Below are 55,303 nucleotides of genomic sequence, written 5' to 3'. Positions count from 1 at the left end.
GACTGCCGCCGTCGGCCATCCAACGTGGTCAGTCACGGCGACGGCGATGGAGCCGAACCCGGGAGTGATTTCGCCGTTTTCCGTGGCGTAGCCACGCTGGCGCACCTGGTCCAAATGGGACGACAAGGCGGAGTACTTCATGATGGGAAACTCGACATCGTGCCGGGACGTGAAGGCCGCAGCGTTCGGGTAGAGGGCGCGGACCTGCGATTTGGGCAAGGCGGCGAGGATTGCCCGACCGGACGCGGTGAGGTGGCTGGGAAGTCGAACCCCGACGTCGGTCACCAGGCTTGGGCGGTTCTTGGCACGTTCTTCCACGATGTAAAGGACATCGCGGCCATGGAGCACAGCCAGGTGTGCGCTCTCGCCGATGACGTCAACCAGCGACGCCAGCATGGGGCGACCCAGCCGGGACAACGGCTCCTGCCGCGAATAGGCGGAGCTGAGTTCGAAGGCACTGATGCCGAGTCCGTAGCGCTGCTCCTCATGCAGATGGAGGACGAAGCCGTTCGCCTCCATAACGCCCAGCAGGTGGTAGACACTGGACCGCGGCAGGCCCAGTGCCGTGGCGATATTCGACGCCGCCATCGGCCCTCGCCGCGAAGCCAACAGTTTCAGGATGCGCAAGGTGTTTTCGGCAGCCGGGACTTTGGACGTGGCCTTGCCGGGCGCGGTGGGCGTGGTGGTCATGGTTCCTCGCTGCTGGGTGATCTTGAGGGGCGCCGAAGCATACTGTCCGGTATCCCGTACTCAAGCGTGCACCTTTCACAAGGCATTGACCAGCACCGGGCCGCCGGGAGTGTCCGGTATACCGGACACTCCGACGACGTTTTCCGACTGCCCGGAGGCGTTGCCGGCTATCCCTCGGCTGGGGAGGGACCCTTGCGGCGCAACAGGAACGTGATGGCTCCAGCTGCTGCCAGGACCAGTGCCACGATGAGGCCGATGGTCCAGCCACTGATGCCCGCAGAAGAAGCAGCCATCGGAGCAGCCGCCTCCTGCGACTGGGAATCCACCGATGTGGAGCCCTTTGCTGCCGAGGTCGTCGGCGGCACGGAAATGCTCGGTGTGGCCGAAGGCGTTGCCGCGGGCTTTTCTACGGACTCCGTGACAGTGCCGGTCTCAGCCAGTCCGACGGCGGGAGCGTACTCGCGCGGCCACGGAATGACGATCGGGGCTGCTCCTGTTACCGATTGCTGCGATGCATCAACGCTGCCGGCCGAAAGCTGCCCACCAGCGGCTTCGGCCTGGCGTGCGGCTTCAGCTTGACGTGCGGCCTCGGCTTGGCGTGCGGCTTCAGCGGCCTTCGCAGCGTCAGCCGCCCTACCGGCGTCGAGGATTGCCTGGTCAGTGAGCCGCGACAGCTCTGCGAGAGCGGCGTTTACGGCGGCGGTATGCCGGGCATTCGCCGCGTCCTTCTCGGCAGCAGTGAACTGTTCGCTTGATGCAAATGCCTGAAGTTCCGCTCGCCCGCCCGCCATCGCTACGCCAGCAGCAGTCTGGAGCTCCGGAGAATCGAGCCTTATGAGACCGTCGGCCAATTCCGAGTTATCCAAGTACTGCGCGTCGGAGTGTCCGTACTCAAGGAAGTACCGGACATCTGCATGGTTGACGGACTTAACAGCGTCCTTAGCAGCCTGGACCACGTGCACGCCGCCCGCGGCCATGTGCTGGAAAGCACGCTGCCTGTCGTTAACAAAGGCTGCACTGTCCTGTTCGCTCGCGAGACCGTGACCATCGGCAATGAAGTCCTTGACGGCAGAGTTCCCACCCAGCAGAGCAGCCTCAGCTGCCTTCCGCACTTCAGGCGTACCCACCAATGCGAGGTCCAGTGCGGCCTGGCGGGCTTCCATGATCAGAGGATCAAGATCAGCTCCAGGGGCCGTTAGCGTCGACAGCAAAGCCGGAAGCTCGGCGGCGGCCTTTTTGAATGCAGCCTTGGCGGGCTCTTGGGATGCGAGCCGGGCTTTGTCTATGGCCTGCTTGGGCCAAGCCTGCGAGAAGCGATAGTCCCGCTCTTCCAGCAAGCGCCTCAGGTCGGTCTTCTTCGGGCCATCAACGGCGTGTCGCGCGTTCTCCAGAGCAGTCTTCGCGCGATCCGCCACGGCTGCCGAGCCAGCAGGGTTGGCTGCGATATCTGCCCTCACAGCGTCGAGTGATTTGGTGACCGTAGTCAATTTTTGGTCCTGCGCTGCGGCAACGAACTGACCGTAGCGCAGGTATGTAGCAAGGACTTCAGGGTCGTAGGTGTCCAGAGCAGCCTGCGCTCCGCGAGTGACGGCGGCAATGGGCGAATTGGTCAGATAGGTTACTGCCTCACGATCCTGGCCCTGAGCGGTCTTTTGCCAGCCTTCGAGAACGAACTCCTCGACAGCCTCACTGCCGTTGTCCAGGCTCTTGGAAGCAGCCATCCGGATGGGACCCGAGTAGTTGAGGAACCGAGTGGCCGTTATCCGCAGGTCGAGATCCCAGGCGCCGGCCCAGCCCTTTGACAGGAAGCTCGTGATCACGCTGGGGTCGTTAGTGGCCAGTATCCTGACCGCGCTCTCCCTGACATGCTCGCTCCCCCGTGTCGTCAGCTCGGTGACCAACTGCTTCCGGTCAGCTGCCAGCGCGACGTCCTGGCCGCCGTCGAGGAATGCCTGGACCGCGTCCGGCCCACCCACCAAGGCGGCAGCGGCGGCGGTGCGGATTGCGGGACCGCCGGTCTTCCAGAGCTCAACCACGCCAGCGGCGTCACTCACCCGTTCCACGAAAGGCACGGGAGCTTGCGAGGCGTTCGGAACCTCAAAATTCGGCACGTCATAGGCCTGCGCGGGTGCGGCAAAGAGCAAGGATGCCCCGGCCACTACGGCAACAACGGCAGCTGCCCAACGGCGTCGGGTAGCGCGGATTACGGAAATCATGAGTCCCCCAAGTAACAGATGCAAGAGTCAGCACAGAGTTCAAAGGGGGCGACGCGAAATGCGAGGGATGCCTGACCGTGTTGAAGAGCTGTCCGCGGTCATCATATCCGACCGGGAACTATGACTTTTACCACCCTCTGATGAGACCCACAGCATGGTGTCTGCGATCAAAGACACCAATCCCTCGTGAGTCCGATCACAAGGCCGTCAAAAGTGATCTGCTGGATAGCGATCCCCTCCCAAAGACGAGAAGGTTTTACTATGCAACAAACCAAGCTGGCTGTGGAGAGCTCTGTCCTCCAGGCCGCAGGTACGGCGCTCAGCCGAGGCCTCAACGTCCGTCACATCCGTTTCATGGCACTCGGATCCGCGATCGGCACCGGCCTGTTCTACGGCTCGGCATCCGCCATCCAAAAGGCCGGACCGGCCGTCCTGCTCGCCTACATCATCGGCGGCGCGGCCGTGTTCATGGTGATGCGCGCCCTCGGCGAAATGGCCGTCCGACACCCCGTGTCCGGCTCGTTCGGCCAATACGCGAGCCGCTACCTGGGGCCTTTCGCCGGTTTCGTAACCGGGTGGACCTACGTGTTCGAAATGGCTATCGTGGCAATCGCCGACGTCACGGCCTTCAGTATCTATATGGGCTTCTGGTTCCCACAGGTGGACAGATGGATCTGGGTGCTGGCGATCATCCTGTTCCTGGGCGCCATGAACCTGCTCAGCGTGAAGGTGTTTGGTGAGCTTGAGTTCTGGTTCTCGCTGATCAAGGTGGTGGCGATTATCGCCATGATCGTGGGCGGTGCGGCGATCATCGTGTTCGGTTTCCAAACGGGCGACGGCGGTGGCGTGGCACCGGGGCTGGGGAACCTCGTGAACCACGGCGGTTTGTTCCCCAACGGGTTCGAAGGGCTCCTGGCAGCGTTCGCCGTCGTGATGTTTGCGTTTGGCGGGATCGAAACGATCGGCATCACCGCAGGCGAAGCCGCCGACCCCAAAAAGGTCATCCCGCAGGCCGTCAACACCGTGCCCGTGCGGGTGCTCCTGTTCTACGTGCTGACTTTGGGCGTGCTGATGAGCATCTTCCCGTGGAACGAGATCGGCAGCAGCGGCAGCCCGTTCGTGCAGATCTTCGACGGACTGGGCATCCCGGCCGCTCCGCACATCCTCAACGCCGTGGTCATCACCGCCGCGCTGTCGGCGATCAACAGCGACATTTTCGGGGCCGGGCGCATCCTGTTTGGTCTGGCGCAGCAGGGCCACGCGCCCAAGAGCTTCAGCAAGATTTCCCGCCACGGCGTTCCGTGGATGACCGTGGTGATGATGGGTTGCATCCTGCTGGTGGGCGTCGTTTTGAACGCCGTCATCCCCGAAGACGTGTTCGTGCTCATTGCCTCGATCGCCACCTTCGCCACCGTGTGGGTCTGGGTGATGATCCTGGTTTCGCACGTCGCGATGAAGCGGGAGATCAAGCGCAAGGGCCTGCCGGCGTCGGAATTCGGCTCGCCGCTCTGGCCTGCTGCGTCCATCCTGACCATGGCGTTCATGGCGATGGTCATCGTGATCCTTGGAGTCTTCGAGGACACCCGGGTTGCGTTGTACGTTGGCGGAACCTGGCTGGCACTCCTGTTCGTGGCCTACAAACTGTGGGTCCGCGGTGGTGGCCTGCGCCGGGCCGAATTGGTGGACGAAACCGCCTGATTTTCCACGCCCGTATGACAGTTAATGCCAATGTTCTCGCGGCAAAGTCAATTGGTGGGAGCAACGCTGGGGGTTAGGCCGCTTGTAGCAGCTGGTTTAGCCGGTTGGCTGGGGTCTCGAGGTTCAGTGTTGGTCTGGGGCGGCGGTTGAGTTTCGCTGCGACCAGGCGGATGTCCTCGGGGGTGTGCACTGAAAGGTCAGTGCCTTTCTCGAACCAGAACCGCAGGAGCCGGTTGGTGTTTTCGTTGGTGCCGCGCTGCCAGGGCGAGTGCGGGTCGCAGAAGTACATCGTCGTATCGAGAGCGGTCTGGATTTTTGCGTAGTCGGCCAGTTCGGTGCCGCGGTCCCAGGTGATCGACCGGCGCAGGTGATCCGGGAGGGAGGCCATCTCCCGGATCATCGCGGCGGCAACGGTTTCCGCGGTGTGGTCCCCTGGCAGGTGCAGCAGGATCGTGAACCGGGTTGAGCGTTCCACCAAGGTTCCGATCGCTGTCCCGTTGGCGCCGATGATGAGGTCACCTTCCCAATGCCCGGGCACTGCCCGGTCCTGGACCTCGGCGGGACGTTGGCTGATCTTGAAGGCCTCTTTATAGGGGCTGTTGGCGCGCCGGTCAGTGCCGTGGGGGATGCGTTGTTTGCGTTTCAGGCTGAGCTTTTCGGCCAGGTCCGCCCGCAGGTTCCCGCGGGTTTGGACGTAAAGGGCCTGGTAGATCGTCTCGTGGCTCACCTGCATAGTCTGATCGTCACCGAAGTAATACGCCAACATCGAGGAGATCAGCTTCGGACTCCACCCGTCATCCATCCAGACGCCGATCAGCCGGCACAAACCCTCGTCCTTGGCCAGCCTGAAGGGTTTGGGACGGCGCCTGTCCTGATGCGCTTTGGCGTGAGCGACCGAGGCGTAGTACTTCCCGTCCGCGCTCGTGTGGCGTTTGACCTCCCGCCAAACTACGGACTTATCCCGCCCGATCAATGCGCCGATCTTCGCGTAACTGAGGCCCATCCGCACACCCATCTGGATCATGCCTCGCTCTTCCAGACCCAACGCACGGCCAGGGCCCCCGACTGAAGGAGCAGGATCGGCAAGACCTCCGGTAGCACCCCGGTTCACGGTCATCATTAGGCCAGACTGAACCCACCAATTGTGCCCGGTAGCGTGCACCGCCCCGACACGCCGGGCAGCAGTACGAACAGGCATCCCCGCACACACCAAATCAAGAAACTCAGTACGCGCAGCCTTGGGGAACAACTTGACCATAAAACGCTCCATCAATCAGAGCGTTGCAACGACCCTATGACTTTGCCGCGGCTACCTGGCCGACCACCCGCCGTCCATGGTGTAGCTCGCGCCGGTGACCATACCGGCGTCGTCGGAGGCCATCCAAGCTGCCAACGACGCAACTTCCTCCGGCTCCACCAACCGCTTCACCGCCGACTCCGTGAGCATCACCTTGGCCAGGACTTCGGCCTCGGGGATGCCATGGAGCCGGGCCTGGTCCGCGATCTGCTTCTCAACAAGGGGCGTGCGGACGTAGCCGGGGTTGATGCAGTTGGACGTGACACCGTGCTCACCGCCTTCCAAAGCAGTGACCTTGCTGAGTCCCTCAAGACCGTGCTTGGCGGACACGTACGCGCTCTTGTAGGCCGAGGCCCGGAGCCCGTGGACCGAGGAGATGTTGATGATCCGCCCGAAGTTGTTGGCGTACATGTGCGGGAGGGCGGCACGGATCAGGAGGAACGGCGCCTCCAGCATCAGGGCCAGGATCCGTCGGAACTCGGCTGGTTCGAACTCCTCGATCGGCGCGACCTTTTGGATGCCGGCGTTGTTGACCAGGATGTCGCAGTCAAGGCTCAGTGCGGCCAACGCCTCAGTATCCAGCAAGTCCACCGTCCAGGCCGTGCCGCCCAGCTCGTCGGCAAGGGCCGCAGCTCCGGAGGCATCGACGTCGGCCACTACTACCTTCGCGCCGCGTGCGGCGAGCGCACGGGCACAGGCAGCCCCGATACCGCTCGCGCCTCCGGTTATCAGCGCTTTGCGTCCGTTCAAGGAGTTGTCCATCAGATCAGCCCTTCGAGGTAGCGGGTGCGGTGGTGAGTCCGTGCTTTACTGCGTCGGCCTCGTCCACCTCCTGGAGCGCGATGCCTTTGGTTTCCTTGAGTGAAATAACCGCGACGGCGGTAATCGCGCAGGCGACCACGAGGTAGATCGCTGTGGGAACCCATGAGCCGGTGTCCTTGAGCCACTGGGTTGCCAGCAGCGGAGCGAGTGATCCGGCGAATATGGACGTGACCTGCGAGCCCAGTGAGACGCCGGAGTAGCGCATGCGGGTGGGGAAGAGCTCGGACATGATGGCCGGCTGACCGGCGTACATGAAGGCGTGCAGGCAGAGGCCGATGGTCACGGCGAGCACGATGATCACGGCGTTCTTGGTGTCGAACATGGGGAAGGCGAAGAACGGCCAGGTTGCACCGGTAATGGCGCCGATGAGGTACACGGGCTTGCGGCCCCACGAATCAACAAGCCGGCCGACCTGCGGAATGACCAGGAAGTGGATGACGTGGGCGATCAGGAGTGCCAGCAGGAGCGAGGACGTGTCGTACTTGTGGACGCTCTTGAGGTAGACGATCGCGAAGCTCACCACGAGGTAGTACATGATGTTCTCCGCGAAACGGAGTCCCATGGCCTGCAGGATGCCCTTGGGGTACTTGCGGATGACCTCGCCGACGCCGTAGCTGATGGCCTTGGACTCTTCCACCTGTGCCTTGGCTTCGAGGAAGATCGGGGCTTCGGTGACGTGGGTTCGGATGTAGTAGCCAACGAACACGATCACCGCGGAGAGCCAGAATGCAACGCGCCAGCCCCAGCCGAGGAACGCTTCGCTGCTCAGGGTGGTGGACATAACGAACAGGACCAGTGTGGCCAGGAGGTTGCCCACCGGCACAGCGGCCTGCGGCCACGAGGACCAGAAACCACGCGACTTGTTGGGGCTGTGCTCAGCTACCAGCAACACAGCGCCACCCCACTCGCCGCCGAGCGCGAAGCCCTGGATGAAGCGAAGTGCCACCAGCATGGCCGGCGCCCAGTACCCGATGTCCATGAAGCCGGGGAGGCAGCCCATCAGGAACGTCGAGACGCCCACGATCACGATGGTCAGCTGCAGCGTCGGTTTGCGGCCGAGCTTGTCGCCGATCTGGCCGAACACGATGCCACCCAGCGGCCGCGCGACGAAACCCACGGCGTAGGTGATGAAGGCCTGGATGATGCCGTCCAGTTCGTTTCCTGTGCTCGGGAAGAAGTACTTGCCGAAAACGAGCGTGGCGGCTGTGGCGTACAGGAAGAACTCGTACCATTCCACGACGGTGCCCACCATCGAGGCCGCGACGATCTTCTTCAGGCCGGAGCCTTTGCCGGCGTCTTTCCCTGCTCTTGATGCGGAGCGCTGCTCTACGCTCATATCCATCTCCTCAGTGTCCTCTTTGACCCTTTTGAACGTGATGTGATCCACAACACGAAATGCTCCACTGAGTATTGCCGCAGATTTGTTATGCCTCAATGACCAAAGAGGCACCATATGTGTGCAAAATTGCAGATATGAAGCCGAACCCCGATGACCTCCTCATCTTCCTTGCCGTCTCACGTTCAGGGAAGTTCACGACGGCGGCACAAGCCTTGGGGCTGAACCACACCACCGTTTCGCGCAGGATAGCGGCGCTGGAGAAGGCATTGGGCGGCAGGATCCTGGCGCGTGCGGCCGGTGGATGGGAGGTGACGGAGTTGGGCGCCGAAGCGGTTCTGGTGGCAGAGCGGATCGAAGCTGCGGTGGGTGCGCTGGGACCCAGCGACCGCGCACCCGACCCCATTACCGGCGTCGTACGCATGACCGCGACGGATGGTTTCAGCGCCTATATCGCGGCACCAGCGGTGGCCCGTCTGCGGAGCTCGCACCCTGGTCTCAGCGTGGAGATTGTGACGGTGACGCGTCGGGCGTTGCAGCAGCGCTCGGGCCTGGACATCGAGGTGGTGGTCGGGACGCCGCAAGTGCACCGGGCTGAAGCGATCCGACTTGGCGAGTACCGGCTGGGAATGTACGCCTCCCGTGCCTATCTGAAAGACAACGGGACGCCTTCCAGCATTGAGGAACTGACGCAGCACCAGCTGGTGTACTTCGTGGACTCAATGCTCCAGGTGGATGATCTGGACGCTCCCCGGCGGCTGGTTCCCACCATGCGCGACGGGCTGAGCTCAACGAACGTCTTTGTCCACGTCGAAGCAACCAGGGCCGGCGCCGGGGTGGGGTTCCTGCCGTGCTTCATGGCTGACCGGCACGCGGATCTGGTCAGGTTGCTGCCATCGGACTTCGCGGAGCTGCTCCCCTACTGGATGGTCCTCCGCCCGGACTCCATGCGCCGCCCCGCGGTAGCCGCCGTCGTGCAGGCTTTGCGGGAGGAGACGGAGAGCCGGCGGGAGGAACTGCTGGGGGCGGGATGAGTCTCCGAGGTGGCAGTTAATGGCAATGTTTTCGCGGCAAAGTCATAGGGTCGTTGCAACGCTCTGATTGATGGAGCGTTTTATGGTCAAGTTGTTCCCCAAGGCTGCGCGTACTGAGTTTCTTGATTTGGTGTGTGCGGGGATGCCTGTTCGTACTGCTGCCCGGCGTGTCGGGGCGGTGCACGCTACCGGGCACAATTGGTGGGTTCAGTCTGGCCTAATGATGACCGTGAACCGGGGTGCTACCGGAGGTCTTGCCGATCCTGCTCCTTCAGTCGGGGGCCCTGGCCGTGCGTTGGGTCTGGAAGAGCGAGGCATGATCCAGATGGGTGTGCGGATGGGCCTCAGTTACGCGAAGATCGGCGCATTGATCGGGCGGGATAAGTCCGTAGTTTGGCGGGAGGTCAAACGCCACACGAGCGCGGACGGGAAGTACTACGCCTCGGTCGCTCACGCCAAAGCGCATCAGGACAGGCGCCGTCCCAAACCCTTCAGGCTGGCCAAGGACGAGGGTTTGTGCCGGCTGATCGGCGTCTGGATGGATGACGGGTGGAGTCCGAAGCTGATCTCCTCGATGTTGGCGTATTACTTCGGTGACGATCAGACTATGCAGGTGAGCCACGAGACGATCTACCAGGCCCTTTACGTCCAAACCCGCGGGAACCTGCGGGCGGACCTGGCCGAAAAGCTCAGCCTGAAACGCAAACAACGCATCCCCCACGGCACTGACCGGCGCGCCAACAGCCCCTATAAAGAGGCCTTCAAGATCAGCCAACGTCCCGCCGAGGTCCAGGACCGGGCAGTGCCCGGGCATTGGGAAGGTGACCTCATCATCGGCGCCAACGGGACAGCGATCGGAACCTTGGTGGAACGCTCAACCCGGTTCACGATCCTGCTGCACCTGCCAGGGGACCACACCGCGGAAACCGTTGCCGCCGCGATGATCCGGGAGATGGCCTCCCTCCCGGATCACCTGCGCCGGTCGATCACCTGGGACCGCGGCACCGAACTGGCCGACTACGCAAAAATCCAGACCGCTCTCGATACGACGATGTACTTCTGCGACCCGCACTCGCCCTGGCAGCGCGGCACCAACGAAAACACCAACCGGCTCCTGCGGTTCTGGTTCGAGAAAGGCACTGACCTTTCAGTGCACACCCCCGAGGACATCCGCCTGGTCGCAGCGAAACTCAACCGCCGCCCCAGACCAACACTGAACCTCGAGACCCCAGCCAACCGGCTAAACCAGCTGCTACAAGCGGCCTAACCCCCAGCGTTGCTCCCACCAATTGACTTTGCCCGCAAAACACTGTCATTAAGTGCCACTTCGCGGGTCGGGGGAATCAGGACCCAAGCGGGATCACCAGCGGAGTGTGGCTCACGGGGTCGTCGATCACGAGGCACGGCAGGCCGAAAACGTGCTCCACCAGCTCGGCTGTCACTACATCGGCGGGCCGGCCCTCGGCAACCACGGCGCCGTCCTTCATGGCGATGAGGTGCGTGGCGTAGCGGCAGGCGTGATTGAGGTCGTGGAGCACGGCCACGAGGGTGTTTCCTTCGCCGTTGAGGCGGCGGAACAACTCCAGGAGCTCGATCTGGTGCGCGATGTCCAGGAACGTGGTGGGTTCGTCCAGCAGGAGCAACGGGGTTTGCTGCGCCAACACCATGGCCACCCACACGCGTTGCCGCTGCCCGCCGGAGAGTTCGTCCACCAAACGCCCGGACAGTCCTTCAACATTCGTCGCTTCCAACGCCTGAACCACCGCGGCCTCGTCAGCCTCAGACCACTGGCGCAGCAGCTTCTGGTGCGGGTACCGGCCACGGGCTACGAGGTCCGCCACGGTGATTCCGTCGGGTGCAATGGAGGTCTGCGGCAACAAACCGAGGCGGCGCGCGACTTCCTTGGCCCCATAGGAGGAGATGCTCTTGCCATCCAAAAGCACCGACCCGGACGTCGGCTCCAGCAGCCGGGACAACGCCCGCAGCAACGTCGACTTACCGCAGGCATTCGGGCCCACGATCACCGTGAACCCGCCGTCCGGAATCCGCACGTCAAGCGCCTCGGACACCGTGCGTCCCGCGTAGCCGAGACTCACGCTCTCGGCGCTGAGGCGCGAAGCGAAGGGGCGGGCACCCGGCGCAAAACCAGAAACGGGATCAACCAACACATCAGTCACAACAGACTCCTTCAATTCTTCGCTCATTGCCGCTTCACCTCACGGGCAAGGAGCCACACGAGGTAGCAGCCGCCGATGCTGACAGTCACCACACCTACCGGCAATTGCGTGGGCGCAAAAAGGTTCTGCGCCGCGATGTCGCTGGCCACCAACAGGAAAGCGCCCATGGCAGCCGACGGGACCAAGCCCACAGAGGCCGAGCGGGTGAGACGGCGCGCGAGTTGCGGTGCTGCCAGCGATACAAAGGCGATTGGCCCCGCGGCGGCGGTGACCATCGCCGTCAAAGCCACGCCAACCACTGCCAGAACCAGCCGCGAGCCTTCCAGCCGAACACCCAAGGCGCGGGCGGCGTCGTCGCCCATTTCCAACAGGCCCAGCCGCCTGCCGTAGAAAGACAGCACCACCAGCAGCGCCCCGAACACGATCATCACCGGCAACACCTGGTCCCAGGTGATCTTGTTCAAGGAACCTGCACCCCAGACGGCTGCCGACATTGCCTGCTCCAGCGAGGCTTTGAGAATGAGCCAGGTATTCACCGAGGCCAACATGGCGCTCACAGCGATGCCCGCGATGATGAGTCGGAACCCCTGGATGCCCTTCTTGTAAGCGAACACGTACACCAGCGCGGCAGTCACCAGACCACCCACCAGAGCACCCGCCGACACCGCAAAGTAGCCGCCACCCATCAGCAGGATGACCACCAGCGCACCCGTATAGGCGCCCGTGTTGAAGCCGATCACATCGGGGCTTCCCAGCGCGTTGCGGGTCAGCGACTGGAAGATTGCCCCGCTGACCCCCATGGCCGCCCCCAATAACAGGGCCAGGAGGACACGGGGCAATCTCCACTCCACCACCACCATGTGCACGGCGCCACTGGATTGGCCCAGCAGCGCCGAAACAACGTCCGGCACCGCAACGCTGAACTCACCCAGGCCAAGGGCGACGACGGCGAGCGCCAGGGCGGCGGTAAGCAGGACGGCGGTGACAACCAAGGTCCGGACGTCGAGGCGAACTGAGACGCGTCCGCCAAAGCGGCGGATAGCGATGGTCCGCCGGCCGAAGTCGACGGACGTCGCCTTCTCAAGGGGAAACGCCTGGTCAAGGGATGTCACAGGGTGCTCACTTTCCGGCGCCGGATGAGCCAGATGAGGACGGGAGCGCCCACAAAAGCAGTAATGATTCCCACCTGCATTTCGCCGGGCCGGAGGACCAGCCTGCCAAGAATGTCGGACACCAGCAGCAGCACAGGCGAGAGCACCAAAGTGTAGGCCAGGATCCAGCGTTGGTCCGGACCAACGATCCAGCGGGCGACGTGTGGCACCATGAGCCCCACGAAGCCGATAGGTCCGGCGGCAGCGGTGGCGGCTCCGCAGAGCAGCGTGACCGCGATGATGGTCCAGATCCGGGTGCGCACGATGTTGGCACCGAGGGATCTGGCGGTGTCATCGCCCATGGCCACAGCGTTGAGGGGACGGGCCATGCACAGCGCTATCAGCGTTCCCAGCAGGATGAACGGCGCCACGGAAGCCAATACTTCCCACGTGCGATTGCTCAACGTTCCTGCACTCCAACTGCGCATACTGTCGAACACGGCCGGACGCAGGAGCGTGATGCCGGACGAAATGCCGCCGAGGACCGCGCCCAGGGCAACCCCGGCAAGGGTGAGGCGGAGCGGAGTGGTCCCACCCCTTCCCCGCGAACCGATGAAGTACACGGCCACCGTGGCAACGACCGCGCCAAGGAAGGAGAACCAGATGTACTGCTGGATGCTGGTGACGCCGAAGAGCGCCACCCCGAGGACCACGAAGAAGCCGGCGCCGGCGTTGACGCCCAGGATGCCGGGGTCCGCCAACGGGTTGCGCGTCAGGGCCTGGATCAGCGCGCCGGACAGGCCCAGGGCTACGCCCACCAGCACGCCGGTGACCGTCCGGGGCAGGCGAAGGTCGTGGATGATCACGTGTTCCGGCGAGCCGTCGTACGCGGTGATGGCGGGCCATAGACTCCCCGGGTCCACGTCTTTGGATCCCACCACAAGGCTCAGCCACAGGACCAGCGCCAGTGCACCGACTGCGGAAAGCAGCCCCAGGAGCCTATGCCTGTTCACAGCCGCCAAGGCCGCCGGCCGCAACGTGCCCGCTGAAACCGGCGCGGTTTCAGCGGGGGCTGATCGCAACTCCATGGTCCCGGCCGCCACTTAGAGCCCCAGCAATTCGAACCTGGCGTCCTGCAGGTCCGCGATTTCCTCGTGGTCACGATTCCCGTTGGACCAGAGCTCGTCGAACCAGCGGCGGGTTTCGGCGTCGAGGTTTTCCCAGCGCTGTTCCCAAGCCTCGCTCTTGTCCGTCCAGTAGCCGATCAGCTTGTAGGACTCGGGCGTGAGCTTCTTCTCGTGCCGAAGATACTTGCGGATCCCCCGCAGCACCTTGGTCTCGCCGGCCACCCAGATGTAGCCGACACCGCCGGGCAGTTCCATCGACCGCAGGACCTCCTCCAGGCGGGATTGGCTGTGGCCGTTCCCGCCGTGGATCCAAGCGAGTTCGGTCCCGGCGCCGAGGGTGATCTCCTGCTGGTGCGTGGCGTGCTCAACCTCGATCAGCACCCGCGTTCGAACGCCTGGCGGCGTCTGCTCCACAAGCCGGGCCACGGCCGGAAGTCCGGTGGCGTCTGCCAGCAGGATCTGCCACTGCAGCCCCGCCGGCGGTTCGTACAGACCGGTCGGAGAGTTGAGTCCGACGACGTCCCCCACCTGGGCGCGCTGCGCCCAGGAAGCTGCCAGTCCGCCGTCGTGAACTACAAAATCAATGTCGACGGTGCCGGCGGCAGTATCCACTGACCGGACTGTGTAGGTCCGCATGGCGGACGGCTCGACGCCGGGCTCCCAGTCCCAGGAGTCGCCGGTGGAGATGGGAAGCCGCGCTTCCCGGGCACCCGGCTTGGGCAGGAAGACGCGGAGGTATTCGTCGCCGATTCCTGTGGTGTCAAAGCCGGCAAGGGCGGGTCCGCCGAAGGTAATCCGGATCATTCCGGGCGTGAGAAAGCGGGTTCCGACTACCTCGGCGCGGTAGATCCGCATCATGGCAGGAGGGCCTTTTCGATCTTCTCAAGCAGCGCATACTGGCCACTGGGTGAGCCGTAAATCATTTCGAGGTCGTACGTATGGATCTCTTTGTTGGCCACGAACGGCAGCGAGGTCCAGAGCTTGTTTCCGGCAAGCGGAGCGAAAGCGTCCGGGTTGGCACCGTCCTTTTCGGGAACCTCGGTGGTGATGGCGACATCGATTCCCTTGAGCTGCTCCAGTTGCTCGGCGCTCAACTTGCTGCCCTCGCCATCAGCCAGGGGTGAGATCTTCAGGCCCAGGTCCTTGATCACCAGGCAGGGCGTTCCGTAGCAGCTGACGGAGACCTGGTCCTCGTAGTAGTCCACGGGGCCGACCACCAGGTTGTCCTTGCCGGCCGCAGCGAGACGCTTCTTCACGTCGTCAACCTTGGCCTGGTACTTGTCCATCCAAGCCTGGTACTGAGCCGTCTTGCCGAAGGCTTCGGCTACGGTCTTGAACTTGGTGCGCCAGTCGCTGCCGTCGAAACCGTTGAAGGTATAGGTCGGCGCGATGTCGGAGAGCTTCCCGTCCAGTTCCTTGTCGTAACCCAGGCCGTTCAGGATAACGTCGGGCTGGGCCTTGAGGATGGCCTCGAAATTGAACTCCGGGTAGTTGGTGAACGGCGTGATGCCCTCCAACGCTTTCTGGTCGAAGAAGTACGGGAAGCCCTTGTAGCCGCTGTCCCGGATGGGCTGCTGGCTGGCCAGCGGAATGCCGAGGGTGATCAGCATGTCCAAGTCTGTGGTGTACATGCCCAGCGCCTTCCTGGGCTCGGCGGGCATGACGACTTCTTTGACCTCGCTTTGGACCGTCCGGGTCTCCGATGACGCGCTGGCGTTGGCATCGGTGGTGGCGCAACCGCTCAGGAGCAAAGCTGCGGATGCCAGTGCCGCAACGGCGGCAGACATGGTTTTAGGGCGTGAAATCACTGCGGTCCTCTTGATTCTCAGGGGAGGCGGAGAGCTCCCGGTAGCGGCGCTGCTTTGTCATCCGGCCGCCGAAGTTAGGTATACCTACCCTAACAATGCACTCCTCGAAAAGACCGCCGTCTTCTATTCGGAACCGGCCAAAGGCTGATGATTTCCGGCCTTCAGCGACGCCACGTACCAGCCAGGAGTGTGCCCCATCACCTTTCGGAACACCTGCACGAACGCGCTCGGATTGTTGTAACCCACACGCCTGCTGACCGACGACACCGGGTAGCCGGCCGCCAGCAAACCCAACGCCACGCGCACCCGGGCGTGGATCCGCCACTGGGCAAAGGTCATCCCGGTTTCCTTATGGAACAGCCGGGACAAGTTACGCACGCTGACGGCAACCACAACGCTCCACTCCTCCAACGAACGATCCAGGGCCGGATCATCAAGAAGCGCCCTGGCCATCAGTTCCAGCCGCGGATCGGTGGGCATGGGCAGCAGCATCGGCCGGGAATCAACGACCTCGAGCAGCCCCACCACAACATGCTCGGATCTCCGCCGGATGGAATCGTCCATGTCAAAGGTGCTCATGTGGCGCAGCAACTCCTGCGCGGCCGCGGGCACCGTGACAGCCACGGTTCGATGTGCCAGCGCGGGGGCCACCTGCGCATCAATGTGCGAGCAGTAAAAGCCCGTACCTTGCGTCGATTTCACCGCGTGCGCCACGCCCGCCGGGATCCATAGGCCCAGCGTCGAGGGGACCGCGAAGAACCCGTCGTCGGCTTCCACCGTGAGCACGCCGCGGGCACCCCAGAGCAGTTCATGGGTTTCGTGGACGTGTTCAGTCCAGGTAGCCGGCGTCGCGCACTCGAAGTATCCCGTATGGACACCACGGACATGCGGCGTGGAAAGGCTGCTGCCTGCTTCCACCGGCGGCGTATGTCCGGATTGCGATATAGCTTGGCGGGTCATCTGGCCTTCTCGAAGTTAGGTGAGCCTTACTATGGTAAGCATGCCTTCCAGTTCCGCTCTTCAGTCCTGCCCGCCCGGGCGCAACAAGCAAGCACCGTGGAAGGTATCCCGGATCTTCACGTTCGCCCTTTTTGCGAACGGCCGATGGAAGTTGCTGCTGGGAGGCTGTGCCGGGCTCGCGCTGCACCAGGTCAGCGAGGCTTTGGTGCCGGCCACCATTGGCGCGGCGGTGGACAACGCCATCCAACCGAACGACGTCGCCGCTCTCCTTGGGTGGCTGGGCGCCCTGGCCGTGGTCTTCGTGGTCCTGGCGCTCTCGTGGCGGCTCGGGACGCTGGCCACTGAGCGCTCCTTCAACTACGGCTCCCACGACCTCCGCCAACTCGTCGTGGAACGAAACCTTCACCCCCGCGGCATGGCCAGCCGGCGAGCGCCCGGCGAAATCGTCGCCATCGCGTCCTCCGACGCCGACAGGGTTGCAGGACTTTCCTGGCTGATCAGCGGCGGCCTGGCTGCCGTGGCCGGGCTGGTAACCTCCGCCGTCACGTTGCTGCTGATCTCCGTGCCCTTGGGGCTTGCCGTCCTCCTTGCGACCCCGGTGATGCTGCTCGTCATGCACCACCTCACCAAACCGCTGGAAAACCGCAGCGACGCTGAACAGTCCACGGCCGCGCGGGCAGGAGCCCTGGCGACGGACTTCATTACCGGTTCCCGCCCCTTGAAGGGCCTCGGCGCCGAGGACGCAGCCATCACCCGGTACCGCTCCGCGAGCCGGGTCTCGTTGGCTTCGGCGCTGAAAGCCATCCGCGCCAAGTCCGCCTACACAGGCGCCGGGACCGCCCTCTCTGCGGCGTTCCTGGCAGGCATCGCCTTCTTCGCGGCCTGGTTTGCCCTCCAGGGGACAATCTCCGTGGGTCAATTGGTGGCGGTTGTTGGCGTGGCCCAATTCGTCCAGGGACCTATGACCTGGCTCGGGTTCCTGAGTGTGGAACTGGCTCAAAAGCGCGCCTCCGCGGCGCGGATCGCAGCCGTATTGGAGGAACCGGCCGCAGTGCCGGCCCCCGAACAGTCCCGCTCACGCGAGCCCAAAGAGCGCACGACGCCGGACGACCGGTCCGCGGCGACCAGCGCGCCGCTGCTCGAAATCCACAGCGGCGCAGCTGACAGCACCTTGCCCGCCTTCACGGCGTCAGCCGGAGAAATCGTGGGGATCGTCCTCCCCGACAGCACGCAGGCGAGGCAGTTGGTGGACACCCTTGGCGTCCGCGTACCCACCCCGCCTGGCCTCATCTCCATTGATGGCCAGGATGCCGCAGGGCTCGACCCCGGCCACATCCGCTCGCAGGTCTTTGCCGACAACCACGATGGTGTCCTGTTCCGGGGCAGTGTCCGCGAAAATGTCGCGGCACCCGCCGCCCTACTGGAGGAACGCGCCATGGCCGCTGCCGCCGTCGGGGACTTTGTGTCCGGGCTGCCCGACGGCACCGAAACCGTCCTGACCGGTCATGCCCAGAGCCTCTCCGGCGGCCAGCGGCAACGGCTGGTACTGGGCCGCTCACTGCACCAGCCGCAACCGGTACTGGTCCTGCACGACCCCACCACCGCCGTCGACACCGCAACGGAAGCCGTGATCGCCGACGGCCTGCGGAACTTCCCCGACAAGGCGCTGGTCCTGGTAACAACCAGTCCCACGCTGCTGGCGGCGTGCCACCGCGTAGTCATGGCGGGTGCGGGTGGTCCGGCGGAAACAGGCACCCACCGCGAGCTTCTTGCCACCTCCGCCGGCTACCGCGAAGTGGTGGGTTCATGAGCATCGAAATTCTTCCCATAGCCTCTCCCCGTGAAACACGGAAGGCCATGTGGCGCCTGTTGGCTCAGCGTCCGGGCAGGCTCACGTTGACCATCCTGGTCTTGCTGGCAGCGTCCTGCTGCGGGCTCGCGGCTCCGGCAATCCTGGGCATGATGGTCAATATTGCGGCGACGGGTGGAGACGTCCTGTCTTTGCTGTGGCTGGCCGTTTCCTTGTTGGTGGCCGGTGGCTTGGGAGCACTCCTGGGGATTCTGGGACAGAATCTCCTGGCCCGGATCTGCGAGGAAGCGTTGGCCGGACTGCGCGAGGACGTGTTTGCAGCAGCAGTCCGCAAGCCGCTGGCACAACTGGAAAAGGCAGGGATCGGCGACGTCGTTGCGCGGGTTTCCGGCGACGTGGAGGCCGTCAGCGAGGCCATCTCCCGCGTGCTGCCCGCGTTCACCAGCGCAGCGTTCACCATTGCCGTGACACTGTTTGGCCTGGGTGTGATCGACTGGCGGTTCGCCGTCGCCGTGCTGGTTGCGGCACCCTTGCAGGTCATCACGTTGCGCTGGTTCCTCAAACGGACCGCCCCCATCTATCGGACGGTCCGGATCACCGAGGCCAACCGGACCGAGCAGATCATCGAGACCGTCCACGGTTCGGCGTCCGTCGTGGCGCTGGGACTGGCAGAACGCCATGCCGATCTTGTGGCGGCAGCCTCCCGGGAAAACATCGGCCATTCGTTGCGCGGGGTTGGCTACCTGACCCGCTTCTACAACCGCCTCAACCTGGCCGAGCTCATTGGGCTGTCCGCCGTTTTGCTGGTGGGGTTCTGGCTACACGCCGAGGGCGCGGTAACCATTGGGGCAGCGACGGCAGCGGCACTGTATTTCTACCGGTTGTTCGATCCGATTGGCCTGGTCCTGGGGCAGTTCGACGAGCTCCAGAAGGCAGCCGCGGGCCTGGGCCGGATGTTCGGGCTGACGCAATCCGCGGGGCCGGCTGCTCCCCCGGACCGGACCAAGCCTGACGGCACCGCCCCGGGTGGCACCGCCCCGGAAAAGGACGCCGGAATCGTCTTGGACGATGTCTCCTTCGCCTACCCCGGCCAGCGTCCCGCGCTCAACGGAGTGTCCCTCACAATCAAACCCGGCGAACGTGTGGCCATCGTGGGAACGTCAGGGGCAGGCAAGACCACACTGGCCAAGGTCATCATGGGCTTGGAACAACCCCAACGCGGAACCGCCCTGGTGGGGGGCCTCAATTCCGCCACCGCCCACCCCGCGGAGCTGCATCAACGCATTGCCATGGTGAGCCAGGAAGTGCATGTCTTCTCCGGCACCCTCGCCGAGGACCTCAGGCTCGCCAAGCCGAACGCTTCCCCTGCGGAATTGCGGCAGGTCCTGCACACGGTAGGGGCCACTTGGAGTGAAACGCTCGACGACGGACTGGAGACTCCCGTAGGTGCCGGCGGCCACCAGCTCACCCCCGAGCAGGCGCAACAAGTAGCCCTTGCACGGCTCCTGCTCAAGGACCCGCCGATCGCCGTTCTGGACGAAGCGACGGCGGAGGCAGGAACGGGTTCGGCAACCATGCTTGACCAGGCCGCGGAAGCTGCCCTGGCAGGCAGAACGTCCGTGGTGATCGCGCACCGGCTGTCGCAGGCCGCCTCCGCGGATACAGTGGTGGTGATGGAGCACGGAAGGCTTGTTGAGTCCGGTCCGCACCAGGAATTGTTGGCCCACGGCGGCCGGTATGCCACCCTATGGGAGGCTTGGAACAGCTCCTTGAGCCGGGGGTAACGTCACTCGGCAGGAGGATCGTGCCGCACCGGGGTTCCGGCTGCGAAGGCCCGAACCTTGGCATCGTCCCAAATGTGGGCCGGCACGCCGCCACCCAGCAACCTGCGCGCCAGGGTGGGGTCATCGCCGAAAGGAACGTGGCTGCCGGCCATGATCATGTTGCCGTACCGGCGCCCTTTGAGCATGGCCGGATCAGCAATGATCATGGTGTGCTCGAAGGTGTCGGCGATAGTAGCGGCATCTGCCCGGGCATTCTTCAGGTCCGGCGCATCCCCTGAGTTGACCACATACAGTCCGTCAGCGGCGAGTACGGCATCGGCATGGGCCGTGAACTCCCGAGTGGTCAGGGCACGTGGCGTGAAGGCTCCCGCGAAAACATCGCGGATGATGAGGTCGCGGGTATCCGGAGTGAGGGACTCTGTGACTTCCCGGGCTTCTCCCACGCGGATCCTCAGCAACGGCGCCTTGGGCAGATCGAACCAGCCACGGACGTAGTCGGCCAGCTTGCCGTCAAGCTCCACCACCACCTGCCGCGCTTCGGGGTACGCCGAGTGGAAGTACCGCGCCATGGAGCACGCCCCACCGCCCAGATGGAGTGCACGCAGCTTGGGCTTGTACTCCCTGGGCCATCGGGATTCCACCAGGGCCGCAATCCACCGCATGTACTCGAAGTCCAGGAACAGGGGGTCCGCGAGGTCGATATGGGAGCTCATGACACCGTTGATTTTCAGCAGCCAGCCGTTGGAGTTGTCCTGGTCCTGCAGCAATTCGCAGTCGCCGGTATCGATGTAATAGACGCCTGCCACCGGGCCGTCAGGACGGGTGCCGGAGGGCACCTCGACGACTCCCGCCGTCGACCTTTTTCCGCGTTTCGCCACTATTGCCGCCCTGCCTGATCCATGGTTCCAGCCTAGTGGAGTGCAGTGTTACCCGATTCAGTCACATCAGTAGTAAGGATACTTACAATTTGGCTCCGCTGAGCCATATGATCGCTACATGGAACTTGGAGCATCGGTATGGGCGGAGGTACTGACGGCAGCAGTGGCATGGCTGACGGTGGTCTGCCTCCTGCTCGCGCGGGTGCCCAAACCGCCGGGCCTGCTCGACTCGCCGCTGGACATGGACCAGCCCGAGGAGAGCGAGCGCTGACTCAGGATCAGACGCCGGGGCGTACCATCCGATGCTCCGGGAGCGAGTACCACGATGGGTCGCACAACTGGCGCTTGCCGTCAGGGACGAACCCGTTGCGGCGGTAGAAAGCCTGGGCCCGCGGATTGTCGTCCAGGACCCACAAATAAGCCGGAGCGTCCCCGATCAAGGCGTCCACCAGCGCCTGCCCAACTCCCCTCCCGTGGATCCGTTCCAAGGTGTAAAGCATGAACAATTCCGTATCGCACGGGCGGTCCTCGTCGTTGCCCTGACCAGCTGCTCCGAGCCCCACCAGGTCGCCATCGGGACCGAAAGCCAGCATCCTTGCATGGCCCGCGGCGATGGACTCCTTGTACTTGTCGATGCGTTGGGGCAATCCTGCTTCCTGTTTGGCAAAGAACTCATCGGGCAGGAGGCGTCCATAGCTCTCGCGCCATGACTGGAGGTGCATCACGGCCATGGCCCGGGCATCGTCCACCGTTGCAGGGCGAAGCGTGAAGTCCACCTAGCGCACCCGCGCGATCGCGAAGCCGTCCCAGCCCTTGCTCCCTACCGTCTGGATGGCCGTGGCATCCAGACGCGGATCCTGCCCCATCATTTCCAGCGCCTTTACGATTCCGGGAGCGTTGGTCTCGTCCCGCCCGGGCTCCAGGATGGCACCGTCCCAGATCACGTTGTCCATCACGATCACCGTGCCGGGGTGACCCAGCCGGATGGCCCAATCGAGGTAATTGGCGTCGTTTTCCTTGTCCGCATCAATGAACACAAAGTCGAACGCCTCCTGGCCTGCAAGCGTCGGAAGCGTGTCCAGGGCCGCACCCACCCGGATGTCCACCTTGTGGCCAACGCCGGCAGAATCCAGGTTGGCGCGTGCAACATCGGCGTGCTTCCGGAGGTATTCACACGTAACGATCCTGCCGTCATCAGGCAGTCCCTGGGCCATCCACATACTGCTGAACCCAGCCAGCGTTCCGATCTCCAGCACGCGCCTGGCCCCCGACATCTGCACCAGCATCCTCAGCAGCTTGCCAGCGTTTGGCGCTACCTCGATGGCCGGCATCCCGGCCTCCATGGCGGAAGCCACCGCGCGCTGGTGGGCAGGTTCGGGATGCACGACGACGTCCGTCAGGTACCGTTCGACGTCCACCCAGCCGGGCTCGGTCACGTGTTCAATCATGGCCCCCAGTCTGGCACTGACCGCCCGCCGTGGAAAGCATCTACTCCGAAGCGGAGATGGCGTCTTCCAGGCGCTCCACCTTGCCGGTCAGCTCGCCGCTGTAACCAGGGCGGATGTCCGCCTTGATGACCAGCGAGACGCGGCTGCCATAGCGCCCGACCGCCTCGGTGGCCCGTTTGACGACGTCGAAAACTTCGTCCCATTCGCCTTCGATGGTGGTGAACATGGAGTCCGTCTGGTTGGGCAACCCGGACTCGCGGACGATCTTCACTGCGGCAGCAACGGCGTCGTGCACGGAGGCGTCAGGGGTGGGTCCACCATTGGCGGCGGAAGCGGGCTGGCCCGAAGGGGCAACTGAGAATGCAAGCAACATGAATCCAGTGTTTCATGTGCCGGTTTGTCATATAACAACCTACTCCCGCGTAACAACAGGCCTGAACGCCTGCGTTGCTACCCTGACAAGCATGGAACAGCCCTCTGAACGCAAGCCCCTCAGGGCAGACGCCGCACGCAACGTAGACAAGATCATTACCGCCGCCCGGCAGTGCTTCCGTGAATTCGGCCCTGACGTGCCCCTGCAAACCATTGCCGCCACCGCTGGAGTTGGCCCCGCAACGTTGTTCCGCAACTTCTCCGACAAAGAGCAATTGGTCCTCGCCGCACTGTCGCGTCAATTGCGCCAGCACGTGGACCCCGTAGCCGCTGCGGCAGCGGACGGCATGGACGCCGCCGAAGGCCTCATCAACGTCATCGACGCCGTGATGCGGGTTGCCAGCGAAGATGCCAATCTGCTTGACGCCGTCGCCGGCCGCCGTGGGCTCCTCATGGGCATCACCGGTGGGCTCATCGGGTCCATGGCCACACTTTTGGAACGCGGCCAGGGCCAGGGATCGCTGCGCAAGGACATCACTATCGAAGACATGGTCAGGCTGGTGGCCATGTTGATCGGGGCAGTGGACACCATGGAACCGGGATCCGAAGCCTGGAAGCGTCCTGTGGCCCTGATCGAGGACGCTATCCGGACAGAACGCCCCTCGCGTCCCCTGCCGGAACAGTCGGGCATCCCCGGAGTGACGCTCACCGAAGGCGCCTGAAGCCCCTCCGCGGCTTCCAGGGCCCGGCCCGATCCTTGGCCCATGGTGAGTCCTGCCCATCGCGGAGCCGAAGACGTGCCCGTATCGTCTACCTAATGAATATTCCCCTGAGCTCATACTCTTCCAGCGGAGCAGGATCCGCTGCCACGGCCGGCCTCGCCCTGCTGTTCATGCTGATCTACTTCGCCGTGATCTTCGCGATCGTTGGTGTGCTCTACATGGGAATCTTCACCAAGTCCGGCCGACCGGCCTGGGCCGCCTTCGTCCCTGTCTACAACGGGATCAAACTGCTCGAGATCGCCGGGCGCCCATGGTACTGGTACTTGCTGTTCCTCATCCCGTTCGCCGGGATCTACTTCAGCATCGTGGCCCTGAACGACCTCGCAAAGAGCTTCGGGAAAGACGCCGGCTACACGGTGGGGCTTGTCCTGCTTCCGGTGGTCTTCGTGCCCATGCTTTCGTACGGCTCAGCTCAATACCTCCGACCGGCAGCCGGCCGGCAGTTCATGGCGTACCCGCCGGCATATCCCCCGGTTTACGGCCAGCAACAGGGCTACGGCCAAGTACCGGGGTACGGACAGCCGCCTGTCCAGGGTCATCCCGGACAACACCCAACGGACCAGCAGTACCGCTAGCCCCAGCCCAGCAGCCGCAGCAAAGCAGCGGCTGCCGCACCCGAAATGACAACAACAAGAAACGGCGCACGAAGCAGTAGTGCGACGGCGGCAGCCACCAGGGCGCCGATCCGCGCGTCGAGAACCAGGCCCTGGCCGGACGCCACAGCGTTCACCACCGTGAGGGAGGCGAGCAGCCCGATGGTCATGGTTCCGGCCACGTGCATGATGCGGGGGTTGTCCAACAGCTTGGCGGGCACAAAGTAGCCCACCAGTTTGGTGAGATAAGCCAAGGCGCAGGCGATGAGGATCCACAGCCAGAGGTTCATTACGCACCCCCATTTCCGTGATGATCTTTGCTGTGCTGATTCTTATCTCGCCGGCGAGTCTCCGCGTAGGGATCCAGATCCGGCTCAAGCCCTTCATCCATACGCGAGTGGCTGAACCAGCCGATCACGCCTGCCACCACGGCCGCAACGAGAATCGGGACGCCGGAAGGCACGAAGGGCACGGCCAGCACTGTAGCCAAGGCGCACGCTGCGGCAATCGCCCAGGGTTGGCGCCCTTTGAGCCGGGGCCACAGCAGCGCCAGGAAGGCCGCAACGGCAGCACCATCCAAACCCCACTGCTTCGGGTCGCCCATGGCATCGCCTGCCAACGCTCCTACCGCCGTGAAGATATTCCACAAGATGAATATGCCAATACCCGCGGTCCAGAACCCGCGGGCTTGTTCGCCGGGATCGGACTGGCCGGAAGCTGTGGCAGTCGATTCGTCAATGGTGATGTGGGCGGAGACGTAACGCTTCCAGCCCCCTGGACGCAGCATGGCGTTGATCTGCATTCCGTAGATTCCGTTGCGCAACCCCAGCAGGGCGCTGGCAGTCATCGCGGCAACACCTGAGCCTCCACCCGCCACCACGCCGATGAACGCAAACTGGGATCCACCGCTGAACAGCAGAAGGCTCAAGACCATGGTTTGCCAGAAATCAAAACCTGATGCCACGGAGAGGGCCCCGAAAGATACGCCATACAAGCCCGTCGCAATGCTCAGGGACAGCGCAATCTTGAAGGCCGGTGACTCCTTCAGCTTCTCGGGAGCGGAACCGCCACTCATTTCCGGAGACTCCACGACCAAAGGATGAGGGGAAGTTGCAGCGGCAGGCGGAGTGTGTGGATACGGCGCTCTTTCTTCGTGCCAGTCGGACCGTAGGCGCGACGCAAGGCATCAATATGTCCTGCAAGGAATGCAGTGAACATGGCGGTAGTCGCGTCAGCAGCAACCTTGCGCGTGGCAGGGACCAGCAGTCCGACGGCGACTGCGGCCTCCAGCAGGCCGGAAGACGCAATCCATTCCTCGCGGGACATAACTGCCAGGGGACCGTTCGGGCGGCTCCCCGGCTCATCCTTGCGGCACAGGTAGTCCGGCACCACAGGCTTGTAGAACGAAGGCGTGCGGAAGTGCTTCACAGCGCTGGTCAGGAGCAGGGCGCTCAGGGCGACTGCGGAAGTGGTACGGGTTGCTTGGGCTGACCAGCGAAAAGGCATGAGACCACTCAATCACAAGCGGAGTGGCCCCCAAAGCCGGAGCTACGCCGGTCTAGTTGGACACCATCAACTGGGCGAGTACCTGCGCCGGCTTGTTGGTGGTGATCTCCTGGATGCCGAGGCCTTGGCACAGGGCAACATCCTTTTCGGAGTCCACAGTCCACACCCTGAACGTGCGCCCGGCTTCCAACCAGCGCTGAACGTTCCGTGCGTGCTCGCGCACATAGTCGATCCCCGGACCGGCGATGCCCACCTGTCCTTCGTCCAGGACACGTTCGGCATCCTCCTGGGCTGCTTTCATGACATTGGCCACGGCACCGCCGGTAAGGAAGCCCAGCCCGAGTTCCTGCCGTATTTCCTGCACTGTGAAGTCATCCACCAACTGGCAAATGTGGCGCCCTGGAACCGATTGGAGCAACCGCTGCACGGAGTCGGAGTCAAAGCTCATGAACGAGATTTGTATATTCTCCAGCCGTGATTCTTCGGCGGACCAGCCTTCCTGCTCCAGGACTGCGATGACCCGCTCCTCAAGCTTGAGCCCGTAAGGACTGGGATGCTTGAGTTCGATTGCCAGACCAATTTCCCGTCCCGCTCCCCGGAGGATGTCCAGCAGTTCCGGCAGGGTAAGGAACTGGTCTGCCACTCCCCCATAGGCGTCCGGAATGCGCGCGCCTTTCCATGAGGAGAAATCCAGGGACCTGAGCTCCTCCAGGGTGTGTTCCGAGACAGGTCCCGTGCCTGTGGAGGTGCGGTCGAGGTTGGCGTCATGCAGGAGGACCACGTGTTGGTCACGGGTCAGGTGGACGTCGCACTCCACACCGTCGGCGCCGTCGGCGATGGCCTTCAAGTACGCCGCACGGGTGTGCTCGGCGAACGCGGCACTGGCACCCCGGTGGGCGTAGACCTTCGGGCGGAACGGGGTGAAGTCGTCGCTAGTCATGCAGACACGGTAGCCCACACCGCCGTCCCAACGGGGGCTACGCTGGGCTAATGCAGGTGAACTCTGAGCGAATCCCAACTGAAGACGTCACCACCCCGGACCCGCTGCCCACGCAGCCAGGTTCGACGACGACGCGCGGACGTACCGCCGTCGTCGATCTTTCCGCTGGTGAAAGGGAAAAGGCAGCCGCGCTGCTGCGGATGAAGCGCTTGGCGCTGGCCCTCCTCATTGCCATGGCAGTGATTTTCACGGTAGCTTTCGCGTTCCAGAAGCAATATCCGTGGCTGGAATATGTGCGTGCTGCGGCCGAAGGCGGCATGGTGGGTGCTTTGGCGGACTGGTTTGCCGTGACCGCGCTCTTCAAGTACCCAATGGGCCTGCGGATTCCGCACACGGCCATCATTCCGCGGCGCAAGGACCAGATCGGCGAATCGCTCAGTGAGTTCGTGGAGAGCAACTTCCTTTCACAGGAGGTTGTGCAGGAGAAACTGGCGAGCATCGATATCGCCCGTAAAGCCGGGCACTGGTTGTCCGCTCCCGGCGGCGCCGAACGCGTGGCCAAAGAGGGCGGCGCGGTGATCCGCGGCGCGTTTACGGTCCTTAACGACGACGACGTGCAGGCGGTCATCGAAGGAATGGTCCGCAAGCACCTCCTCACTCCCCCGTGGGGGCCGCCCGTGGGCCGGATGGCGGAAAGGATCTTCGCTGATGGACACCACCACACGCTGGTGGACCTGCTGGTTGACCGCGCCGCAGACTGGGTTGATGCCAACCATTCAACTGTGAACCGGCTGGTGTCGGACCGCTCGCCCCTGTGGGTGCCGACCTTCGTTGACGGGCTGGTGGGAGACCGCGTGCACGTGGAACTTTCCAAGTTTGTCCGCGCAGTCCAGGCCGACCAGAATCACCAGGTCCGCCAGTCGATCGACGCTTACCTCACCGACCTTGCCCAGGATCTCCAGCATGATCCGGCAATGATAGAACGGGCGGAGAGCATCAAGGCGCAGATCCTGGGTGACCCCGAGGTCCGCGAACTTGCCTCCCGCACGTGGGGGACGGTCAAGACGGCACTGCTCAACGCCGTCGACGATCCCGACAGCGAACTTAGCCAGCGCTTCAAGAGCGCCGTCCGCGACTTCGGTGCGCGCCTGGTCAACGACGACGAACTGGCGGGCAAGGTCAACACGTGGATCGGCGACGCCGCCGGCTACCTGGTGAACACGTACCGCTCAGACATAGCAGGCGTCATTTCGGACACCGTGGCGCGGTGGGATGCCGAGGAAACCTCGCAGAAGATCGAACTCCAAGTGGGCAAGGACCTTCAGTACATCCGCATCAATGGAACCGTTGTGGGCGCGCTGGCAGGCCTGGCGATCTTCACCGTGGCCCATCTGCTCTTCGGCTAAAGACCCTTCGGGGTGAGTGGCCGGCTCTGGAGCTATCCAGCGTGCCTTGGTACGTTCAACGCATGCCTATCAAACTTGAAAACGTCGGGATTGCCGTCCGGGATCTTGAAGCAACAATCGCGTTCTTCACCGACCTTGGCCTCACGGTGTTGGGCCGCGACACAGTCAGCGGCGAATGGGCCGACACCGCCGTGGGGCTCGACGGCAACCACGCCAAGATCGCGGTACTCCAAACCCCCGACGGCCATGGCCAGTTGGAGCTTTTCGAATACCTCCACCCGGATGCGATCGAAACGAGCCCGACCCTTCCCAACGAGATCGGCATGCACCGGGTCGCCTTCTCCGTTGACGACATCGATGCCTCCCTCGAAATCGCGGCCAAGCACGGATGCACCCCTTTACGCGGTGTTGCCAACTACCAGGACATCTACAAATTGACGTACCTCCGTGGGCCCAGCGGCATCCTCGTCATGCTGGCCCAGAAAGTGAAGAAGGACTGACGCTCGGGCACGTTGTTGGGTGTCTCGTCACCGGGGCCCCGATCCGCTAACCCAGCAGATGCACCATCTGCCCCGGCCTGGCTTGGCCTATCAAGTCAATATCCTCATCCCGCACGACGGCAATAACAGGGGACTTAGCGGTGGCGGGCCGGTCGGCAAGTGCAATCACCGGAAGGCCCGACGCCGGCAGCACCACCGAGCCTGCCGTCAACGGTTGGGCCTCGGGTGCCGGAGCCGAAGCCACCTCGAGTGGCCGGCCCGCCAGCCGCGCACCGACCCGGTCCGACTCAGGCGAGAGAATCCACGGTTCCGTGGTCAGGCGATGCCACAACCCGGCGTCGTAGTTGGGGACGCGGGGTCCGCGGCTGATCCGGGCGACCACCGGCCGTTCCGGATCCAAAGCGCGGCGGGCTGTCTGGTGGATGTGTGGGAAACCATGTCCCTGTGCCTTGCCAAATGACAGTGCGGCGCCGGCTTGGAGTGCCCCGCGGCCCGTGAATCCGCCCTGCACGGCAACGTAGTACCGGATTCCGAACTTGGCCGGACCGAAGGACAGCACCGCTCCGGGAGCCACCCGGACGGGCTTGTTCAGCGGCAGCTCTTCGCCGTTGAGGGTCACGACGCCCTCGGCACCAGTCACTGCAACGGCGGAGCCTGTCACGAAGCGGAGTTTGAGCCCACCCACCAGCACCTCCAGACCGGGCGCTGTGGCGGAATTACCCAACAAGGCGTTGGCAAGGTTCATGGACGCGCGGTCCAGGACATGCTCCGGCTCAAGCACCAGGCTTGAGGACCCGGGATCCACCACTACTGCGCCCATGCAACCTCCCAACCCATGAATTCTGCCGTCCAACCAGAATCAGGCGAACGCCTCAATGCCCACGCCGGCGCTTTCAAGGCCCTCGCGAACCGCGGTCGCCATCGTTACCGCTCCCGGCGTATCGCCGTGGATGCACAGCGAATCCGCTTGGACAGGCACAACCGAGCCGTCAATGGCCACTACTTCCCGACGTGTTGCCAGCCGCACGGCCTGTGCCACGACTGCAGCGGTGTCGTGCAACACGGCGCCTTCCTGCGTGCGGGGAACCAGCGTTCCGTCCGGCAAGTACGCCCGGTCCACGAACGCTTCGCGGAAGACAGGGTGTCCTGCTTCCTCGGCCAAGGTGATCCAGGCCGAGTCCGGCAGGCCCAATACGGGAAGCCCGGGATCGTAGGCGTGGACGGCCGCGACCACGGCCTCGGCCTGCTCGGCGTCCCGGACGATTCTGTTGTACAGGGCGCCATGCGGCTTCACGTAGTCCACCGAGGCTCCTACCGCGTGGGCCATGCCGTCCAGGGCTCCCAGCTGGTACAGCACATCGCCGAACAGTTCGTCGAAGGTCATGTCCAGGGAACGCCGGCCGAACCCTGCCAGGTCCCGGTATCCGACGTGCGCTCCTACCCGAACATCGAGTTCAAACGCCGCACGGCAGCTGTCCAGCATGGTGAGGGGGTCGCCGGCATGGAATCCGCAAGCGACATTCGCGCTGCTCACGATGCGGAACATCGAGGCGTCGTCGCCCATGGTCCAGGAGCCGAAAGACTCCCCCAGATCAGCGTTCAGATCCACTATTGCCGCCTTCCAGTATCGGGTTCTCCGCAGGGGTCGATTTCCCGGCAATGTTTTTGGGTGCGTTGGGAAGCAGTTCACCTGGAATGGTGTCCGGCAAGGGGCCAAATGCTTCCTTGGCAGTTGACACCACGGCCCGCCCCATCATCATGTTTCCGGCACCGCCCACCACTGCGCCAATGCCAAACGGCAGTGCGCGGCCAAGGAACGCAGACCCTTGCCGCTTTATCAGGTTCTTGAGGAACGCCCGCTGGATGGCGTCCCGGACGACTCCAAAGCCGCTGCCCGGGATCTTCTTGGTCAGGGTTTTCCCCCAGGCATTTGTGACGCCCATTCCCCGTCCCAGTGAATGCCCGCTGAGCGCGCCGAGCATGGACGTGCCTTCTTCACCCAACATGATGGCCATGACCATGGTCTGGGCCCGGACAGGGTCAGTGAGCCGGATGCCATGGAGTTCTGCCAAGGACGACGCGTACAGCGCGGTGGTTTCCAGGAAACCCACGGTCGCCAGGGCTGAGAGTCCCAGCGATGCCGCAGTTCCAATTCCAGGCACGACGGCGGTGGCGCCCACCGCTGCACCGCCACCTGAAATGGCGAACAGGTAGTGGCGCTCGAGTTTGGCGGCAAGCTGCGCCGGGGAATCGTTGGGGTGCCTTCTCTGAAGCCTGCGAAGGTTCGCCAGGACCAGGGGACGCTGGACCTCCACTGCCTTCAGGAGCACGTTGTGCACTCCTGGCTTGGTGTTGCCTTCGGCATCGAAGACTGCGTTGTGTGCTGTCTCCTGGGCGATTTTCACCGCCGGGTTGGGTCGCTTGGGCATGTTCACCTCTCCTTGGCAGCTCTGATTGTTCAGGGAACTGATGGTTTCAGCCTATGCCACACTCCAACGTCGCATGGGCCGTTTTGTGCCGTTTGTGGATACTATTCCGCGCAGAGCGGACCCCGTTTTCAGCCTTCCGCGGCGTAGACTGAGTTCACTCACGGAAGCAGTCCAAGAAGGACAGGGAGTATCCGTCATGACCGCCCCGGACAAGAACGAGCACCTCGACCGGCACCACACCGACGCCCCGGCAGAGGGTGAAACCGAAGGCTGGGTTCCGCACGACACCGGCCTGCACAGCCAGGAGCCGGCGGAGGGTCCGGACATCGACGACGACGTCCCGCCGTCGGGCGCTTCTTGACCTGACGTCTCCCCACGCCGGCGGCTGGACCGCCTTACGCAGCGTCCCGACACAGGTTTAGGCTGGTGAAATGGCCGCCCTGAGAGCGCTGCGCCCCTTTGCACACCGGGAATTCCGGGTGTTGATTTCTGCTTTGTCGATTTCCATTTTCGGATCCGGCATGTGGGCCGTGGCGATGGTCTACGAGGTCATCCATCTGGGAGGCGGCCCGCTGGAATTGTCGTTGGTAGCCACTGCCGCCAGCATCGGACTGGTGGGATTTGTGCTGGCAGGTGGTATCGCCGCCGACCGCTTTCCCCAGCGGCTGCTCATCATCGGCGTGGAGGGGGCCAATCTGGCTGTGATCGCCACGGTGACGTTGCTGGCGATGCTCAATGTCCTGCAACTCTGGCATCTGGCCCTCGGTGCGTTCGTCCTGGGCGTGGGGCAGGCCTTTTTCTTTCCGGCATATTCGGCGATCCTTCCACGCATCCTGCCGGCAGAGGACCTCCTCGCGGCCAACGGGATGGAAGGTACCGTCCGGCCGATCCTCCAGCAAGCGGCCGGTCCGGCGATTGCGGGCATCCTGGTGGCGGCATTTTCACCGGCGCACGCCGTTGCCGGGGTTGCTGCATGCCATTTCCTGGCCTTCGGGATCCTGAACTTCCTCAACAGACGAACTTTGGGCGGCCCCGATGCCGGCGTGGCGTTCTCCGACGCGTCGGCTGGGAGGTCCTTCCTGAGGGACCTCCGAGAAGGGTTCAGCTATACCGTCCGCACCCCCTGGCTGCTGTGGACACTGCTGTGGGCGTGCCTGTCCGTGTTGTTCCTGATCGGGCCGATTGAGGTCCTGCTGCCCTTCGTCGTCCGGGACCAGCTCGGTGGCGATTCAAGGATGTTTGGCTTCCTGCTGGCGGTCATGGGCGTGGGGAGTGCCGTCGCCGCGCTGGCCACCGCTTCTTTCCCCCTCCCCCGCCGCTACCTGACAGTGATGGTAGTGACGTGGGGCCTCGGAAGCCTGCCCGTCGCAGCCATTGGTTTCATGGACAGCGTGTGGCTGCTCGGAGGTGCCATGCTGATCTTCGGAGTCACCGAGGGCATGGGAACGGTCATCTGGGGCACACTCCTGCAGCGAAGGGTCCCACGGCATTTACTGGGCCGGATTTCGAGCCTGGACTTTTTTGTCTCCCTGGCCCTGATGCCCGTGTCCATGGCCCTCGCCGGGCCCGTGGCCGAGGTGGTCCCCATCTGGCTGATCTTCCTGGTGGCCGGACTGGTGTGCCCGTTCATGGCATTCGTGGCCGTCTTCGCAGCGCGCATGATGACTGACGAGATCGACAATCCCTTGACGCCGGCCGTTTCCGAATCCGCGGACTCACAGTCCGACTCCGTTTAGCGCGGTAGCCCGGTCCTGCCGCAGGCCTTACCCAGGCACGGGCCCTGTGGTGCGGCGCGCCACCAGGTGCGGTGTCCGCACCAGGTGGGTGGCCGGCGTCGTCCCCTCCAAACGGTCGACGGCGCGGTCCACTGCGGCCTGCGCAAGGAGCGGTGCGTCCTGGCTGACGGAGGACAGCTGGACGTAGCTGAGGCGTGCAAATTGACTGTCGTCGTAGCCAAGGACGGACACGTCTTCCGGCACGCGAAGGCCAGCAGCCTTGAAGCTCTCCCAGACGCCCAGGGCGCAGCGGTCGTTGAAAGCCACGACGGCGGTGGGCAGCTCCTCCTGCAGCTTCCGTCCGGCGCGCAAACCGTCTTCTTCCGTGGGGCCACCCGGGACTACGCGGTCATCCAGTCCGCGGCGCTCCATTTCTTCCCGGAAGGCCGCCCTGCGCTGCGGACCGGAGATGGCCTCACCGCCGTCAACGTGGGCTATGCTGCGGTGGCCCAGCGAGGTCAAGTGCTCGATCGCGAGGTGCATGCCGGCCCGGTCGTCGCTGCTCACGGAGTCCACGGAGTCCCCAACGTCGTCCCGGAGCAGGCTGACTACAGGCACCCGGGCCGCGTATTCGGCCAACTGCTGTTCTTCGAGGGTCGGGGAAATCATGATCAGGGCTTCGCATCCGAGATCCAGCAGCGAGTCCGCCGCACGTTCTTCGGACCGTCCGTTGGCCACCGCACTGAGCGCGATATCGTAGCCCCGCAGTGTGGCTCCGGCGTAGGCGGCATCAACGATTTCGGCGTGAAAAGCATGGGCAGTGGAGAAACTGACGCCAAGGAGCCTCGTGCGGCTGCTTCGGAGGAGGCGGGCACGACTGTCCGGCCTGTAGCCAAGTGCCCGGGCAGCTTCCTGCACTTTTGCCCGGGTGGCGTCCGATGCGCCTGGAACATCCCGCATGACGATGGAAACGAGGGCGCGTGAAACACCTGCTGCTTCCGCTACGTCCATCAACGTAGGCCGTTTGCCCGTCATGGCGCTCCTCTGTTCGGGAGCCAGTCTATAGAACGATCCAACCGCCGGGCTTCGAACGAGTCGTGCGGTCGGTCGCGACTCAGACGACCGACCGCACTAGCCCGTTCATGCAACGATGGCGCCCCGGGCGGGCCCCAGAACCCGCCACACCCATCGCTGCCTACTGTGCCGATGACACGCGACGCAGCCGAAAAGGGCAACGGCGCGGAACGCGGTCAATGACATGGGCACTGGATATGTAGTCCGAGTCCCTCAAACATGACGCGGAGTTCCGAAGAATATTTCCGGGAAGAGGTTTTTTGTTTGAAGTCCGGGACCCCTTAGACCTCTTTTTGGGCATCTCTCCGAATCCGACGCCATCTTTACGGCCTCCCAAGAAACCCACTAGAACGATCTAGACACGCACTCACACTGCATGCAACCATGGGAGCGACTAGAACGATCTAGAAACCTGAAAAGGAGCCCCAGTGACGTATCTCCAGCACCCGGTCCAGGCAGAGCAGCCTGTCCGCATCGCCGTCATCGGCGCTGGCTGGATCGGCAAATTCCACGCCGAGACCATAGCCCGCCGCATTCCGAATGCCCGACTGGAATCAATCGCCGACCCCGTCCTGCCCGCCGTCGAAGAACTCGCAAACAAGCTTGGCGTGGCCAAAATCAGTACGGACGCCGCCGATGTGCTGGCCGACCCGGACGTTGATGCTGTCCTCATCGCCTCTCCCATGCGTTTCCACGCCGGGCTGATCACAGCCGCAGCGTCAGCCGGCAAGGATGTTTTCTGCGAAAAGCCCGGCGGGCGGACCATCGATGAACTCGACGCCGCCATCGATGCCGCGGCGAGCGCCGGCGTCGTTCTCCGGTTTGGCTTCAACCGCCGTTACTCCAGCGATTTCGCAGCCGCCCGCAAGCTGGTGGACGACGGCGCCGTAGGCACACCGCAGTTGCTGCGCTCCCTCACCCGGGACCCCGGAACCGAAGCCGGAATCAGCAACCCGGAGCGCATTGCTCCAGGCACGATCTTCCTGGAAACCCTCATCCACGACTTCGACACCCTCAACTGGCTCAACCCCGGGGCCGTCCCGGTCAAAGTCCACGCGGTCGCTGATGCCCTGGTAGCGCCCGAGGCGAGGTCGGGCGGCCTGCTGGATACCGCCGTCGTGACCGTCACGTACAGCAATGGCGCCATCGCTGTGGCCGAAGCGAACTTCAATGCGCTCTACGGCTACGATGTCCGCGGCGAAGTGTTCGGCTCCGCAGGCATGGTCACCGCCGGAACACCGCAGGCCACCAACGCCACCAGCTACACCGCCGCAGGCATCGTCACGGAGACTTCGCACCTGAACATCCACCTCTTCCACGACGCCTACACCGCCGAGCTGGCGGCCTTCGCGGACGACGTCGCGGCACGCCGCGGATACCCGGAGCAACGCACAACGGCGGCCGTCCCGCTGGCCCCCGTGGCAGCTCCGGGTGGGGTGGATGCACGGAACGCGTTGGCCGTAGCACTGGCTGCCTTCAGGTCCGCGGAAACAGGCTTGCCCGTGGAGATTTCGGACATCGCGGAACTGCAGGCCGCAGAGCCCGCTGCGCAGCCCGCCCCGGCCGGGGTCCCCGCATGAGCTTCCGCCTGGCCGTCTGCGCGGAAATGGTCTACGGCGAACTGCCACTGGTTGACCGGGTTCGTCGGATCCACGAGCAAGGCTTCGAGGTAGAGCTATGGGACACCCGAGGCCGGGACATTCCGGCTTTGGCCGCCACCGGGGCATCGTTCTCCTCCATGAGCGGATACTTCGGGGGCAGCGTCATCGACGCCGCCAATGCCCACGAGGTCCTTGCGTCGGCAGAAAAGCTGGTTCCCACTGCGCTGGAACTGGGCGTGGAGCGCATGGTGGTCCATCCTGCCGAACTCGGCGAGGGAGGAAGGGCCGTGAGGCCCACCCACCGCTCAACGGGCGACATGTGGCTGACAGGGCTCCGGACTCTGGAAAAGCTTGGCGAACTGGGCGAAAAACACGGCATCACGTTCGCCTTGGAGAACCTCAACACGATCCTGGACCACCCGGGCATTCCGCTGGCAAGGGCCAAGGACACCCTGGCCCTGGTGCAGGCCGTCAATCATCCCAACGTGAAGATGATGCTGGATCTGTATCACGCGCAAATCGGCGAGGGGAACCTGATCGAGCTCGTCCGTGCGGCGCAGCCATTCACCGGCGAGATCCAGGTAGCCGACGTGCCCGGGCGCTTCGAACCCGGAACCGGCGAGATCAACTATCCGGCGATCGCGAAGGCCCTCAACGAGGCCGGCTATACGGGGGTGGTCGGCATGGAAGCCGGCGCGATCGGTGGCCAGGGAATAGACGCGGGCGATGCCGCCCTGGCCGCCTTCCGCGCCGCGTTCTCTCCCAACTGAGTCCCAGCAGCGCGCGTTATGGGCGCAGGAACCGCCCGCCCACAACGCGCGCTGCTGCTTGCACCGTTGCTACCCGTCCGGGTCAGTACTTGACTGGCTCCATGCGGCCGGAGCGCAAGGAAAGCACAGCAGCCTCGGCGATGGCTTGGGCCTTCAGCCCGTCTTCCAGCGACGGCGCGGGAGCCACGCCGCTTTCCAGCGCAGAAACGAACGCCGAAAGGGCCGAGGCATACGTCGGTTGCACGCGTTCGAACCAGCCGGGGTGCAGCCCGTCGTCCACCACTGACGTGCCGGAGTAGCGGGACACTGCCCCGTTCCGGTGTCGTCTGGCTTCCACCATTCCCTCGGAACCCATGACCTCGATGCGTTCGTCGTACCCGTAACCGGTGCGGCGCACACTGTCGATCTGGACCAACGCCCCTCCGGGGAGCCGCAGCGTGACGGCGGAGGTGTCGACGTCGTCGTGATTCGCCACGCCGGGTTCCGCCAACGCTGATCCAGTGGCGAAAACCTCCACCGGATCCACGCTGGAAAGCCAGCGGGCCAAGTCGAAGAAGTGGACAGTCTGGTCGCGCATCTGGCCGCCGGAGACGGCGACGTAGGACAACGGGGGCATGGATGGGCCACGGGAGGTGAGTTGGATCAGTTCCACCGTGCCGATCCCTCCGGAATCGACCACACGTTTGAGTTCGGCGTAGTCGCGGTCGAACCGGCGGTTGAAATCCACCATCACGGGGACGCCGCATTCCTGCACGAATGTGGCGGTTTCGCGGGCGCGGTCCAGGTCCAGGTCGATCGGCTTCTCGCACAGGGCTGCAATTCCGACGGCGGCCGCGCGCTGCAAGTGCCCGGCGTGTGTGTCGGTGGAGGAGGCGATGAAGACAGCGTCGATCAGGGATGGGTCGAACACCTCCTCCAACACCCCGGCGGCGGCAGCACCGTGGGCCGCGGCGAGGGTTTGCGCGCGCCGCTGGTCGACGTCGTAAACGAGCCGGAACTCGACCCCGGGATGTGCGGCGAGGTTTGCCGCGTGGACGGTGCCGATGAAACCGGCACCAATGAGTGCGAAGCGGATCATGTCAGGCTGCTGCTTTCTGGTGTGCTGATGCGGGGACTATCCATGCGGAATCGTCGTGGTGCGAGGCTGCGACTGCTTCCACGAACTGGACGCCGATCAATCCATCGACCCCGGTAGGGAAAGACAGCCCGCGTTCCGGGAGCGGCGTGGAGTCGCGGCGTGCGCGGAGGACCTCGGCGAGGTCGGAATAAAAGTTTGCGAAGGCCCCAAGGAAGCCCTCCGGATGGCCGAGGCCGACGCGGGTGAGCCGGGACGCGTCGTCGTGCAGGGTGCTGAGCCCCTGTGTGAGGACGGTAGTGGCTCCTGCCGGATCCTGGACCTTGAGGTAATGAGGGTCTTCATGCTGCCACTCCAGGCTGCCCTTCTCCCCGTAGACGCGGATGCGGAGTCCATGGTTGTGGCCAGTGGCGGCCATGCTTGCCCAGACGCGGGCCGGGACATCGCCGGTCAGTTCGAGTTCCACGGTGGCGTTGTCGAAGACCCGGCGCCCTGGCACCAACGTCTGCAGCCGGCCGGAGAGACGCTGGGCTTCCAGTCCCGTGATGTAGCGCAAAAGGTGGAAGGCGTGTGTGCCGAGGTCGCCCACGACGCTCGGGAAGCCCGCAATGTCCGGATTGGTGCGCCACGAAGCCTGCTTGTGGCCCTCGTTTTCCAGCGGGGTGGCCGCCCACCCGGAAGCATGTTCGACGTCGACAAAGCGGATGGCGCCCAGCTCCCCGTTGCGGACCATGCGGGCAGCCTGGCGAACCATGGCGTAGGCGGAATAGCAGTGCGGCACCGCAAGGATGGCGTCATTGGCGGCGGCGATGCGTACGAGTTCGGCGGCGGAAACCGAGTCCTGCGTGAGCGGCTTCTCGCAGACCACAGAAATGCCGCTGCTGAGGAACGTGCGGGCGATCTCGAAGTGGCTGTCGTTGGGCGTCGCCACCACCACGACGTCCACACCGTCTTCGCGAACGGCCTCGGCCTCAGCCATTTCGCGGACGTCCCCATAATTGCGGTCCGCCGGCACACCGAGCGCGGCACCGATGGCACGGGAACTGCTCGGATCCCGCCCGAAGATTCCGGCCTGGAGGTCGTAATGGCCGTCAAGCCTCATGGCGAAGCGGTGGGTCTTGCCGATGTCGGCGCCTTTGCCGCCTCCGACCATGCCGGCTATCAGTTGCCGGGTATGTGGTTCACTCATGAAAAATCCTCAAGGACTCTCTTTGGAATTTACTTGGACCGGTCCATAATGACGGTGGGGAGGCGAAGGCGTCAAGCCCTCTAAGCTTGGATGGGATCTGCCGGAGTGAAAGGAGACATGCGTGACTGACGCGTCCAGCCTGCCCGGAAGCAAGCCCACCATCCGCGATGTCGCCAGCGCCGCGGGCGTCTCAAAATCCTTGGTCTCCCTGGTCCTGCAGGGCTCTGCCAACGTCAGCGACGGTCGCCGTCGCGCGGTCCTCGAAGCGATGGAACAGCTCGGTTACCGGCCCAACCGGCTGGCCCAACGCCTTTCCGGACCGCGCAGTGGCACCATCGGGGTGATGCTTAATGACATCCGGAACCCATGGTTTGTGGAACTGCTGGAAGGGCTCACCGCGTCACTGCACGCGGCCGGCATCTCACCGGTCCTGGCTGACTCCTACACCGACAACCGCGTGGGCCGCAGTTCCGTGGAAACCCTGCTGGAGCAGCGGATCGACGGCCTGGTAGTGGTAGGAACCACCACGGAATCGGCTGCGATCGAAAACGCCTCACGAAACATCCCTGTGGTCCTGGCCGGGACGCGCGAACCGGAACTTCCCGGCGTTGACATCGTGGTCAATGACGACGACGCCGGCGCGCGGCAAGCGACCGGGCACCTGCTCTCGCTGGGGCACCAGCGCATTGCGCATCTCCAGGGCCCGGGCGAAGTCGGCAAGTTGCGACGGTTATCGTTCGAACGGACCATGCTCGACGCCGGGTTGGAACCTTTGGTGGTAACTGGCGGGGTGAGCGAGGAGAGTGCCTATGCTGCCGCGAGCCGTCTCCTGGCCGGACCCCAACGGCCGACCGCGATCTTCGCCTACAACGACATCGCATGCATCGGGGCACTCTCCGCGGCCGACGACCTTGGACTGTCCGTGCCCGAGGATCTCTCACTGGTTGGCTACGACAACACCTACCTCGCGAGGATCCGGCATCTGTCGCTGACCTCCGTGGACAACGGCAATCTCGCCGTGGGGGTGGAAGCCGGGAAGTTCATCCTTGAGCGGCTCACAGCCCCGGAACTTCCTGCCCGCCTGCACCAGGTTCCGTCGCAGCTGCAGGTGCGGGGGTCCTCTGGGGATGCCCCGTCGTAGCTACCGTTTCACTCGGCCCAGCAACAGCACTCCTGCGTTGGCTCCGACGATCAGGACGATTCCCGCCCACTGCGCTGGTGCAAGTTCCTGACGCAGAATGAGGGCTCCGATGACGGCCGCGAAAACGGGGTTGATGCTCATCAGCACGCCGAACAGATTCGCCGGAACCCTCCGCAGCGCGATCAGATCCGCCACATATGGCAGCACTGAAGCCATGATGCCGGCACCCACGGCACAGAGCACCGCAAAGCCATCGATGGGTTGGGTCAGGAAAACTACGACGGCAACCGGCAGGAAGAGGGTCGCCGACACCCCCGTGGCGGCCGCTGTGCCCTGGATTCCTTGGATTCGTTGGCCCACTATCCGGTTCAGGAGGATGTACGCAGCCCAACTGCATGCGGCAATTAGTCCAAGGCTGATGCCGGGAAGATCTGTGGACGCCTCCGGACCGGTGATCGCCACAACGCCCACTGCGGCGGCGAGCGCGCACAGGGCACTTCCCTTCCCTCGGGAACCCGCAAGGGCCACGGCCAGCGGGCCCAGGAACTCCAGCGTCACTGCCAGCCCCAGGCCAATGCGCTGAATGGATGCATAGAGCCCGAGGTTCATGGTCCCAAACGACACGGACAGGAGAAGCACCGGCCACCATTGGTGCCAGCTCAACTCGCGCAGCCTCGGCCGCACGACCGGAAGCAGGACAGCCGCGGCCACAAGTTGTCGAACAGCAACGACGCCCACAGGTCCCATGACAGGAAAAGCGAGCGAACCGCTGGCGGCCCCCAGTTGGTTGGAGAGCGCACTGGCGACAAGGGTTGCGGCTCCCCCGGCCTTGCCCGCTGCGGCGTTGGTCTGTTCCATGAGGAGATTCTGCACGCCGGGGGTTCAGGCGCTAAATGCATGAATTGGCGTATTCATGCGCTGCGTGCATGAATAAGATGAGGACATGGACGTGGAACTGCGCCAATTGCGCTGTCTTATCGCGGTAGTGGAGCAAGGCACGTTCACCGACGCCGCCATCGAGCTTCGAATGTCCCAGGCCGCCGTGTCACGAAGCATCGCAGCCCTTGAGCAAGCACTGGGGACACGCATCGTGGAGCGAACCACCCGCAGCGTGGGGCTGACAGCCGCCGGTGAGCGCGCACTGGGCAAGGCCCGCAGGATCATCGCGCTCCTGGCCGATCTTGAACGTGATGCCCGGGCCGGAACGGGGCAGATCCGCATGGGTTACGCGTGGTCGGCTCTGGGTGAGCACACAACCGAATTCCAACACCGCTGGAAATTGCGCTTCCCGCACACCGGGCTTCAACTCACCCGTTCCAACACCCCAAGCGGCGGCCTGCTGGATGGAACCACCGATTACGCAATCCTTCGACGACTCCCGCAGACCGCCGCCGTCGAGCATGTGCGCGTCGGCGAGGAAAAGCGCTACTGCGCCATGTCCACTGACGATCCGCTGGCCCCAAGGAGGTCAGTGTCTTTGGCGCAAATCGCCACATTGCCCGTGGCAATGGACCTGCGCACAGGCAGCACAACACTGGACCTATGGCCGGAGCAGGGTAGGCCCCCGGAGGTTATCCCTATCCACGACATCGACGATTGGCTGACCGTGATCGGCAGCGGGGCCGCGCGGGGCATCACTGCAGCCTCCACGGCACATCAATATCGACGCCGGGGAGTCGCCTACCGGCCGGTGCGTGACGCACCCATGGTTCCGGTGTACGCGGCGTGGCTGAAGAACGACCCGCCCCAGGATCACCAGGCTGTGGTTGCATTGCTGGCCGAGCTCTATCGGTAGGCCGCCTTTGACAGTCGCCCGCCATGGCCGTGAAGGCTGGCGGTCTATGTCCGCAGCGGTGCGTGGTGATGGTTCCGTCGGGCGGCTTGGCTGGGATCGACGTGCGCCGGCGGGATGAACCACGGGATGCCGTTTCTGCTCGCAATCATCCACTGTTCCTTGTGGATGACGTGATGATGGTGTGAGCACAAGAGCACGCCGTTGTCGGTGTTGGTGGGGCCACCTTGCGACCAGTAGGTGATGTGGTGGGCTTCGCACCAAGGCGCCGGCATGGTGCAGTCCGGGAAAGCACATCCTTGGTCGCGGGCCTGGAGGGCCTTGCGGATGTGGGGCGGGAAGATCCGGCTGGTCCGGCCAATTCCGAGGACCTGGCCTTCGGTGCCGAGCAGGACCGGGAGGATATCGGCGTCGCAGGCGATCTTCCGGATGACGTTCGGGTGGATGGGTCCTTGGAAGGTTGATACCGCGCTGCTGAGCCTGGGTCGCAGGCCGCCTGTGCCTGTTGTGCCGTTGCCTGCCGCTCTTGTGCCCGGGTCGGTTTCACCGGTGCCCACAGGGTTGCCGGTTTGTTGATTGGCAGCGTGGCTCTGGAGCTGGTCAAAGAGATCCCGGTAGTCGATGGTGACCATGACTTGGGGTTTCAAGCCGCCATTGGCTGGTAGCTGACCGGTTCTCAGGGCCAACGCGCAGCCACCGACCAGACCGTCGAGGAGTTTCTGGGCGCGGGAGCGGCGACCCGGTTCCGGAATCGGGTTCCTCCCGTTCGCGGGCTCCATGCGAACGGTGGCGGCTACCCTGCCCTCTGGGGTGCGGACCTGAGCGGCTGAACTCCGACCCCTGGTGTCCGTGCCGCGCTGGGTGGTATGGACAGCCGTGCGGCTTGGGCCGTTTCTCCCTCCCGGGCCGCCAGAACTGCCAGTGTTGCGCACCTCGCCCTCAACGAGGCGGGGGTTCGTGGCGGCGTTCATGACGGTGGTGAGGGTCTCGAATTGCTCTGCCGTTGCGAAGATTTCGAGATGATTCAGGCCAAAGCGTGGCTTTCGAATGAACGCACCTTGGAGTTGCCGAAGCACTTCTTCCGTGGGTTCGGCACCGTCTTGGTCAATGAAATCCATCCAGCGGCGGGCCGTCGTGGAAACAAAATCCGTGTCGGACTGGATGGCTGTGGACGTGAGGTCCTTCTCCATCCTGGTGATGGTGTCCTGATCGGTCAGAAGCTGGACGCGGTCCAGTGCTGTGCTGATCAGGGTGGCCGAGCCGCCGGATACCAATGCGTCGGCCACAGCGGAGGCCAGCTGTTCGCGCTGCGGCGGGACCGGCTCTCCGGCAATGCAGACGCCGGGCAGGACGGCGTCCGCAAGGGCCAGGCGACGCCGGGCTTCCTTGGCTGTGATCCGCAGCCGTGCACGGAGGAAATCTGCAGCGTTCCGGTACCCGTCATCGAGCACAGCGGCAGTTCCGGCTTCCTTGCGGGTTCGCTCCACGGCCCGGGCTGCGACGAGCTGAAGGTACTCCACGGTCCGGGCAATGTCCTCGACCCTGCCGGCGAAAGCGCTCGCCTCGCCGAAATCGAACATCGAGGCTTGAGCAAGGATCGACGCCCTCACACCATCCAGGGCATCAACACCGTCTTCGAGGCAGTCCACCGCGGAGTCCGATGAAGACTCCGCCTGCCCTTCAGCCACCTGCCCTCCGATCCCCATAAAGCAAGCCTGTCACGGCCCCAATCCCCAGTAACCACGCCAATCTGTGTATGTGGATAACGCATCAACCGCAGTTAAGCAGAAAAAGGCCGCCTGCCGCCGTCGTGCGTTGTAAAAGCACGACGGCGACAGGCGGCCCGGGCGCAAAAGGCGCGGCGCTAGGCCTTAGAGGTTTTCCACCAGCGAGACGTCCCGGACGGCGCCCTTGTCAGCGGAGAGTGCCATGGCCGCGTAGGCGCGGAGAGCCGGCGACACCTGGCGGTCGCGGTTCTTGGGCTTATACCCGCCGTTGACTTCGAGCTTCTCGCGGCGTTCGGCGAGGATCTCGTCGGAAACCTGCAACTGGAGCGAGCGCTGGGTGATATCGATGCTGATGATGTCACCGTTCTCCACCAAGGCGATGGCGCCGCCGGAGGCAGCCTCCGGGGAAATGTGCCCGATCGACAGCCCGGAGGTGCCGCCGGAGAAGCGACCGTCGGTGATGAGGGCACACTTCTTGCCCAATCCCCGGCCCTTAAGGAACGACGTCGGGTAGAGCATTTCCTGCATGCCCGGGCCACCGCGGGGGCCTTCGTAGCGGATGACCACCACGTCGCCTTCCTTGATAGTTTTGTTCAGGATCATTTCCACGGCTTCGTCCTGCGACTCGCACACAACGGCAGGGCCCTCGAAGGTCCAGATGGACTCGTCCACGCCTGCGGTCTTCACCACGGCACCGTCCACCGCCACGTTGCCGCGCAGCACAGCGAGGCCGCCGTCCTTGGAGAACGCGTGCTCCACGGAACGGATGCAGCCACCCTCGGCGTCGGTGTCCAGGGAGGTCCACTCATTCGATTGCGAGAACGCTGTTGAGGAACGGACGCCACCAGGGGCCGCGTGCCACAGCGCCCGTGCCTCCTCGGTGGCCTTGCCGCCGCGGATGTCCCAGTCGTCAAGCCAGCCGTCGAGGTCGGCGGAGTGCACTGAGTGGACGTTCTTGTGCAGGAGGCCGCCGCGGTTCAGCTCACCCAGCAGGGCGGGGATGCCACCGGCGCGGTGCACGTCTTCCATGTAGTAGGTCTTGTTTCCGGCGACGTTCGGGGCCACCTTGGCCAGGCAGGGCACCTGGCGGGACTTGGCGTCCATTTCGGCCAGTCCGTACTCCACGCCGGCTTCCTGGGCCGCAGCCAGCAGGTGCAGGATGGTGTTGGTGGAGCCGCCCATGGAGATGTCCAGGGCCATGGCGTTGTCAAAGGCCTCAGCGGTGGCGATGGAGCGCGGCAACACGGAGTCGTCGTCGCCGTCGTAATAGCGCTTCACGAGCTCGACGACGGTGGCACCGGCCTTCTCGTACAGCGCCTTGCGTGCGGTGTGGGTCGCGAGGACCGAGCCGTTGCCCGGCAGGGCCAAGCCGATGGCCTCGGCGAGGCAGTTCATAGAGTTGGCCGTGAACATGCCCGAGCAGGAACCGCAGGTGGGGCAGGCGTTCTCTTCGATGAGGTTGATGTCCTCGTCGGAGATGGATTCGTCCACGGCGTCGGCGATGGCGTTCACCAGGTCCAGGGAACGCACGGAACCGTCGGTCAGGGTCACGCGGCCGGCCTCCATGGGACCGCCGGAGACGAAGACCACCGGGATGTTCAGGCGCAGCGCTGCCATGAGCATGCCCGGAGTGATCTTGTCGCAGTTGGAGATGCACACGAGGGCGTCCGCGCAGTGTGCGTTGACCATGTACTCAACGGAGTCGGCGATCAGGTCGCGGGACGGCAGGGAGTAGAGCATCCCGGAGTGGCCCATGGCGATGCCGTCGTCGACGGCGATGGTGTTGAATTCGCGCGGTACTGCGCCGGCGGCGAGGATCGCGTCCGAGACGATCCGGCCCACGGGGGCAAGGTGGGTGTGACCGGGGACGAACTCGGTGAAGGAGTTTGCCACGGCAATGATCGGCTTGCCGATGTCCGTGTTGGCGACGCCGGAGGCGCGCAGCAGTGCGCGGGCGCCGGCCATATTGCGGCCGTGGGTGACTGTTCGTGAGCGTAGTGCAGGCATAAGTACCATCCTGCTGGGGTTTTGTTACCCCCGGAAGACGGTGCTGCTACTAGTAGTGAAAGTACCAGAGTAATAGTGTTGTCAGCGTGAAAGATGAGAGGCGCAAGGAACTGGGGCTTTACCTCAGGACCCGCCGCAACCAGGCCCTGCGCTCCGACTACGGGCTGCCCCCGGTGGGGCGGTCCCGCGAGCGCGGACTGCGCCGGGAGGAGATCGCGTTCCTGTCCGGGGTGAGCGTCACCTGGTACACCTGGCTCGAACAAGGCCGGGACATCAGCCCTTCCCGGCAGGTCCTTGAGTCCATCGCACGGGCCCTGCACCTTTCGGATACCGGGCTCGGCTACGTGCTCTCCTTGGGCGGATACGCCTCCACCATTCCCAAGGGTCCGGTTGCCGCCGATGCACCGGCGCATGTCCAGCGCCTGTTGGACGCCTTGGATCCCAATCCCTCGTATGCGCTTTCACCGGACTGGGGCGTGGCCGGGTGGAACCGCGCCTACGAGGCGCTGTACCCGAACATTGGAACTTTCGACGCCGCCGACAGGAACCTTTTGTGGCTCGTCTTCACCGACCCCTACGTCCGGGACCTGCTCCCGGACTGGGACGTCACCAGCAAGAGGTTCCTCGCCGAATTTCGTGCAGAGACGGGTCAGCGGCTGGGTGATCCGGATGTCGCTTATCAGGTGGAACGACTCAAGGAGGCCAGCCCGGAATTCCAGGAAAGCTGGGACCGCTACGACATCCTTGGCTTTGAGTCCCGCGAGCGCCTTTTCCACCATCCCGCAGTGGGAGTGCTGCAGCTGGAGCACCACCAGGTATCGCCGTCGGACCGGCCGGACCTGCACATTGTGGTTTACACCCCGGCACCAGGCAGTGACGCCGGTGAGCAGATGGAGCGGCTGCTGGAGACCGGGCGGTCGTAACCCGGTGTTCCTACAACTGCAGGGACGATTCGTCCGGGGTGGCAAGCGTCAGCACCGCTTCCTCCACAGTCTCGTGGTCCTCCAGCTCCCTCTCGATCCTGCGCAGCACCACGGCAACCTCGTGTTCCGGGTGGTCGCCTTGCAAGTCCACGGCCGCTACAAGATAGAGCTTGCGGGGGCCCACGAACTCCAGGTGGAGGTACGTCAGCCGTGCAATGTCCCGGTGTTCCAGGAGCTGCCGCCCCATGGACCGTTCTATGTCCGGCGTGACCCCCTGCCCTACCAGGAACCGGCGGTTGCGGTCGATCAGAACGACGGCAACAACCGCCAAGAGGACACCGACGACAATCGATCCGAACAGCATCGGGCAAGGGCGAACCCGTGACCTGATGGAGGAAGACGCCAGTGAATGCGATCACCAGCCCAACCAGGGCTGCGGCATCCTCCGCAAAGACGGCACGCAGGGTGGGATCCGAGCTGACAAGAACCTGTTCCAAGGTCCGCCGTTCCAGCTTCCTGGCTGCCTTTCGGGTCTGGCGGAAGGCCTGGACGAAGGAAAACCCTTCCAGGACAAAGGCCACTGCCAGAACCACATACGCAATCAGGAAGTCGGACGCAGGCTCCGGCTCAATGATCTGCTGGATCCCGTGCATGATGGAAACCACGGCGCCGGCAGTGAACAGCCCGAAAGCGGCAAACATGGACCAGACGTACGCTTCGCGGCCATAACCCATGGGATGTCCCGTATCGCGCGGACGTTGAGAGCGGCGTTCGGCCAGGAACAGGAACACCTGGTTGCCGGTGTCGGCCCATGAGTGCGCAGCCTCAGCAGTCATGGACGCCGACCCGGTGAGCGCCGCGGCCACTGATTTGGCCGCTGCAACCAGGGCGTTCGCCGCGAAAGCGATGACGACGGTCAGCAGGGTGGAGCTGGAGTCCGATCGCTTTCGTGAGGCAGCCATAGGCTTACCGTACCCAACAGCGCACGAAGTGGACGGCGGACCGAGGTTCCGCAGCTGAATAAAAGAATCCCCGTTTCAGCACACATTTTCAGGATGTGGCGCACTATGGAGGGATGGACGCTCCTGATGCCGACGGTTTGGCGCAGGACGGTTCCGGTAGCTTCCGGGCTGGACTGCACCCGTGGAGCCGTTATGTGGCATTGGGGGACTCGTTCACGGAGGGTCTGGGCGACCCCGAACCCCGCAGCCCGGGCGGACTCCGGGGATGGGCGGACCGTGTTGCTGAAGAGCTGAGTACGGACCACCACGATTTCGCCTATGCCAACCTGGCGATCAGCGGGAAGCTCCTCCATCAGATCCTGGAGGAGCAAGTGGGTCCGGCATTGGACCTCAAGCCCGATCTCATTACTCTCAACGCCGGCGGCAACGACCTGCTCTTTCATAGGAGCGACCCCGACAAGCTGGCACTGGAACTGGATCGTGGCGTGGAAATGCTGGCCTCAACGGGCGCCACCATCGTCCTCTTCACCGGCCCGGACTGGGGCGCGACCCCGGTGCTTGGCAGGACCCGCGGCAAAGTGGCTGTTTTCAACGAGAACATCCGCGTGGTGGCCGCCCGTCATGATGCCGTGATTGCCGATCTCTGGGCTTTGCGCCAACTCACCGATCCCCGGATGTGGGATCCGGACCGGCTTCATTTCTCTCCGCTCGGCCAGCACATCATCGCCATCATGGTCCTGGAGTCATTGAACGTCCCGCATTCCCTTGAACCGCTGACTCCGCGGCCGCTTCCCGAGCGCCGTTGGCGCGAGGCCCGCGCGGATGACATCGTGTGGGCCCGGGAGCACCTTTTTCCTTGGGTTGTGCGGAGGTTGACGCAGCGGAACGCCGACGGCGGTCGGCACCCCAAGCGTCCACAGCCCGGGCCGGTTTTCGGTGCGGCGATGCCGCCAGGCAGCTATGTCGGGAACGATCCCCGCCGTATAACGGACTGAACAACTGACTGACCGGCCGCCGAACAACTGACCGGCCACGCGGCCTGCCGCCTGGCACCCCGGGCGAGGACCGGCGTCGTCGATTTAACGACGGTCAGCTGGCAGGCTGCGGTTCCGTTTGCGCCCGGACGCTCCAGGCCGACCAATCAAGCGGGTGCACCGAGGGGCGGCCCAAAAGGTATCCCTGCGCAGCAGTGACCTTCAAGGCGGTGACTTCCTGCAGTTCTTCGGCCGTTTCGATGCCTTGCGCGTGGACATCTGCCCCGATCTCACGGGCCAGCTCAACGATGGCCTTGGCACGGAGCTTCTGGCCGTCGTTTCCGGCGATTCCTTCAATCAGGTGACGGTCCAATTTGATGATATCGGGGCGCAATTGCTCGATTCTGTCCAGCGAGACCAATGCGGCACCCGAGGCGCTGATCGCCACCCGCAACCCCAAGGCCCGCAGTTGTTCGAGGCCTTCGCCGGCCGGCTGGGCCGCCATGGATTCCAGGCTGCCCGTCAGCTCAACGATGATCCTCTCGGGGGCCAAGGCGGCAGCGGCCAGAAGGTTCCGCACCCGGGGATCGTGCGAGGTGGCCGGGGTGAGATTCAGAGTGACAAACATGTTTTCCGGGACGTCGTGCGCAGCCATCAGGGCGCAATGCAGCGCTGCAATCTCCAGCTCGGTTCCCAGACCGGCAGCAGCAGCTTCACTGAACCACACGTCGGCGCCCGCACCGTCCTCACCGATGAACCTTGTCAGGGCCTCGACGCCGATCGGGTCGCCCTTGGGAAGGGAGTGGATCGGCTGGAACGCCGTCAGGAGAAGCTTGTCGGCCAGGATCGATTGGATGCCGGCGCGGACGTCGTGGCTGACAGGGACCAGCACGGTTCGTGACGCGTCGGACGATTCCAGATGCAGGCTGGCGTGTTCCAAGTGAACAGGCACGTTGGACGCCGGCCGTGATGTTTTCCGGGTGAGGAGCAGGTGCTTCAGCAATGCACCCTCGGGGTCGTCCGGCCGCGCGTCAAGAAGCTCACGGAGCTTGTTCCTGGCCCCCTCACTGCGCGGTTCAGCGTCCTCAAGAATGGACTCGATGATGTCCAGGACCTGTGCCCGCATGGTCACTTCATCCGCGAACGGCGTGTCCCCTGCGCCGTCGTGGTTGCTGCTGTCCGCGTCGTTACCCGGTGATAGAGAGCCCGCTTCTTGAGCCATCAATTATTCCTTTGTGTATCCCCCGCTGGCCAGGCCAGACAACTGCCGGCCCGCCGCATGAGGGCCTTGCCTCGAATCTTACAGAGAAAAGTGTCACTTGGCTCACACTTATCACTCGAATCACAGGAAGCTTTCAGCGTGGAGCCGCAGCCCACGGCTCGTCCGCCACTTCGATCTCCCGCGCCATGTCATCGAGGAACCGCATCACGGCCACGCGCTCGTCGGGAGTGAGGCGTGCGGCCGCCAGGAACCGCTTCGCCTGTTGCTTGCCCACAGTACGCATCGCGGCTTCGTGCGTTTCCGGGGTAATGGCGATCGCGAGGGCCCGACGGTCGGAGGGGTGCGCCTGCCGGGTGACGTGGCCGGCGCGTTCCAGCCGGTCCAGCAATTTGGTGGTTGACGCCGTCGAGATGTTCAGGTGGGAAGCTATGGCTCCGGGCGTGGCTATGACGCGATGGTTGGCACAGACGATCAGGTAATGCAGCGCCCGCATGTCCGATTGGTTGAGTTTCATATACCGGAGCGAGGCCTCCGCAAGGCGCTGTTCGGCGTCGCGGAGCCTCCCGAGCGCTGCCATGAGTTCGCTGATCTGTTCAATGTCGGTTTCGGAGAACCGGGAGCGGTCAATCAACTGTTGGTGGGGATCATTGGCGTCCAGATGATAGAGGCCGGATGAGACCGGGAACCCGGCTTCTTCAGGCATTTCTTCAAGACTGGACATGCTGAGTATGTTACACCTAACTTCCTACATGGTAGCCTTTCTTCTAGCTTGTCTAGCAATATTCGGGCTGCTGTAAAGACTCAGGTTGCAGGAGGAAGGCGCAGTATGAACGCTACAGAGATGGTTGTCCTCCTTGACGACGCCGGCACACCCATAGGCGAAGCCCCCAAAGCAGGGGTCCACACACAGGAAACGCCCCTCCACCTTGCATTCTCCTGCTACCTCCTCAACGATGACGGCGAGGTCCTCCTGACCCGCCGCTCGCCGGAGAAGAAAACCTGGCCCGGAGTGTGGACCAACAGCTTTTGCGGACACCCGGCACCCGGCGAGGACCCCTTGGACGCAGTAGCCCGCCGGGCGCAATTCGAACTCGGGGTGGATGCCAACCAGGTTGAAATGGCGCTCCCCCACTTCCGGTACAGGGCCGTGGACCCCACGGGAATTGTGGAAAACGAAATCTGCCCGGTCTACGTCGCCAGGATCGCCGGCGATCTAAACCCCAATCCTTCAGAGGTAGCGGACTGGGCCTGGATGTCACCGGCCCTGCTGGCCAACTCCCTGGAGCGCACACCATCCGCCTTCAGCCCGTGGTTGGGACTCCAGTTCCCCCAGCTGCTTGAAGCGCGGGTACTCCCCCTCGGGACCGGAGCCAAAGCATGACCGTCACCTCCGGTGCTTTACGCAGCCGCACCGACCTTTGCACGGCGATTGAGAACGAGCTCAGCGGGCTCATCGGCAAGCGGGCCGCCGCCGCAACAACGTATGGGCCGCATTTCACCAGACTCTGGGAACTGGCCGGCCACAACGTCCTGGGTGGAAAGTTCGTGCGTCCCTTGCTGCTCATGGAGACCTACGATGCCCTCAGGGGGCGCGGCACGGACGGGACAGCCCCGCACGGGACAAGCCAGCCCTGCACTAACCAGCCCCAAGCCAGCCCACCGGACACGGGCCACCGCGAAACGGCCATCAGCATTGCGGCCGCGATCGAACTCCTCCACTACTCTTTCCTGCTCCACGACGACGTGATCGACGGAGACCTGGTCCGGCGCGGGCACCCAAACCTCATCGGCTCCCTCCTCGCAGAAGCAAAGTCGCTTTCAGAAACCCAGTCACTTCCCCGGACCAACAGTGGTGAAGGCGCCCGGGAAGGCAGCGACCTCCACTGGGCCCAAACCGGCGGCATCCTCATGGGGGACATGCTCCTCGCCGCCACCCACCAGGCCTTCGCCAGGGCTGACCTCCCGCATGCACTGAGGCTGCGGCTCCTGGATCTCCTGGAACACACCATCAACGAAACAGTGGCCGGTGAGCAGCTGGACGTGGGCCTTGGGGACGGCATCATCGACCCCCACCTCGAGACCATCCTGGTGATGTGCGGCTACAAAACCGCCACCTACACCTTCGAACTTCCCCTGCGGGCCGCAGCCGCGCTGGCAGGCGCGGACTTCGCCGTCGAAAATGCGCTCGCCACGGCCGGCCGCCATCTGGGCCTCGCCTTCCAACTCCAGGACGACCTCCTGTCAACGTTCGGGGACCCCCGCCGGCACGGCAAGGATCCCTTTTCGGATCTGCGGGAGGGAAAAGAAACGGCCATCATCGCCCATGCACGAACCACGGCGGCCTGGCCGGACATTGAGCCTTTCTTCGGCAGGCCGGAGCTGAACGGCTCGGAATGCGAATACGTTCGCCGGCACTTGGCCGATTGCGGGGCGGAAACGTTCGTCAACGGACTCATCGAGGAGCAGATGCGGGCCTTCAACGAGCTGCTGACCAGCACCATCCCGCAGGGCGTGTGCAATGTGTTGCTGGACCTTGCCGGGCAATTGGAAGGACGGCAGTCATGAGCCTCGCCTCAGACACCTCATTCACCCATTTCACCCGGACGGCCGAGCGGGCCGCCAACCAGGTGATCGCCGCGTATTCCACCTCGTTCGGGCTGGCGTGCAGGCTGCTCGGGCGGCGGCACCGCCAACATGTCCGGAACATCTACGCCTTGGTGCGCGTCGCGGACGAACTCGTGGATGGTGTCACCGCGGAGGCCGGCCTCAGCTACCAGGAACAGTGCGATGCCCTGGCCCACTTCATCGACGAGACCCACCGGGCCGTCAAGCTGGGCTACAGCAGCGACCTCATCATCCATGCTTTCGCGCAGACTGCCCGCGCGGCGCGTATTGACGAGTCGCTCATTGATCCGTTCTTCGACTCCATGCGCACGGACCTCGGCGGGCGCACCGGGACCCCGGAGACCCCCCTGCGTTTCGACGCCGACGCCCACCAGGGTTACGTCCACGGCTCCGCCGAGGTTGTAGGGCTGATGTGCCTGCGCGTTTTCATGCGGGATGAAAACATCGACGACGGCGACGCCGCGGCTTTGCAGCATGGCGCCAGCCGGCTGGGGGCTGCTTTCCAGAACATCAATTTCCTGCGCGACCTGGCCGATGACACCACCCGTCTGGGGCGAAATTACCTGGGCACCTCCGAGCACCTTGAGGATCGCGACCGCGTGGAATGGGTACGCACCATCCGCGCCCAGTTGGCCGACGCTGACGCCGTCATCCCTTTGCTGCCGCGCGATGCCCGGGCCGCTGTCCGCAGCGCCCTTTCCCTCTTCACAGCCCTGACGGACAGGATCGAGCAGACCACCGTGGACGAGCTCTACCGTTCACGGGTGCGCGTCCCGGATGCCGTGAAGGCCGGCCTTGCCGCGCGGGCAGTCACCTCAACCTGGATGGAGCTGCACCGATGACCCGGACAGTAGTGATCGGCGGTGGCATCGCTGGGCTTGCCACCGCCGCCCTCCTCGCCCACGAAGGACACGAAGTCCAACTCCTTGAGCAGCGTGACCGCGTTGGCGGGCGCGCCGGCAGCCTTGAGCGCGACGGCTTCCGCTTTGATACGGGCCCCTCCTGGTACCTGATGCCCGGCGTCTTCGACCATTTTTTCGAGCTTCTGGGCACCAGCACCGCGGAACAGTTGGATCTCCGCACGCTCAGTCCCGCGTACCGCGTGTTCAGCGAACCAAACCTCGACGGCGTCCGGCCGGACACGCTGACCGTTCCCTTGGGCAGCGAACAGGTTTTGGAAACGTTCGAGGACGTGGAACCCGGCAGCGCCAGGAAGCTGGCCACCTATCTGGCATCGGCGCGGCACACCACCGACATGGCGGAGCGCTTCTTCCTCTACAACCCCTTCACCAGGTTGCAAGGACTGCTCCAACCCGAGGTGCTGCGCAGCCTGCCCAAGCTTGCGCAGCTTCTGCTGACGCCCCTGGACAAATACGTTGCCCGGCGTTTCCAGCATCCTGTGCTGCGGCAGGTCCTGGGTTATCCGGCCGTCTTCCTGGGCACCAGCCCTTCCGATGCTCCTGCCATGTACCACTTGATGAGTGCGCTGGACCTCGGTGACGGGGTGCAATACCCAATGGGCGGCTTCTGGGAGCTCGTGGGCCGGCTTGAGGATCTGGCAGTCCAGGCCGGGGTTCGGATCCACACCGGCGCCGAGGCCCTCAAGATCACCACCCGCGCCGTCAGCAGGACCAAGAAGGTGGGACGGTTCGACGGCGTCAAGCTTCCGGCCGCCTTGACCGGCAGGGACAGCCGTGAAGTCACCGGCGTGACCTGGCGTGACACCTCCGGGAACGAGCACTACAGCGTGGCGGACCTCGTGGTCTCCGGCGCCGATCTGCACCACACCGAAACCCAACTGCTGGGCGTGCGGGACCGCAGCTACCCCGGTTCCTGGTGGCAGCGGCGTACCAGCGGTCCGGGAGCAGTCCTGGTGATGCTGGGAGTCAAGGGCAAGCTCCCTGAATTGCCGCACCACTCTTTGTTCTTCACCCGTGATTGGGAAGCAAACTTCGCCTCCATCTTCGGTGAAAACCCGGCCATTCCGGACCCGGCGTCAATCTATGTCTGCAAACCCAGCGCAACCGATCCCGCCGTAGCGCCCACAGACCACGAGAACCTCTTCGTCCTGGTTCCCATCCCGGCGGATCCCGCACTGGGAGCCGGCGGGCCGGACGGGGCGGGAGATGTGCTCATAGAACGAACCGCCGACGCTGCGATCGACCAGATCGCCCAATGGGCAGGCATCCCGGACCTTCGCGACCGGATCGTGGTCCGGCAGACAACAGGACCAGCGGACTTCGCCCGTGACTACAACTCATGGCGCGGAGGCATGCTGGGACCGGCCCACACACTGGGACAAAGCGCCATGTTCCGGCCCCAGAATGCCTCCAAGCGCGTGCAGGGCCTCTACTACGCCGGTGCCACAACGGCCCCTGGCGTGGGTGTGCCCATGTGCCTGATCAGCGCCGAGCTGGTCTTGAAAAGGATCCGCGGCGATCACAGCACCGGCCCTGTCACCGTGAGGCCTGTAGCCAGCAGGATTGGCTGATGGGAGTCCTCTACTTGGCCTCGTTGCTGCTCGGCATCACCTGCATGCTGCTGCTGGATCACAGATTCCGCCTGTTCTTCTGGCATGACGCGAAGGCAGCGGCGATCGTAACCGCCGTCGGGGTTTTGTTCTTCCTCGGCTGGGACGCGGCCGGAATCGGACTGGGGATTTTCCTCCGCGGCGAAGGAACCATAGCCACGGGCCTGTTGATCGCTCCCGAACTGCCCATTGAGGAGCCCGTGTTCCTGCTCTTCCTGACCCTGTGCACCATGGTCCTGTACACGGGCGCCCGGCGGTTGCTGGAACGGTCTCCCGCGAGGCAAGCGGAGCGGGAGCGGGAGAACGCATGACGTACCTGTGGCTCGCACTTGCATTCATCGCCGCGGCAGCCGTCGCCGGCGTGATCTTCGCCCGCCGGGGTACCCGGCAGGGCGAGACCTCCAGGCATTGGAAAGCCGTGGGGCTGGCGTTCGCTGCCCTGGCTGTGCTGACCGCGGTGTTCGACTCCGTGATGATCGGCATGGAGCTTTTCCACTACGACGCCTCGCACATTCTTGGCTTGAAGGCCGGGCTGGCACCCATCGAGGATTTCGCCTATCCGCTGGCAGGCGTCGTGGTGCTTCCCGGGCTGTGGATGTGGCTGACCCGCCGTCGGAGTGCCGGAGCAAAATCCGACCTCACACGCTTGGTTCCGCAGGCAATACTGGCGTCCCGGCCGGTCAGTTGGATCAACACCGCGTATCCCTTTGCCGCGGCGATGCTCCTGACCACCCGCGAAATCGACTGGGTCCTGATCGTGGGCACGTTCTACTTCCTGATCCCTTACAACCTGGCCATGTACGGCATCAACGACGTCTTTGATTACGAATCGGACCTCAAGAATCCGCGCAAGGGCGGCATCGAAGGCGCACTCCTCCGGCCGCAGCTGCACCGGCCAATGCTGTGGCTCGCCGCCATCACCAACGTGCCGTTCCTGCTGGTCCTCGCCTTCGCCGGCGGACCGGCAGTGTGGCTGAGCCTGGCCGTGAGTGCCTTCGCCGTGGTGGCCTACTCCGTGGCGGGACTCCGCTTCAAGGAACGCCCCGTGCTGGACTCGCTGACGTCGAGTACGCACTTCGTGAGTCCCGCCGTCGTCGGTTTGGCCCTCGCCGGTGCCGAGGTGACGCCCGGCCTCCTCCTTCTGCTGGCCGCGTTCTTCCTCTGGGGCATGGCTGCCCACGCCTTCGGTGCCGTACAGGACATCGAGCCCGACCGGCAGGCCGGCATCGGCTCCATCGCAACGGTCATCGGTGCCCGCCGGACGGTGCGGCT

The 55,303-nt window shown here is 64.2% G+C and carries 54 protein-coding genes and 1 pseudogene (2 of these 55 running past the window's edge); 24 read left to right on the top strand and 31 right to left on the bottom strand.

Features of this window, described 5'->3' with window-relative positions:
• Together ACNAOU_RS01945 and ACNAOU_RS01940 are read right to left on the bottom strand one after the other, a co-directional pair.
• Positions 1-690: the 5' portion of an IclR family transcriptional regulator gene (locus ACNAOU_RS01945; RefSeq protein ID WP_018780287.1), read on the bottom strand. Its footprint begins 120 nt before the window's first position; the window shows 690 of its 810 coding nt (coding positions 1-690); its start codon is at positions 688-690; the stop codon falls past the left edge of the window.
• A 167-nt stretch (positions 691-857) separates the two neighbouring features.
• Positions 858-2,906, bottom strand: coding sequence for an ALF repeat-containing protein (locus tag ACNAOU_RS01940; RefSeq protein WP_422757899.1), 2,049 nt, complete (start codon positions 2,904-2,906; stop codon positions 858-860).
• Between the two features lie 261 nt (positions 2,907-3,167).
• Between ACNAOU_RS01940 and ACNAOU_RS01935 the strand changes: the two genes are divergently transcribed.
• Positions 3,168-4,604, top strand: a complete 1,437-nt coding sequence (locus ACNAOU_RS01935) for an amino acid permease (protein ID WP_422757898.1) — start codon at positions 3,168-3,170, stop codon at positions 4,602-4,604.
• Between the two features lie 73 nt (positions 4,605-4,677).
• Here ACNAOU_RS01935 and ACNAOU_RS01930 read toward each other — a convergent pair whose 3' ends face one another.
• The 3 genes from ACNAOU_RS01930 to ACNAOU_RS01920 are packed head-to-tail and all read right to left on the bottom strand — an operon-like array spanning position 4,678 to position 8,059.
• Entirely contained in the window at positions 4,678-5,862 is a 1,185-nt protein-coding gene (locus ACNAOU_RS01930) for an IS30 family transposase (protein ID WP_039243563.1), read from the bottom strand.
• Positions 5,863-5,913: 51 nt separating this feature from the next.
• Positions 5,914-6,663: a 3-hydroxybutyrate dehydrogenase gene (locus ACNAOU_RS01925; RefSeq protein ID WP_018780360.1), complete on the bottom strand. Its 750-nt coding sequence runs from the start codon at positions 6,661-6,663 to the stop codon at positions 5,914-5,916.
• Positions 6,664-6,667: 4 nt separating this feature from the next.
• Entirely contained in the window at positions 6,668-8,059 is a 1,392-nt protein-coding gene (locus ACNAOU_RS01920) for an MFS transporter (RefSeq protein ID WP_039239375.1), read from the bottom strand.
• 137 nt (positions 8,060-8,196) lie between these two features.
• On the opposite strand from ACNAOU_RS01920, the gene ACNAOU_RS01915 reads away from it, so the two are divergent.
• Both ACNAOU_RS01915 and ACNAOU_RS01910 read left to right on the top strand, forming a co-directional pair.
• Complete coding sequence (locus ACNAOU_RS01915; protein ID WP_018780362.1) at positions 8,197-9,093, top strand: LysR family transcriptional regulator; 897 nt, start codon at positions 8,197-8,199, stop codon at positions 9,091-9,093.
• 82 nt (positions 9,094-9,175) lie between these two features.
• The gene (locus ACNAOU_RS01910; RefSeq protein WP_039243563.1) at positions 9,176-10,360 is read left to right on the top strand and encodes an IS30 family transposase; all 1,185 of its coding nucleotides are present in this window, start codon (positions 9,176-9,178) and stop codon (positions 10,358-10,360) included.
• A 76-nt stretch (positions 10,361-10,436) separates the two neighbouring features.
• Here ACNAOU_RS01910 and ACNAOU_RS01905 read toward each other — a convergent pair whose 3' ends face one another.
• From ACNAOU_RS01905 to ACNAOU_RS01880, 6 genes are all read right to left on the bottom strand, one after another.
• Positions 10,437-11,297: an ABC transporter ATP-binding protein gene (locus ACNAOU_RS01905; RefSeq protein WP_209783740.1), complete on the bottom strand. Its 861-nt coding sequence runs from the start codon at positions 11,295-11,297 to the stop codon at positions 10,437-10,439.
• Positions 11,294-12,382: a FecCD family ABC transporter permease gene (locus tag ACNAOU_RS01900; RefSeq protein WP_422757897.1), complete on the bottom strand. Its 1,089-nt coding sequence runs from the start codon at positions 12,380-12,382 to the stop codon at positions 11,294-11,296. The genes ACNAOU_RS01905 and ACNAOU_RS01900 overlap by 4 nt, the downstream gene beginning before the upstream one ends.
• Positions 12,379-13,449 carry a Fe(3+)-siderophore ABC transporter permease gene (locus tag ACNAOU_RS01895; protein ID WP_179128484.1) on the bottom strand — a complete coding sequence of 357 codons (1,071 nt, stop codon included), beginning with the start codon at positions 13,447-13,449 and terminating at the stop codon, positions 12,379-12,381. The genes ACNAOU_RS01900 and ACNAOU_RS01895 overlap by 4 nt, the downstream gene beginning before the upstream one ends.
• 15 nt (positions 13,450-13,464) lie before the next feature.
• Positions 13,465-14,346 carry a siderophore-interacting protein gene (locus ACNAOU_RS01890; RefSeq protein ID WP_422757896.1) on the bottom strand — a complete coding sequence of 294 codons (882 nt, stop codon included), beginning with the start codon at positions 14,344-14,346 and terminating at the stop codon, positions 13,465-13,467.
• Positions 14,343-15,275, bottom strand: a complete 933-nt coding sequence (locus ACNAOU_RS01885) for an ABC transporter substrate-binding protein (RefSeq protein WP_039239365.1) — start codon at positions 15,273-15,275, stop codon at positions 14,343-14,345. The genes ACNAOU_RS01890 and ACNAOU_RS01885 overlap by 4 nt, the downstream gene beginning before the upstream one ends.
• 144 nt (positions 15,276-15,419) lie before the next feature.
• Positions 15,420-16,256, bottom strand: coding sequence for a helix-turn-helix domain-containing protein (locus ACNAOU_RS01880; protein ID WP_210078210.1), 837 nt, complete (start codon positions 16,254-16,256; stop codon positions 15,420-15,422).
• A gap of 40 nt (positions 16,257-16,296) precedes the next feature.
• Between ACNAOU_RS01880 and ACNAOU_RS01875 the strand changes: the two genes are divergently transcribed.
• Together ACNAOU_RS01875 and ACNAOU_RS01870 are read left to right on the top strand one after the other, a co-directional pair.
• On the top strand, positions 16,297-18,066 hold the full coding sequence (locus tag ACNAOU_RS01875; RefSeq protein ID WP_422757895.1) for an ABC transporter ATP-binding protein: 1,770 nt from the start codon (positions 16,297-16,299) through the stop codon (positions 18,064-18,066).
• Positions 18,063-19,850, top strand: a complete 1,788-nt coding sequence (locus ACNAOU_RS01870) for an ABC transporter ATP-binding protein (protein WP_422757893.1) — start codon at positions 18,063-18,065, stop codon at positions 19,848-19,850. The genes ACNAOU_RS01875 and ACNAOU_RS01870 overlap by 4 nt, the downstream gene beginning before the upstream one ends.
• A 2-nt stretch (positions 19,851-19,852) precedes the next feature.
• Here the strand turns inward: ACNAOU_RS01870 and ACNAOU_RS01865 are convergent, their stop codons facing one another.
• The gene (locus tag ACNAOU_RS01865) at positions 19,853-20,728 is read right to left on the bottom strand and encodes a spermidine synthase (protein ID WP_018778876.1); all 876 of its coding nucleotides are present in this window, start codon (positions 20,726-20,728) and stop codon (positions 19,853-19,855) included.
• Positions 20,729-20,846: 118 nt separating this feature from the next.
• Here ACNAOU_RS01865 and ACNAOU_RS01860 point away from each other — a divergent pair, with 118 nt between their 5' ends.
• Positions 20,847-20,999, top strand: coding sequence for a hypothetical protein (locus tag ACNAOU_RS01860; RefSeq protein WP_018778877.1), 153 nt, complete (start codon positions 20,847-20,849; stop codon positions 20,997-20,999).
• Positions 21,000-21,006: 7 nt separating this feature from the next.
• Here the strand turns inward: ACNAOU_RS01860 and ACNAOU_RS01855 are convergent, their stop codons facing one another.
• The 3 genes from ACNAOU_RS01855 to ACNAOU_RS01845 are packed head-to-tail and all read right to left on the bottom strand — an operon-like array spanning position 21,007 to position 22,549.
• A complete protein-coding gene (locus tag ACNAOU_RS01855) occupies positions 21,007-21,504 on the bottom strand; it encodes a GNAT family N-acetyltransferase (protein WP_422757892.1) in 498 nt (165 codons plus the stop codon).
• A complete protein-coding gene (locus tag ACNAOU_RS01850; RefSeq protein WP_422757891.1) occupies positions 21,505-22,176 on the bottom strand; it encodes an O-methyltransferase in 672 nt (223 codons plus the stop codon).
• Between the two features lie 40 nt (positions 22,177-22,216).
• Positions 22,217-22,549 carry a thiamine-binding protein gene (locus ACNAOU_RS01845; RefSeq protein ID WP_055977396.1) on the bottom strand — a complete coding sequence of 111 codons (333 nt, stop codon included), beginning with the start codon at positions 22,547-22,549 and terminating at the stop codon, positions 22,217-22,219.
• A 91-nt stretch (positions 22,550-22,640) separates the two neighbouring features.
• Here ACNAOU_RS01845 and ACNAOU_RS01840 point away from each other — a divergent pair, with 91 nt between their 5' ends.
• Together ACNAOU_RS01840 and ACNAOU_RS01835 are read left to right on the top strand one after the other, a co-directional pair.
• Complete coding sequence (locus tag ACNAOU_RS01840; protein ID WP_018778881.1) at positions 22,641-23,270, top strand: TetR/AcrR family transcriptional regulator; 630 nt, start codon at positions 22,641-22,643, stop codon at positions 23,268-23,270.
• Between the two features lie 95 nt (positions 23,271-23,365).
• On the top strand, positions 23,366-23,905 hold the full coding sequence (locus tag ACNAOU_RS01835) for a DUF5684 domain-containing protein (RefSeq protein ID WP_422757890.1): 540 nt from the start codon (positions 23,366-23,368) through the stop codon (positions 23,903-23,905).
• Here ACNAOU_RS01835 and ACNAOU_RS01830 read toward each other — a convergent pair.
• From ACNAOU_RS01830 to ACNAOU_RS01815, 4 genes are read right to left on the bottom strand one after another with little or no spacing between them, the layout of a single operon-like run.
• Positions 23,902-24,213 (bottom strand): AzlD domain-containing protein, encoded by a 312-nt coding sequence (locus tag ACNAOU_RS01830; protein WP_018778883.1) that lies wholly within the window; start codon positions 24,211-24,213, stop codon positions 23,902-23,904. The two genes, ACNAOU_RS01835 and ACNAOU_RS01830, sit on opposite strands and share 4 nt — an antisense overlap.
• Positions 24,213-24,998: an AzlC family ABC transporter permease gene (locus ACNAOU_RS01825; protein ID WP_422758652.1), complete on the bottom strand. Its 786-nt coding sequence runs from the start codon at positions 24,996-24,998 to the stop codon at positions 24,213-24,215. The genes ACNAOU_RS01830 and ACNAOU_RS01825 overlap by 1 nt, the downstream gene beginning before the upstream one ends.
• The gene (locus ACNAOU_RS01820; RefSeq protein ID WP_018778885.1) at positions 24,995-25,429 is read right to left on the bottom strand and encodes a DoxX family protein; all 435 of its coding nucleotides are present in this window, start codon (positions 25,427-25,429) and stop codon (positions 24,995-24,997) included. The genes ACNAOU_RS01825 and ACNAOU_RS01820 overlap by 4 nt, the downstream gene beginning before the upstream one ends.
• 52 nt (positions 25,430-25,481) lie before the next feature.
• A complete protein-coding gene (locus ACNAOU_RS01815; RefSeq protein WP_110505991.1) occupies positions 25,482-26,369 on the bottom strand; it encodes a glycerophosphodiester phosphodiesterase family protein in 888 nt (295 codons plus the stop codon).
• A gap of 50 nt (positions 26,370-26,419) precedes the next feature.
• Here ACNAOU_RS01815 and ACNAOU_RS01810 point away from each other — a divergent pair, with 50 nt between their 5' ends.
• Positions 26,420-27,775: a DUF445 domain-containing protein gene (locus ACNAOU_RS01810; RefSeq protein WP_055977390.1), complete on the top strand. Its 1,356-nt coding sequence runs from the start codon at positions 26,420-26,422 to the stop codon at positions 27,773-27,775.
• Between the two features lie 62 nt (positions 27,776-27,837).
• Positions 27,838-28,275: a VOC family protein gene (locus ACNAOU_RS01805; protein ID WP_422757889.1), complete on the top strand. Its 438-nt coding sequence runs from the start codon at positions 27,838-27,840 to the stop codon at positions 28,273-28,275.
• Positions 28,276-28,321: 46 nt separating this feature from the next.
• Here the strand turns inward: ACNAOU_RS01805 and ACNAOU_RS01800 are convergent, their stop codons facing one another.
• From ACNAOU_RS01800 to ACNAOU_RS01790, 3 genes are read right to left on the bottom strand one after another with little or no spacing between them, the layout of a single operon-like run.
• A complete protein-coding gene (locus ACNAOU_RS01800; protein WP_018778889.1) occupies positions 28,322-29,095 on the bottom strand; it encodes a biotin-dependent carboxyltransferase family protein in 774 nt (257 codons plus the stop codon).
• Positions 29,096-29,134: 39 nt separating this feature from the next.
• The gene (locus tag ACNAOU_RS01795; protein ID WP_018778890.1) at positions 29,135-29,884 is read right to left on the bottom strand and encodes a LamB/YcsF family protein; all 750 of its coding nucleotides are present in this window, start codon (positions 29,882-29,884) and stop codon (positions 29,135-29,137) included.
• On the bottom strand, positions 29,868-30,704 hold the full coding sequence (locus ACNAOU_RS01790; RefSeq protein ID WP_055977383.1) for a hypothetical protein: 837 nt from the start codon (positions 30,702-30,704) through the stop codon (positions 29,868-29,870). The genes ACNAOU_RS01795 and ACNAOU_RS01790 overlap by 17 nt, the downstream gene beginning before the upstream one ends.
• A gap of 196 nt (positions 30,705-30,900) precedes the next feature.
• Between ACNAOU_RS01790 and ACNAOU_RS01785 the strand changes: the two genes are divergently transcribed.
• Complete coding sequence (locus tag ACNAOU_RS01785; RefSeq protein WP_018778892.1) at positions 30,901-31,065, top strand: hypothetical protein; 165 nt, start codon at positions 30,901-30,903, stop codon at positions 31,063-31,065.
• Between the two features lie 70 nt (positions 31,066-31,135).
• Positions 31,136-32,440, top strand: a complete 1,305-nt coding sequence (locus ACNAOU_RS01780) for an MFS transporter (protein WP_039239353.1) — start codon at positions 31,136-31,138, stop codon at positions 32,438-32,440.
• Between the two features lie 27 nt (positions 32,441-32,467).
• Here the strand turns inward: ACNAOU_RS01780 and ACNAOU_RS01775 are convergent, their stop codons facing one another.
• Positions 32,468-33,454, bottom strand: coding sequence for a LacI family DNA-binding transcriptional regulator (locus ACNAOU_RS01775; protein WP_422757888.1), 987 nt, complete (start codon positions 33,452-33,454; stop codon positions 32,468-32,470).
• A 467-nt stretch (positions 33,455-33,921) separates the two neighbouring features.
• On the opposite strand from ACNAOU_RS01775, the gene ACNAOU_RS01770 reads away from it, so the two are divergent.
• Positions 33,922-35,073: a Gfo/Idh/MocA family oxidoreductase gene (locus ACNAOU_RS01770; RefSeq protein ID WP_422757887.1), complete on the top strand. Its 1,152-nt coding sequence runs from the start codon at positions 33,922-33,924 to the stop codon at positions 35,071-35,073.
• Positions 35,070-35,864: a TIM barrel protein gene (locus ACNAOU_RS01765; RefSeq protein ID WP_422757886.1), complete on the top strand. Its 795-nt coding sequence runs from the start codon at positions 35,070-35,072 to the stop codon at positions 35,862-35,864. Before ACNAOU_RS01770 ends, ACNAOU_RS01765 begins: the two co-directional genes overlap by 4 nt.
• A gap of 82 nt (positions 35,865-35,946) precedes the next feature.
• Here ACNAOU_RS01765 and ACNAOU_RS01760 read toward each other — a convergent pair whose 3' ends face one another.
• Both ACNAOU_RS01760 and ACNAOU_RS01755 read right to left on the bottom strand, forming a co-directional pair.
• Positions 35,947-36,942, bottom strand: coding sequence for a Gfo/Idh/MocA family protein (locus ACNAOU_RS01760; RefSeq protein WP_422757884.1), 996 nt, complete (start codon positions 36,940-36,942; stop codon positions 35,947-35,949).
• A gap of 1 nt (position 36,943) precedes the next feature.
• Positions 36,944-38,128: a Gfo/Idh/MocA family protein gene (locus tag ACNAOU_RS01755; RefSeq protein WP_422757883.1), complete on the bottom strand. Its 1,185-nt coding sequence runs from the start codon at positions 38,126-38,128 to the stop codon at positions 36,944-36,946.
• Positions 38,129-38,249: 121 nt separating this feature from the next.
• On the opposite strand from ACNAOU_RS01755, the gene ACNAOU_RS01750 reads away from it, so the two are divergent.
• The gene (locus ACNAOU_RS01750; RefSeq protein WP_039239346.1) at positions 38,250-39,269 is read left to right on the top strand and encodes a LacI family DNA-binding transcriptional regulator; all 1,020 of its coding nucleotides are present in this window, start codon (positions 38,250-38,252) and stop codon (positions 39,267-39,269) included.
• Here the strand turns inward: ACNAOU_RS01750 and ACNAOU_RS01745 are convergent, their stop codons facing one another.
• On the bottom strand, positions 39,270-40,127 hold the full coding sequence (locus ACNAOU_RS01745) for an EamA family transporter (RefSeq protein ID WP_422757882.1): 858 nt from the start codon (positions 40,125-40,127) through the stop codon (positions 39,270-39,272). It abuts the gene before it with no gap.
• Between the two features lie 85 nt (positions 40,128-40,212).
• On the opposite strand from ACNAOU_RS01745, the gene ACNAOU_RS01740 reads away from it, so the two are divergent.
• A complete protein-coding gene (locus tag ACNAOU_RS01740; RefSeq protein ID WP_422757881.1) occupies positions 40,213-41,064 on the top strand; it encodes a LysR family transcriptional regulator in 852 nt (283 codons plus the stop codon).
• A gap of 44 nt (positions 41,065-41,108) precedes the next feature.
• On the opposite strand, the gene ACNAOU_RS01735 is transcribed toward ACNAOU_RS01740, so the two are convergent.
• Both ACNAOU_RS01735 and ilvD read right to left on the bottom strand, forming a co-directional pair.
• Positions 41,109-42,767: a DUF222 domain-containing protein gene (locus ACNAOU_RS01735; RefSeq protein ID WP_422757879.1), complete on the bottom strand. Its 1,659-nt coding sequence runs from the start codon at positions 42,765-42,767 to the stop codon at positions 41,109-41,111.
• Positions 42,768-42,932: 165 nt separating this feature from the next.
• Complete coding sequence (gene ilvD / locus ACNAOU_RS01730) at positions 42,933-44,795, bottom strand: dihydroxy-acid dehydratase (protein ID WP_039239343.1); 1,863 nt, start codon at positions 44,793-44,795, stop codon at positions 42,933-42,935.
• 86 nt (positions 44,796-44,881) lie between these two features.
• On the opposite strand from ilvD, the gene ACNAOU_RS01725 reads away from it, so the two are divergent.
• A complete protein-coding gene (locus ACNAOU_RS01725; RefSeq protein WP_064723575.1) occupies positions 44,882-45,718 on the top strand; it encodes a helix-turn-helix transcriptional regulator in 837 nt (278 codons plus the stop codon).
• Positions 45,719-45,728: 10 nt separating this feature from the next.
• Here the strand turns inward: ACNAOU_RS01725 and ACNAOU_RS01720 are convergent.
• A pseudogene (locus ACNAOU_RS01720) lies at positions 45,729-46,680 on the bottom strand (cation diffusion facilitator family transporter).
• A gap of 113 nt (positions 46,681-46,793) precedes the next feature.
• On the opposite strand from ACNAOU_RS01720, the gene ACNAOU_RS01715 reads away from it, so the two are divergent.
• Positions 46,794-47,675 carry an SGNH/GDSL hydrolase family protein gene (locus ACNAOU_RS01715; RefSeq protein ID WP_422757878.1) on the top strand — a complete coding sequence of 294 codons (882 nt, stop codon included), beginning with the start codon at positions 46,794-46,796 and terminating at the stop codon, positions 47,673-47,675.
• A 94-nt stretch (positions 47,676-47,769) separates the two neighbouring features.
• Here ACNAOU_RS01715 and ACNAOU_RS01710 read toward each other — a convergent pair whose 3' ends face one another.
• Together ACNAOU_RS01710 and ACNAOU_RS01705 are read right to left on the bottom strand one after the other, a co-directional pair.
• Positions 47,770-48,876 (bottom strand): EAL domain-containing protein, encoded by a 1,107-nt coding sequence (locus ACNAOU_RS01710; RefSeq protein ID WP_422757877.1) that lies wholly within the window; start codon positions 48,874-48,876, stop codon positions 47,770-47,772.
• Between the two features lie 133 nt (positions 48,877-49,009).
• The gene (locus ACNAOU_RS01705) at positions 49,010-49,597 is read right to left on the bottom strand and encodes a MarR family winged helix-turn-helix transcriptional regulator (protein ID WP_422757875.1); all 588 of its coding nucleotides are present in this window, start codon (positions 49,595-49,597) and stop codon (positions 49,010-49,012) included.
• Positions 49,598-49,702: 105 nt separating this feature from the next.
• Here ACNAOU_RS01705 and idi point away from each other — a divergent pair, with 105 nt between their 5' ends.
• The 6 genes in view from idi to ACNAOU_RS01675 are tightly spaced (each overlapping or abutting the next) and all read left to right on the top strand, a layout consistent with a single transcriptional unit that may run on beyond the window.
• A complete protein-coding gene (idi, locus tag ACNAOU_RS01700) occupies positions 49,703-50,257 on the top strand; it encodes an isopentenyl-diphosphate Delta-isomerase (RefSeq protein WP_039239340.1) in 555 nt (184 codons plus the stop codon).
• Entirely contained in the window at positions 50,254-51,441 is a 1,188-nt protein-coding gene (locus ACNAOU_RS01695; RefSeq protein WP_422757874.1) for a polyprenyl synthetase family protein, read from the top strand. Before idi ends, ACNAOU_RS01695 begins: the two co-directional genes overlap by 4 nt.
• Positions 51,438-52,343 carry a phytoene/squalene synthase family protein gene (locus ACNAOU_RS01690; RefSeq protein WP_422757873.1) on the top strand — a complete coding sequence of 302 codons (906 nt, stop codon included), beginning with the start codon at positions 51,438-51,440 and terminating at the stop codon, positions 52,341-52,343. The genes ACNAOU_RS01695 and ACNAOU_RS01690 overlap by 4 nt, the downstream gene beginning before the upstream one ends.
• The gene (crtI, locus tag ACNAOU_RS01685) at positions 52,340-53,992 is read left to right on the top strand and encodes a phytoene desaturase family protein (RefSeq protein ID WP_110505965.1); all 1,653 of its coding nucleotides are present in this window, start codon (positions 52,340-52,342) and stop codon (positions 53,990-53,992) included. Before ACNAOU_RS01690 ends, crtI begins: the two co-directional genes overlap by 4 nt.
• Positions 53,992-54,342 carry a lycopene cyclase domain-containing protein gene (locus ACNAOU_RS01680; protein ID WP_018778913.1) on the top strand — a complete coding sequence of 117 codons (351 nt, stop codon included), beginning with the start codon at positions 53,992-53,994 and terminating at the stop codon, positions 54,340-54,342. Before crtI ends, ACNAOU_RS01680 begins: the two co-directional genes overlap by 1 nt.
• Positions 54,339-55,303 carry the 5' portion of a prenyltransferase gene (locus ACNAOU_RS01675; protein ID WP_422757872.1) on the top strand. Its footprint extends 235 nt past the window's final position, so the window shows 965 of its 1,200 coding nt (coding positions 1-965); the start codon lies at positions 54,339-54,341; its stop codon lies beyond the right edge, outside the window. Before ACNAOU_RS01680 ends, ACNAOU_RS01675 begins: the two co-directional genes overlap by 4 nt.

Source organism: Paenarthrobacter sp. C1, from assembly GCF_049315185.1.
In the GTDB taxonomy this organism is placed as follows: Bacteria; Actinomycetota; Actinomycetes; order Actinomycetales; family Micrococcaceae; genus Arthrobacter; species Arthrobacter nicotinovorans.
The sequence above is the reverse complement of the archived record's forward strand: the minus strand, read 5'-3'. Positions and strand labels throughout refer to the sequence as shown.

Excerpts from the sequence above, each read along its gene's own strand:
- ACNAOU_RS01940 (WP_422757899.1), bottom strand. The coding sequence starts at position 2,906 with ATGATTTCCGTAATCCGCGCTACCCGACGCCGTTGGGCAGCTGCCGTT.
- ACNAOU_RS01935 (WP_422757898.1), top strand. The coding sequence starts at position 3,168 with ATGCAACAAACCAAGCTGGCTGTGGAGAGCTCTGTCCTCCAGGCCGCA.
- ACNAOU_RS01930 (WP_039243563.1), bottom strand. The coding sequence starts at position 5,862 with ATGGTCAAGTTGTTCCCCAAGGCTGCGCGTACTGAGTTTCTTGATTTG.
- ACNAOU_RS01925 (WP_018780360.1), bottom strand. The coding sequence starts at position 6,663 with ATGGACAACTCCTTGAACGGACGCAAAGCGCTGATAACCGGAGGCGCG.
- ACNAOU_RS01920 (WP_039239375.1), bottom strand. The coding sequence starts at position 8,059 with ATGAGCGTAGAGCAGCGCTCCGCATCAAGAGCAGGGAAAGACGCCGGC.
- ACNAOU_RS01915 (WP_018780362.1), top strand. The coding sequence starts at position 8,197 with ATGAAGCCGAACCCCGATGACCTCCTCATCTTCCTTGCCGTCTCACGT.
- ACNAOU_RS01910 (WP_039243563.1), top strand. The coding sequence starts at position 9,176 with ATGGTCAAGTTGTTCCCCAAGGCTGCGCGTACTGAGTTTCTTGATTTG.
- ACNAOU_RS01905 (WP_209783740.1), bottom strand. The coding sequence starts at position 11,297 with ATGAGCGAAGAATTGAAGGAGTCTGTTGTGACTGATGTGTTGGTTGAT.
- ACNAOU_RS01895 (WP_179128484.1), bottom strand. The coding sequence starts at position 13,449 with ATGGAGTTGCGATCAGCCCCCGCTGAAACCGCGCCGGTTTCAGCGGGC.
- ACNAOU_RS01890 (WP_422757896.1), bottom strand. The coding sequence starts at position 14,346 with ATGATGCGGATCTACCGCGCCGAGGTAGTCGGAACCCGCTTTCTCACG.
- ACNAOU_RS01885 (WP_039239365.1), bottom strand. The coding sequence starts at position 15,275 with ATGTCTGCCGCCGTTGCGGCACTGGCATCCGCAGCTTTGCTCCTGAGC.
- ACNAOU_RS01880 (WP_210078210.1), bottom strand. The coding sequence starts at position 16,256 with ATGACCCGCCAAGCTATATCGCAATCCGGACATACGCCGCCGGTGGAA.
- ACNAOU_RS01875 (WP_422757895.1), top strand. The coding sequence starts at position 16,297 with ATGCCTTCCAGTTCCGCTCTTCAGTCCTGCCCGCCCGGGCGCAACAAG.
- ACNAOU_RS01870 (WP_422757893.1), top strand. The coding sequence starts at position 18,063 with ATGAGCATCGAAATTCTTCCCATAGCCTCTCCCCGTGAAACACGGAAG.
- ACNAOU_RS01860 (WP_018778877.1), top strand. The coding sequence starts at position 20,847 with ATGGAACTTGGAGCATCGGTATGGGCGGAGGTACTGACGGCAGCAGTG.
- ACNAOU_RS01850 (WP_422757891.1), bottom strand. The coding sequence starts at position 22,176 with ATGATTGAACACGTGACCGAGCCCGGCTGGGTGGACGTCGAACGGTAC.
- ACNAOU_RS01845 (WP_055977396.1), bottom strand. The coding sequence starts at position 22,549 with ATGTTGCTTGCATTCTCAGTTGCCCCTTCGGGCCAGCCCGCTTCCGCC.
- ACNAOU_RS01840 (WP_018778881.1), top strand. The coding sequence starts at position 22,641 with ATGGAACAGCCCTCTGAACGCAAGCCCCTCAGGGCAGACGCCGCACGC.
- ACNAOU_RS01835 (WP_422757890.1), top strand. The coding sequence starts at position 23,366 with ATGAATATTCCCCTGAGCTCATACTCTTCCAGCGGAGCAGGATCCGCT.
- ACNAOU_RS01830 (WP_018778883.1), bottom strand. The coding sequence starts at position 24,213 with ATGAACCTCTGGCTGTGGATCCTCATCGCCTGCGCCTTGGCTTATCTC.
- ACNAOU_RS01825 (WP_422758652.1), bottom strand. The coding sequence starts at position 24,998 with ATGAGTGGCGGTTCCGCTCCCGAGAAGCTGAAGGAGTCACCGGCCTTC.
- ACNAOU_RS01820 (WP_018778885.1), bottom strand. The coding sequence starts at position 25,429 with ATGCCTTTTCGCTGGTCAGCCCAAGCAACCCGTACCACTTCCGCAGTC.
- ACNAOU_RS01815 (WP_110505991.1), bottom strand. The coding sequence starts at position 26,369 with ATGACTAGCGACGACTTCACCCCGTTCCGCCCGAAGGTCTACGCCCAC.
- ACNAOU_RS01810 (WP_055977390.1), top strand. The coding sequence starts at position 26,420 with ATGCAGGTGAACTCTGAGCGAATCCCAACTGAAGACGTCACCACCCCG.
- ACNAOU_RS01805 (WP_422757889.1), top strand. The coding sequence starts at position 27,838 with ATGCCTATCAAACTTGAAAACGTCGGGATTGCCGTCCGGGATCTTGAA.
- ACNAOU_RS01800 (WP_018778889.1), bottom strand. The coding sequence starts at position 29,095 with ATGGGCGCAGTAGTGGTGGATCCCGGGTCCTCAAGCCTGGTGCTTGAG.
- ACNAOU_RS01790 (WP_055977383.1), bottom strand. The coding sequence starts at position 30,704 with ATGCCCAAGCGACCCAACCCGGCGGTGAAAATCGCCCAGGAGACAGCA.
- ACNAOU_RS01785 (WP_018778892.1), top strand. The coding sequence starts at position 30,901 with ATGACCGCCCCGGACAAGAACGAGCACCTCGACCGGCACCACACCGAC.
- ACNAOU_RS01780 (WP_039239353.1), top strand. The coding sequence starts at position 31,136 with ATGGCCGCCCTGAGAGCGCTGCGCCCCTTTGCACACCGGGAATTCCGG.
- ACNAOU_RS01775 (WP_422757888.1), bottom strand. The coding sequence starts at position 33,454 with ATGACGGGCAAACGGCCTACGTTGATGGACGTAGCGGAAGCAGCAGGT.
- ACNAOU_RS01765 (WP_422757886.1), top strand. The coding sequence starts at position 35,070 with ATGAGCTTCCGCCTGGCCGTCTGCGCGGAAATGGTCTACGGCGAACTG.
- ACNAOU_RS01760 (WP_422757884.1), bottom strand. The coding sequence starts at position 36,942 with ATGATCCGCTTCGCACTCATTGGTGCCGGTTTCATCGGCACCGTCCAC.
- ACNAOU_RS01755 (WP_422757883.1), bottom strand. The coding sequence starts at position 38,128 with ATGAGTGAACCACATACCCGGCAACTGATAGCCGGCATGGTCGGAGGC.
- ACNAOU_RS01745 (WP_422757882.1), bottom strand. The coding sequence starts at position 40,127 with ATGGAACAGACCAACGCCGCAGCGGGCAAGGCCGGGGGAGCCGCAACC.
- ACNAOU_RS01740 (WP_422757881.1), top strand. The coding sequence starts at position 40,213 with ATGGACGTGGAACTGCGCCAATTGCGCTGTCTTATCGCGGTAGTGGAG.
- ACNAOU_RS01735 (WP_422757879.1), bottom strand. The coding sequence starts at position 42,767 with ATGGGGATCGGAGGGCAGGTGGCTGAAGGGCAGGCGGAGTCTTCATCG.
- ilvD (WP_039239343.1), bottom strand. The coding sequence starts at position 44,795 with ATGCCTGCACTACGCTCACGAACAGTCACCCACGGCCGCAATATGGCC.
- ACNAOU_RS01715 (WP_422757878.1), top strand. The coding sequence starts at position 46,794 with ATGGACGCTCCTGATGCCGACGGTTTGGCGCAGGACGGTTCCGGTAGC.
- ACNAOU_RS01710 (WP_422757877.1), bottom strand. The coding sequence starts at position 48,876 with ATGGCTCAAGAAGCGGGCTCTCTATCACCGGGTAACGACGCGGACAGC.
- ACNAOU_RS01705 (WP_422757875.1), bottom strand. The coding sequence starts at position 49,597 with ATGTCCAGTCTTGAAGAAATGCCTGAAGAAGCCGGGTTCCCGGTCTCA.
- idi (WP_039239340.1), top strand. The coding sequence starts at position 49,703 with ATGAACGCTACAGAGATGGTTGTCCTCCTTGACGACGCCGGCACACCC.
- ACNAOU_RS01695 (WP_422757874.1), top strand. The coding sequence starts at position 50,254 with ATGACCGTCACCTCCGGTGCTTTACGCAGCCGCACCGACCTTTGCACG.
- ACNAOU_RS01690 (WP_422757873.1), top strand. The coding sequence starts at position 51,438 with ATGAGCCTCGCCTCAGACACCTCATTCACCCATTTCACCCGGACGGCC.
- crtI (WP_110505965.1), top strand. The coding sequence starts at position 52,340 with ATGACCCGGACAGTAGTGATCGGCGGTGGCATCGCTGGGCTTGCCACC.
- ACNAOU_RS01680 (WP_018778913.1), top strand. The coding sequence starts at position 53,992 with ATGGGAGTCCTCTACTTGGCCTCGTTGCTGCTCGGCATCACCTGCATG.